Source organism: Kitasatospora sp. NPDC034035, assembly GCF_055575755.1.
Genome location: NZ_JBVISA010000015.1, coordinates 111,881 through 168,273 on the forward strand (window position 1 = coordinate 111,881; position 56,393 = coordinate 168,273).

General features: G+C 73.8%; 50 protein-coding genes and 1 riboswitch (2 of these 51 running past the window's edge). Of the genes, 25 read left to right on the plus strand and 25 right to left on the minus strand.

The window, feature by feature from the left end; translation table 11 throughout:
- A protein-coding gene (gene tmpA, locus ACZ52J_RS22240; RefSeq protein WP_465621035.1) for a 2-trimethylaminoethylphosphonate dioxygenase crosses the window boundary here: on the minus strand, positions 1–173 show its start. It extends 1,417 nt beyond the left edge of the window; only the first 173 of its 1,590 coding nucleotides appear in the window; the start codon lies at positions 171–173; its stop codon lies off the left edge, out of view.
- Between the two features lie 212 nt (positions 174–385).
- Here tmpA and ACZ52J_RS22245 point away from each other — a divergent pair, with 212 nt between their 5' ends.
- Complete coding sequence (locus ACZ52J_RS22245) at positions 386–988, plus strand: hypothetical protein (protein WP_465621037.1); 603 nt, start codon at positions 386–388, stop codon at positions 986–988.
- Between the two features lie 13 nt (positions 989–1,001).
- Here the strand turns inward: ACZ52J_RS22245 and ACZ52J_RS22250 are convergent, their stop codons facing one another.
- On the minus strand, positions 1,002–1,133 hold the full coding sequence (locus ACZ52J_RS22250; RefSeq protein WP_465621039.1) for a hypothetical protein: 132 nt from the start codon (positions 1,131–1,133) through the stop codon (positions 1,002–1,004).
- An 83-nt stretch (positions 1,134–1,216) separates the two neighbouring features.
- On the opposite strand from ACZ52J_RS22250, the gene ACZ52J_RS22255 reads away from it, so the two are divergent.
- Together ACZ52J_RS22255 and ACZ52J_RS22260 are read left to right on the plus strand one after the other, a co-directional pair.
- Positions 1,217–1,363, plus strand: a complete 147-nt coding sequence (locus ACZ52J_RS22255; RefSeq protein ID WP_465621041.1) for a hypothetical protein — start codon at positions 1,217–1,219, stop codon at positions 1,361–1,363.
- Between the two features lie 97 nt (positions 1,364–1,460).
- Complete coding sequence (locus ACZ52J_RS22260) at positions 1,461–3,104, plus strand: APC family permease (RefSeq protein ID WP_465621043.1); 1,644 nt, start codon at positions 1,461–1,463, stop codon at positions 3,102–3,104.
- Positions 3,105–3,165: 61 nt separating this feature from the next.
- Here ACZ52J_RS22260 and ACZ52J_RS22265 read toward each other — a convergent pair whose 3' ends face one another.
- Positions 3,166–4,251, minus strand: coding sequence for a pyridoxal-phosphate-dependent aminotransferase family protein (locus tag ACZ52J_RS22265; protein ID WP_465621045.1), 1,086 nt, complete (start codon positions 4,249–4,251; stop codon positions 3,166–3,168).
- A 108-nt stretch (positions 4,252–4,359) separates the two neighbouring features.
- Here ACZ52J_RS22265 and ACZ52J_RS22270 point away from each other — a divergent pair, with 108 nt between their 5' ends.
- From ACZ52J_RS22270 to ACZ52J_RS22300, 7 genes are all read left to right on the plus strand, one after another.
- Complete coding sequence (locus ACZ52J_RS22270) at positions 4,360–5,451, plus strand: amidohydrolase family protein (RefSeq protein WP_360499538.1); 1,092 nt, start codon at positions 4,360–4,362, stop codon at positions 5,449–5,451.
- Between the two features lie 176 nt (positions 5,452–5,627).
- On the plus strand, positions 5,628–6,305 hold the full coding sequence (locus ACZ52J_RS22275) for a uracil-DNA glycosylase (RefSeq protein ID WP_360499540.1): 678 nt from the start codon (positions 5,628–5,630) through the stop codon (positions 6,303–6,305).
- Between the two features lie 143 nt (positions 6,306–6,448).
- Positions 6,449–7,480 (plus strand): SCO1860 family LAETG-anchored protein, encoded by a 1,032-nt coding sequence (locus tag ACZ52J_RS22280; protein ID WP_465621057.1) that lies wholly within the window; start codon positions 6,449–6,451, stop codon positions 7,478–7,480.
- A 244-nt stretch (positions 7,481–7,724) separates the two neighbouring features.
- Positions 7,725–8,747 (plus strand): glutamine synthetase, encoded by a 1,023-nt coding sequence (gene glnII / locus ACZ52J_RS22285; RefSeq protein WP_360499544.1) that lies wholly within the window; start codon positions 7,725–7,727, stop codon positions 8,745–8,747.
- 329 nt (positions 8,748–9,076) lie between these two features.
- The gene (locus ACZ52J_RS22290; RefSeq protein ID WP_465621059.1) at positions 9,077–9,655 is read left to right on the plus strand and encodes a hypothetical protein; all 579 of its coding nucleotides are present in this window, start codon (positions 9,077–9,079) and stop codon (positions 9,653–9,655) included.
- Positions 9,652–10,188 carry a hypothetical protein gene (locus ACZ52J_RS22295; RefSeq protein WP_360499547.1) on the plus strand — a complete coding sequence of 179 codons (537 nt, stop codon included), beginning with the start codon at positions 9,652–9,654 and terminating at the stop codon, positions 10,186–10,188. Before ACZ52J_RS22290 ends, ACZ52J_RS22295 begins: the two co-directional genes overlap by 4 nt.
- Entirely contained in the window at positions 10,185–11,030 is an 846-nt protein-coding gene (locus ACZ52J_RS22300) for an MOSC domain-containing protein (RefSeq protein ID WP_465621061.1), read from the plus strand. Before ACZ52J_RS22295 ends, ACZ52J_RS22300 begins: the two co-directional genes overlap by 4 nt.
- 36 nt (positions 11,031–11,066) lie before the next feature.
- Here ACZ52J_RS22300 and cobC read toward each other — a convergent pair whose 3' ends face one another.
- Complete coding sequence (gene cobC, locus ACZ52J_RS22305; protein WP_465621063.1) at positions 11,067–12,113, minus strand: Rv2231c family pyridoxal phosphate-dependent protein CobC; 1,047 nt, start codon at positions 12,111–12,113, stop codon at positions 11,067–11,069.
- Positions 12,110–13,447: a cobalamin biosynthesis protein gene (locus ACZ52J_RS22310; RefSeq protein ID WP_465621064.1), complete on the minus strand. Its 1,338-nt coding sequence runs from the start codon at positions 13,445–13,447 to the stop codon at positions 12,110–12,112. The genes cobC and ACZ52J_RS22310 overlap by 4 nt, the downstream gene beginning before the upstream one ends.
- Positions 13,448–13,703: 256 nt before the next feature.
- Between ACZ52J_RS22310 and ACZ52J_RS22315 the strand changes: the two genes are divergently transcribed.
- The 4 genes from ACZ52J_RS22315 to ACZ52J_RS22330 all read left to right on the plus strand — a co-directional run bounded on the left by ACZ52J_RS22315 (position 13,704) and on the right by ACZ52J_RS22330 (position 17,967).
- Entirely contained in the window at positions 13,704–14,654 is a 951-nt protein-coding gene (locus ACZ52J_RS22315; protein WP_360499555.1) for an alkaline phosphatase family protein, read from the plus strand.
- A gap of 5 nt (positions 14,655–14,659) precedes the next feature.
- On the plus strand, positions 14,660–16,024 hold the full coding sequence (locus ACZ52J_RS22320) for an MFS transporter (protein WP_465621065.1): 1,365 nt from the start codon (positions 14,660–14,662) through the stop codon (positions 16,022–16,024).
- A 20-nt stretch (positions 16,025–16,044) separates the two neighbouring features.
- Positions 16,045–17,052 carry a TolB family protein gene (locus tag ACZ52J_RS22325; protein ID WP_465621181.1) on the plus strand — a complete coding sequence of 336 codons (1,008 nt, stop codon included), beginning with the start codon at positions 16,045–16,047 and terminating at the stop codon, positions 17,050–17,052.
- A 93-nt stretch (positions 17,053–17,145) separates the two neighbouring features.
- The gene (locus ACZ52J_RS22330; RefSeq protein ID WP_465621066.1) at positions 17,146–17,967 is read left to right on the plus strand and encodes a hypothetical protein; all 822 of its coding nucleotides are present in this window, start codon (positions 17,146–17,148) and stop codon (positions 17,965–17,967) included.
- Between the two features lie 67 nt (positions 17,968–18,034).
- On the opposite strand, the gene ACZ52J_RS22335 is transcribed toward ACZ52J_RS22330, so the two are convergent.
- Positions 18,035–18,331, minus strand: coding sequence for a DUF1330 domain-containing protein (locus ACZ52J_RS22335; RefSeq protein WP_360499561.1), 297 nt, complete (start codon positions 18,329–18,331; stop codon positions 18,035–18,037).
- Positions 18,332–18,353: 22 nt separating this feature from the next.
- A complete protein-coding gene (locus ACZ52J_RS22340; protein ID WP_465621069.1) occupies positions 18,354–19,307 on the minus strand; it encodes an EamA family transporter in 954 nt (317 codons plus the stop codon).
- Positions 19,308–19,443: 136 nt separating this feature from the next.
- Here ACZ52J_RS22340 and ACZ52J_RS22345 point away from each other — a divergent pair, with 136 nt between their 5' ends.
- Positions 19,444–19,956 carry a MarR family winged helix-turn-helix transcriptional regulator gene (locus ACZ52J_RS22345; protein WP_465621071.1) on the plus strand — a complete coding sequence of 171 codons (513 nt, stop codon included), beginning with the start codon at positions 19,444–19,446 and terminating at the stop codon, positions 19,954–19,956.
- A 255-nt stretch (positions 19,957–20,211) separates the two neighbouring features.
- On the opposite strand, the gene ACZ52J_RS22350 is transcribed toward ACZ52J_RS22345, so the two are convergent.
- Positions 20,212–20,910 (minus strand): class I SAM-dependent methyltransferase, encoded by a 699-nt coding sequence (locus ACZ52J_RS22350; RefSeq protein WP_465621073.1) that lies wholly within the window; start codon positions 20,908–20,910, stop codon positions 20,212–20,214.
- A gap of 339 nt (positions 20,911–21,249) precedes the next feature.
- Positions 21,250–22,431: an FAD-dependent monooxygenase gene (locus ACZ52J_RS22355; RefSeq protein ID WP_465621075.1), complete on the minus strand. Its 1,182-nt coding sequence runs from the start codon at positions 22,429–22,431 to the stop codon at positions 21,250–21,252.
- Positions 22,432–22,547: 116 nt separating this feature from the next.
- Between ACZ52J_RS22355 and ACZ52J_RS22360 the strand changes: the two genes are divergently transcribed.
- Positions 22,548–23,147 (plus strand): TetR/AcrR family transcriptional regulator, encoded by a 600-nt coding sequence (locus ACZ52J_RS22360; RefSeq protein ID WP_465621077.1) that lies wholly within the window; start codon positions 22,548–22,550, stop codon positions 23,145–23,147.
- Positions 23,148–23,222: 75 nt separating this feature from the next.
- The gene (locus ACZ52J_RS22365; protein ID WP_465621078.1) at positions 23,223–24,863 is read left to right on the plus strand and encodes a serine/threonine-protein kinase; all 1,641 of its coding nucleotides are present in this window, start codon (positions 23,223–23,225) and stop codon (positions 24,861–24,863) included.
- 72 nt (positions 24,864–24,935) lie between these two features.
- Here ACZ52J_RS22365 and cpt read toward each other — a convergent pair whose 3' ends face one another.
- The 6 genes from cpt to ACZ52J_RS22395 are packed head-to-tail and all read right to left on the minus strand — an operon-like array spanning position 24,936 to position 32,131.
- Entirely contained in the window at positions 24,936–25,472 is a 537-nt protein-coding gene (gene cpt, locus ACZ52J_RS22370; RefSeq protein WP_465621182.1) for a chloramphenicol phosphotransferase CPT, read from the minus strand.
- A 30-nt stretch (positions 25,473–25,502) separates the two neighbouring features.
- Positions 25,503–26,891 (minus strand): cobyrinate a,c-diamide synthase, encoded by a 1,389-nt coding sequence (locus tag ACZ52J_RS22375; protein WP_465621080.1) that lies wholly within the window; start codon positions 26,889–26,891, stop codon positions 25,503–25,505.
- Between the two features lie 4 nt (positions 26,892–26,895).
- Positions 26,896–27,501, minus strand: a complete 606-nt coding sequence (gene cobO, locus ACZ52J_RS22380; protein ID WP_360499581.1) for a cob(I)yrinic acid a,c-diamide adenosyltransferase — start codon at positions 27,499–27,501, stop codon at positions 26,896–26,898.
- Between the two features lie 3 nt (positions 27,502–27,504).
- Positions 27,505–29,613 carry a putative cobaltochelatase gene (locus ACZ52J_RS22385; protein ID WP_465621082.1) on the minus strand — a complete coding sequence of 703 codons (2,109 nt, stop codon included), beginning with the start codon at positions 29,611–29,613 and terminating at the stop codon, positions 27,505–27,507.
- On the minus strand, positions 29,610–31,148 hold the full coding sequence (locus ACZ52J_RS22390) for a cobyric acid synthase (RefSeq protein ID WP_465621083.1): 1,539 nt from the start codon (positions 31,146–31,148) through the stop codon (positions 29,610–29,612). Before ACZ52J_RS22390 ends, ACZ52J_RS22385 begins: the two co-directional genes overlap by 4 nt.
- Entirely contained in the window at positions 31,145–32,131 is a 987-nt protein-coding gene (locus tag ACZ52J_RS22395; protein ID WP_465621085.1) for a cobalamin biosynthesis protein, read from the minus strand. Before ACZ52J_RS22395 ends, ACZ52J_RS22390 begins: the two co-directional genes overlap by 4 nt.
- A gap of 153 nt (positions 32,132–32,284) precedes the next feature.
- Positions 32,285–32,416: riboswitch (cobalamin riboswitch) on the minus strand.
- Positions 32,417–32,613: 197 nt separating this feature from the next.
- Here ACZ52J_RS22395 and ACZ52J_RS22400 point away from each other — a divergent pair.
- From ACZ52J_RS22400 to ACZ52J_RS22410, 3 genes are all read left to right on the plus strand, one after another.
- The gene (locus ACZ52J_RS22400; protein ID WP_465621087.1) at positions 32,614–33,297 is read left to right on the plus strand and encodes a helix-turn-helix domain-containing protein; all 684 of its coding nucleotides are present in this window, start codon (positions 32,614–32,616) and stop codon (positions 33,295–33,297) included.
- Positions 33,298–33,422: 125 nt separating this feature from the next.
- The gene (locus tag ACZ52J_RS22405; protein WP_465621089.1) at positions 33,423–34,559 is read left to right on the plus strand and encodes an alpha/beta hydrolase family protein; all 1,137 of its coding nucleotides are present in this window, start codon (positions 33,423–33,425) and stop codon (positions 34,557–34,559) included.
- Between the two features lie 578 nt (positions 34,560–35,137).
- Positions 35,138–36,460 (plus strand): hypothetical protein, encoded by a 1,323-nt coding sequence (locus tag ACZ52J_RS22410; protein WP_360499593.1) that lies wholly within the window; start codon positions 35,138–35,140, stop codon positions 36,458–36,460.
- Between the two features lie 87 nt (positions 36,461–36,547).
- On the opposite strand, the gene ACZ52J_RS22415 is transcribed toward ACZ52J_RS22410, so the two are convergent.
- The 9 genes from ACZ52J_RS22415 to ACZ52J_RS22455 all read right to left on the minus strand — a co-directional run bounded on the left by ACZ52J_RS22415 (position 36,548) and on the right by ACZ52J_RS22455 (position 48,101).
- Positions 36,548–37,426 (minus strand): CDP-alcohol phosphatidyltransferase family protein, encoded by an 879-nt coding sequence (locus tag ACZ52J_RS22415; RefSeq protein WP_030059975.1) that lies wholly within the window; start codon positions 37,424–37,426, stop codon positions 36,548–36,550.
- Positions 37,413–38,105, minus strand: a complete 693-nt coding sequence (locus tag ACZ52J_RS22420; protein WP_465621092.1) for a phosphatidylserine decarboxylase — start codon at positions 38,103–38,105, stop codon at positions 37,413–37,415. The genes ACZ52J_RS22415 and ACZ52J_RS22420 overlap by 14 nt, the downstream gene beginning before the upstream one ends.
- A 489-nt stretch (positions 38,106–38,594) precedes the next feature.
- Positions 38,595–39,797 (minus strand): acyl-CoA dehydrogenase family protein, encoded by a 1,203-nt coding sequence (locus ACZ52J_RS22425; RefSeq protein WP_360499597.1) that lies wholly within the window; start codon positions 39,795–39,797, stop codon positions 38,595–38,597.
- Positions 39,798–39,939: 142 nt separating this feature from the next.
- Positions 39,940–40,443: a MaoC family dehydratase gene (locus tag ACZ52J_RS22430; protein ID WP_360499599.1), complete on the minus strand. Its 504-nt coding sequence runs from the start codon at positions 40,441–40,443 to the stop codon at positions 39,940–39,942.
- Positions 40,444–40,446: 3 nt separating this feature from the next.
- Positions 40,447–41,409 carry an HpcH/HpaI aldolase/citrate lyase family protein gene (locus tag ACZ52J_RS22435; RefSeq protein WP_360499601.1) on the minus strand — a complete coding sequence of 321 codons (963 nt, stop codon included), beginning with the start codon at positions 41,407–41,409 and terminating at the stop codon, positions 40,447–40,449.
- A 43-nt stretch (positions 41,410–41,452) separates the two neighbouring features.
- Positions 41,453–43,501: a protein meaA gene (locus tag ACZ52J_RS22440; protein WP_360499603.1), complete on the minus strand. Its 2,049-nt coding sequence runs from the start codon at positions 43,499–43,501 to the stop codon at positions 41,453–41,455.
- Between the two features lie 10 nt (positions 43,502–43,511).
- Positions 43,512–44,849 carry a crotonyl-CoA carboxylase/reductase gene (ccrA, locus tag ACZ52J_RS22445; RefSeq protein ID WP_360499605.1) on the minus strand — a complete coding sequence of 446 codons (1,338 nt, stop codon included), beginning with the start codon at positions 44,847–44,849 and terminating at the stop codon, positions 43,512–43,514.
- A gap of 379 nt (positions 44,850–45,228) precedes the next feature.
- On the minus strand, positions 45,229–46,149 hold the full coding sequence (locus ACZ52J_RS22450) for a TetR family transcriptional regulator (protein WP_465621095.1): 921 nt from the start codon (positions 46,147–46,149) through the stop codon (positions 45,229–45,231).
- Positions 46,150–46,325: 176 nt separating this feature from the next.
- On the minus strand, positions 46,326–48,101 hold the full coding sequence (locus ACZ52J_RS22455) for a 3-hydroxyacyl-CoA dehydrogenase family protein (RefSeq protein ID WP_465621097.1): 1,776 nt from the start codon (positions 48,099–48,101) through the stop codon (positions 46,326–46,328).
- 541 nt (positions 48,102–48,642) lie between these two features.
- Between ACZ52J_RS22455 and ACZ52J_RS22460 the strand changes: the two genes are divergently transcribed.
- The 5 genes from ACZ52J_RS22460 to ACZ52J_RS22480 all read left to right on the plus strand — a co-directional run bounded on the left by ACZ52J_RS22460 (position 48,643) and on the right by ACZ52J_RS22480 (position 56,296).
- Positions 48,643–51,354: an MXAN_6230/SCO0854 family RING domain-containing protein gene (locus ACZ52J_RS22460; RefSeq protein WP_465621099.1), complete on the plus strand. Its 2,712-nt coding sequence runs from the start codon at positions 48,643–48,645 to the stop codon at positions 51,352–51,354.
- 76 nt (positions 51,355–51,430) lie between these two features.
- On the plus strand, positions 51,431–52,894 hold the full coding sequence (locus tag ACZ52J_RS22465; RefSeq protein ID WP_465621101.1) for a type I glutamate--ammonia ligase: 1,464 nt from the start codon (positions 51,431–51,433) through the stop codon (positions 52,892–52,894).
- A gap of 3 nt (positions 52,895–52,897) precedes the next feature.
- Positions 52,898–54,016 carry an amidohydrolase family protein gene (locus ACZ52J_RS22470; RefSeq protein WP_465621103.1) on the plus strand — a complete coding sequence of 373 codons (1,119 nt, stop codon included), beginning with the start codon at positions 52,898–52,900 and terminating at the stop codon, positions 54,014–54,016.
- Between the two features lie 283 nt (positions 54,017–54,299).
- A complete protein-coding gene (locus ACZ52J_RS22475; protein WP_360499617.1) occupies positions 54,300–55,790 on the plus strand; it encodes a S8 family peptidase in 1,491 nt (496 codons plus the stop codon).
- A 158-nt stretch (positions 55,791–55,948) separates the two neighbouring features.
- Complete coding sequence (locus ACZ52J_RS22480; RefSeq protein ID WP_360499619.1) at positions 55,949–56,296, plus strand: hypothetical protein; 348 nt, start codon at positions 55,949–55,951, stop codon at positions 56,294–56,296.
- A 53-nt stretch (positions 56,297–56,349) separates the two neighbouring features.
- Here ACZ52J_RS22480 and ACZ52J_RS22485 read toward each other — a convergent pair whose 3' ends face one another.
- A protein-coding gene (locus ACZ52J_RS22485) for a HipA family kinase (protein ID WP_465621106.1) crosses the window boundary here: on the minus strand, positions 56,350–56,393 show its end. The gene runs 856 nt beyond the window's last position; the window shows 44 of its 900 coding nt (coding positions 857–900); the start codon falls outside the window, past its right edge — the gene reads right to left on this strand; the stop codon is at positions 56,350–56,352.

Genomic DNA, 56,393 nt, shown 5'->3' on the forward strand with positions numbered 1-56,393 from the left:
CGGTGCCCGTCCGACCAGAGCACCTCCAGGTGCCCGTCGGTCTCGGTGCTCGCCGCGATGCTCAGGCCCTCCGGCAGATCGCCGATCCGGAACAGCTTCTGCCCGTTCCGGGGATCCCGGCACTCGGCGCAGGGGCAGTTGTCGCGCAGCCAGTACGGCGGCAGCTCGGTCATCGGTGGTCTCCTCCTCGGCGGCAGCCCTGCCGGTAAAGTTGTATAGCCAACTCGGCCTCCGGCAGGGAGCCTGCCGCTCCCCGGTGAGTTCCGCGTGCCCGTCGGATGAACGTCCGGGGAACTGTCCGTCGAGACCGCCGCCAAATCTCTTGTGCCCATGGCCCCGACCTGCTCGGATATGCCGGTGCTCGATCAAGATCAGACCCCGGCCGGTGACGTCCTGGTGGACGTCACCCCCGCCGCCCCGACCCCGCCCCCACCGGCCGCGCTCCCGCCGCAGGCTCTGGCTGACCCTGGCCGCACTCGGGGTCGCCGGAGTCACCACCCTCGCTGTGGTCTTCGCCGACAACATCGCCGCCTTCGGTGCGTACCGCTACAGCCCGCCGAAGGACTTCCTGGGGGTGCCGAGCGTCCCCGCGGAACGGCTCCCCAAGATCTCGCCGCTCCTGGCCGATGCGAAGGTCAGCGGCTACCAGGCCGCGGACAGGACGCGGACCGTCCTCCTGGCTGTTCGCGAGCTGCCCTCCATCGCGCCCTCGGCCGAGATCGACCACATGACCACCCTGGCGAGCACCGGCCAGCACGTCGTGGGCCTGCGCACCGTCGATCCGGGCGACCGCGACGGCGTCATGAGATGCGGTCACGGCACCGACATGAAGAAGGCCGGGAAGCCCCAGGACCTCGGGTTCTGTACCTGGGTCGACGGCAGCATGGCGGCCATCTACGTCGAGCACTACGACGACATCACGCTCGACAGCGACACCCTCGCCGACCACGCCCGCACGTTCCGCCACCTCGCCGAGGTCCCGTCCTAGCAGGTCCGGCGCCTCACAGCTCCAGCACCAGGACATCGTGCTCCGCCGCACCCTCCCACGGAACCGCCGCACCCACCCTGCGGTAGCCCCACGCCCGATAGGCGGCCTGGGCCGCCGTCGCCTCCGGCCGGCTGTTCAGCATCACGCGCCGGCTCTCCAACCCGTCCACCAGCGCGCGGTGCATCGCGGTGGCGACGCCCCGCCTGCGCCAGGCGGGTCTGGCGGCCGGTGGCGGTGGCGGCTGACTTCTCGGAGGCTTATCCGCTGATCGTGCGGCGGGGCGGGGAACTGGTCGAGGCGCAGGACGATACCCCGGTGGCGTTGTTGCGGAAGGGGAGCGGTCGTCATCGGCGGTCGCTTCCTCCGTCTGGCTGACAGGTGCGGGTCGGAGCGCGTTTTGGCGTGGGGGAGTTCGGCGTGTTGCGGCAGTGTCGGGATGGATTTTGTCCTGATAGGTGAGAGGCGGCCGGGCATGGCTCATGCCGATACGAATTCGAGTACGGGAGCCTCCGGGCATACCGGGCTCAAGCGCGAGGTCGGGGTCGCCGGGCTGCTGTGGGCCTCGGTCGGCGCGATCATCGGCTCCGGGTGGCTGTTCGGGGCGCAGAAGGCGGCGGTGGCGGCGGGGCCGGCGGCGTTGGTGTCGTGGGGGGTCGGCGCGGTGGCGATCATCCTGCTGGCGCTGGTGCACGCCGAGCTGGGTGGGCTGTTCCCGGTGGCGGGCGGGACGGCGCGGTATCCGCACTACGCCTTCGGCGGGTTCGCGGGGATGTCCTTCGGCTGGTTCACCTGGCTGCAGGCGGCGACGATCGCGCCGATCGAGGTGCAGGCGATGATCAACTACGCCCAGCACTGGTCCTGGGCGGACGGCCTGCTGAACAAGAACCTGACGCTCACCGCCGCAGGGTTCGTGGTCGCGGCCGCGCTGATGGGTGTCTTCGTCGCGATCAACTTCCTCGGCGTCAGGCTCCTCGCCCACACCAACAGCGTGGCCACCGTGTGGAAGGTCGCCGTCCCGATCCTGACCATCTTCGCGCTCGGGATCACCGAGTTCCACGGCTCCAACTTCAGCGTCCACGGCTTCGCACCGGACGGCGCCAAGGGCGTGCTCGCCGCGATCAGCACCAGCGGGGTGATCTTCGCGCTGCTCGGCTTCGAGCAGGCCATCCAGTGGGCCGGCGAGAGCCGCAACCCCCGGCGGGACATCCCCCGGGCCGTCCTGGGGTCGGTGGTGATCGGCACGATCATCTACGTCATGCTCCAGGTGGTGTTCATCGGCGCCCTGCCGCCGGACACCTTCGCCGGCGGCTGGGGCACGCTCACCTACCCCGGCATCAGCGGACCGTTCGCGGGCCTCGCCACCCTGATCGGCCTGGGCTGGCTGGCCACCGTCCTGTTCATCGACGCGATCATCTCGCCCGCCGGCACCGGGCTGGTCTACATGACCTCCAGCTCGCGGGTGACGTACGGCCTGAGCCGCAACGGCTACGCCCCACAGGCCCTGCAGTACACCGACAAGCGCTCGGTGCCCTGGCTGGGCCTGATCATCGCCTGGGTCGCCGGGGTGATCTGCTTCCTGCCCTTCCCGAGCTGGCAGCGGCTGGTCGGCTTCATCACCTCGGCCGTCGTGCTGATGTACGCGGGTGCGCCGCTGGCCTTCGGCGTGCTGCGCAAGCGGCTGCCGGGGATGGAGCGCTCGTACCACCTGCCCGGCGGCACGGTCATCTCGCCGCTGGCCTTCGTGGTGGCGAGCCTGGTCATCTACTGGTCGGGCTGGGACACCCTGTGGCGCCTCGGCCTGGCGATCGTGATCGGGTACGTGCTGCTCGGCGGCTACTCCGCGTACGCCGCGTCCAAGGGAGTGCCGAACGCGCCGCGGATGGACTTCAAGGCGGGGCAGTGGCTGCCGGTCTACCTGGTCGGGATGGGGATCGTCTCCTGGCAGGGCACCTTCGGCGAGGGCTCGCAGGGGAACCTGCCGCTGTGGTGGGACATCGGCGTCGTGGTGGTGTTCTCGCTGGTCGTCTACTACTGGGCGCTGGCGGTCGCGCTGCCCACGGAGGAGATCGAGCGGAACATCCGGGGCGTCGAGGTGGTGGACGCCGGCGGGCACTGAGGCGTCCCGGAGCGGGTGCGGCCCCCGGAGGACGTCCTCCGGGGGCCGCAGTGCTGTGTCCTCAGGCGTCGACGGTCGCGCTCCAGGCGGCCTCGGCGGCGGCCAGGGCCGGCTCCGCGGCGGCGTTCGTGGCCGTCGCCAGGCCGGTGAGGCAGGCGCGGACGGTGTCCAGCGTGGCCGCCGGTCCGTAGTGGTTGATCCGGAGCATGGAGGCGGCCAGCGCGCCGCCGCCCGGCTGGACGGGCAGGGCCGGGTCGAGGAGGGCGGCGAGTTCTGCCGCGTGCAGGCCGTCCGGGGTGCGCAGGGTGGTGGCGACCGGGGCGGCGTGGGCGTCCTCGGTGACGAAGGGGGTCAGGGTGCCGAGCGCGCGGACGCCGGCCCGGGTGGCGGCCGCGGCGGCGCGGTGGCGGGCGATGACGGCGGGCAGGCCGTCGGCGGCGATCCGGTCCAGGCAGGCGCCGAGCGCGAGCATCTCCAACTGGGCCGGGGCGTGCGGGAGTACGGCGCGACCGGCGTCGGTCCAGCGCTCCTTCCAGTCGAGCAGCGACAGGTAGGAGCGGCGCGGCGCGGCCGGGTTGGCGGCGATCCGCTCCCAGGCGCGCTCGGAGACCGAGACGGCGGACACCCCGGCCGGGCCGCCCATCGCCTTCTGGCCGCCGATCACGCACAGGTCGATGCCCCAGGCGTCGGTGAGCAGCGGCTCGGCGGCGACGGAGGCGACCGCGTCGAGCATCAGCAGGGCGCCGTGCTCGCGGACCACGGCGCCGATCTCGGCGACCGGGTTGGTGTTTCCGGTGGCGGCCTCGGCGTGGACGAGCGAGACGAAGTCGATCGCCGGGTCGGCGTCCAGGGCCTCGGCCACCTGCCGGGCGCTCACCGCGCTGTCGAAGGGGACGGCGAGGTCGACGACGGTCGTGCCGCAGGAGCGCAGCCAGTTGCCGAAGGTCTGCCCGTACGGGCCGGTGACGATGTTGAGCGCGGTGGAGCCCGGGTGCGCGGCGCCGCGGATCGCGGCCTCCAGGGGGAGGAGGGCCTCGCCCTGGGTGACGATGACGTCGGCCTCGGTGTGCAGCAGCGCGGCCACCTGGTCCTCGATCGCCGCGAACTCGGCGGCGCTGAGCGGGGGGAGGTCGAGGAAGGGACTCACGGCTTCACGGCCTTTCGCGGGCTTTCGTCTACGGGGTGGTGGGTGCCGGAACGAGTGTGCCGCATTCTTGCTGCTTACACGTGGCGCCCCCGTCGGTAGAGTGCGGCCATGAGTGATGGTGCGGTGCTGCACGTGCGGGGTCGGGTGCTGGTCGGCCCGGAGGACGTCCGGGACGAACTCTGGGTGGTGGACGGCCGGGTGAGCTTCACCCGTCCGCCGTCCGCCGGGGACGTGCGCACCGTGACCGGCTGGGTGCTGCCGGGCCTGGTGGACGCGCACTGCCACGTCGGACTGGACGCGCACGGCGCGGTGGACGCGCAGACCAGCGAGAAGCAGGCGCTCACCGACCGTGACGCGGGCACCCTGCTGATCCGCGACGCGGGCTCGGCGGCCGACACCCGGTGGATCGACGAGCGCGAGGACCTGCCCCGGATCATCCGCGCCGGGCGGCACATCGCCCGCACCCGCCGCTACATCCGCAACTACGCGCACGAGATCGAGCCCGGCGACCTGGCCGCGTACGTCCGGGCCGAGGCCCGGCGCGGGGACGGCTGGGTGAAGCTGGTCGGCGACTGGATCGACCGCGAGCGCGGCGACCTCACCGCCTGCTGGCCCGGCGACGCGCTGGCCGAGGCGATCGCGGCGGCGCACGAGGAGGGCGCGCGGGTCACCGCGCACTGCTTCTCCGCGGAGTCCCTGCCGGACCTGCTGGCGGCCGGGATCGACTGCGTCGAGCACGCCACCGGGCTGACCGAGGAGCTGATCCCGGTCTTCGCCGAGCGCGGCGTCGCCATCGTCCCGACCCTGGTCAACATCGCCACCTTCCCGGACCTCGCGGCCGGCGGCGAGGCCAAGTTCCCGGCCTGGTCCGCGCACATGCGGCGGCTGCACGAGCGCCGGTACGACACCGTGGGCGCCGCGCACGACGCGGGCATCCCGGTGTTCGTCGGCACGGACGCGGGCGGCTCGCTGGCACACGGGCTGGTCGCGGACGAGGTGGCGGAGCTGGTGAAGGCGGGGCTGAGTCCGGCCGAGGCGCTGTCGGCGGCGAGCTGGGGTGCGCGGCAGTGGCTGGGGCGGCCGGGCCTGGAGGAGGGCGCGCCGGCGGACTTCGTGGTGTACGCGGAGGACCCCCGGGCGGACGTCCGGGTGCTGGCGGACCCGCGTCTGGTGGTGCTGCGGGGGCGGCCGGTCGGCTGACGGTCGGCCCGGTTGGTCGGCCGTTGGTCGGCTGGTTCGTTGACCGGTTCGTTGAGCGTTTGTCCGGTTACTGTGAGGGTTGCTGTGAGGGCCGCGGGGAGGGCCCTCCGGCGGGCCCTTGATCACATGATCATCCGCTGAACGCCCTGTCGGTGTAGGCCGATAGGGTGGCGACCATGGCACCGCGTCCACTGAATGAGATCGTCGAGCCCGGCTGGGCCACCGCCCTGGAACCCGTCGCCGGACGGGTGGCCGCGATGGGCGACTTCCTGCGCACCGAGCTGGCCGCCGGCCGCACCTACCTGCCCTCCGGCCCGAACGTGCTGCGAGCCTTCCAGCAGCCCTTCGCCGACGTGCGGGTGCTGATCGTCGGGCAGGACCCGTACCCGACCCCCGGCCACGCCGTCGGGCTCAGCTTCTCGGTGGCGCCGGAGGTGCGGCCGATCCCGGCGAGCCTGATCAACATCTACCGGGAGTACGGCACCGACCTCGGCCTGCCGCAGCCGTCCAACGGCGACCTCACGCCGTGGACGCAGCAGGGCGTGCTGCTGCTCAACCGCGCGCTGACCACCGCGCCGGGCAAGCCCGCGGCGCACCGGGGCAAGGGCTGGGAGGACGTCACCGAGCAGGCGATCCGGGCGCTGGTGGCGCGCGGGGGGCCGCTGGTGGCGATCCTGTGGGGGGCCGATGCCCGCAGGCTGCGGCCGGGGCTCGGACAGGTCCCGGCGATCGAGTCGGCGCACCCGAGCCCGATGTCGGCCGACCGCGGCTTCTTCGGCTCGCGGCCGTTCAGCCGGGCGAACGAGCTGCTGGTGCGGCAGGGGGCGCAGCCGGTGGACTGGCGGCTGCCGTAGGGGTGCGGCCCCTCTAGCAGAGTCGGGTCAGCCCGGAACGTCAATCTCACTCCAACGGGTGAAATTACGTTCTGTGTTGCTGATGTGACGGATTGTTCGAGAAGACTGGCGGCTCATCGTTTCATCTGTGTGGGGGTACCGCCATGTCTTCTCGCCGAATCGCTTCCGCAACCGCCGTCGTGCTGGTGAGCACCGCCCTCACCGCCGGGCCCGTCCAAGCGGCCCCTGCCGCCCCTGCCGCTCCTGCTGCTCCCGCCGCCCCGGCTGCCCCGGCTGCTTCGGCCGTCCCGTCCACCGCGTCCTCCCCGGGCAAGGCGCGCGCCGTCACCGCCGAACTCGCCCTGGACGTCAAGCTGTTGAACAACGCCGTGGACGTCCCGGTGAACATCGCGCTGAACAAGGTGGAGTCGCCGGCCCAGAGGGACGGCTCCGTACTCACCGCCACTGTGGACGGTGTCGACCAGCAGGGTCCGGTCACCCTGGTCAAGGCGGACGTCGGCAAGTCCGTGACCCGCGTCGACGCCAAGGGCGCCGCGGCCTCCGTCAAGCTGGTCAACGCCGACGTGCACGCCCCCGGCCTGCCCGCCACCGCGCTGCTCGGCCTGGAGGCCATGAGCGCCGAGGTGACCTGCCCGGTGGACGGGCCGCCGACGGCGGACGTGGTCGCGCCTGCCAAGCTGACCGTGCTCGGCAAGCCGGTCACCGTCGGCCTGTACGGGCCGACCAGGGTGGACGTGCCGCTGATCGGCAGCGTGTCGGTGGAGTTCTCCAAGAAGACCACCACCACGACCACCGCCGCCGCCTCGGCCCTGGAGGTGCAGGTGGAGGTGAACCCGCTGAACCTGAACGTCGCCAAGGTCACCGGGAAGGTCACCGTCGCCTCGGTGGGCTGCGAGAAGCCCACGGCGCCGTCGGCCGGCCCGTCCGCCGTGAACACCCCGAACACCCCGAGCACCGCGCCCACCGCCCAGCCGGTGGCCGATGCCACCACCTCGCGCGCCGCCGTCCCGCAGGCCGGGGCGGAGAGGTCCGTGCAGCCGGAACGGCTGGCCACCACCGGCGGCAGCAGCGCCACCGGCCCGCTGGCCGCCGGGGCCGCGGCCCTGGTCGCGGGCGGGGCGGCCGCACTGTGGGCCACCCGGCGCCGCCGGGCCGCGCACGCCCGCCGGCCCTGAGCCGGCGCGGTGTCGGGGCGGTGTCGTGGCGGTGTCGGGGCGCCAGGAACGCCGCAGTACCCGGGCACCGCAGGCACCGGAGGCACCGCGCGACGCGGGAGTGCCACCCCCGGCACTCCCGCACCGTGACCGTGCCAACGCGGACGGTTGGTTCACATGCGCGTTACATGAGAGGAACAACCGGGAAACGGCGGCTTGCGACGCTACGCGGGCACCCACCACCCAGTAACGCGAGGGACAAGCCGTGGCAATCAAGGCCGAGTACATCTGGATCGACGGCACCAAGCCGACCGCGAAGCTCCGTTCCAAGACTCGCGTCCTGCCGAACGCCGACAAGATCCCGACCTGGGGCTTCGACGGTTCCTCGACCAACCAGGCCGAGGGCCACGCCTCGGACCGCGTGCTGGACCCGGTGAAGGTCGTGCCGGACCCGATCCGTGGCGGCGACAACATCCTGGTCCTCTGCGAGGTCCTGGAGACGGACGGCACCCCGCACGAGTCCAACACCCGCGCGCTGCTCCGTGAGGTGCACGAGAAGTTCGCCGCTCAGGAGTCGATCTTCGGCATCGAGCAGGAGTACACCTTCTTCAAGGGCTCCCGCCCGCTCGGCTTCCCCGAGGGCGGCTTCCCGGCCCCGCAGGGCGGTTACTACTGCGGCGTCGGCGCCGAGGAGGTCTTCGGCCGCGAGATCGTCGAGCTGCACCTGGACCGCTGCATCGACGCCGGCCTCGCCATCTGCGGCATCAACGCCGAGGTCATGCCCGGCCAGTGGGAGTTCCAGATCGGCCCGGTCGACTCGCTGACCGTCTCCGACGACCTGTGGATCGCCCGCTACCTGCTCTACCGCACCGCCGAGGAGTTCGGCATCGACGCCACCCTCGACGCCAAGCCGGCCAGGGGCGACTGGAACGGCGCGGGCGCCCACACCAACTTCTCCACCCGGGCGATGCGCGAGGGCTACGACGCCATCATCACCGCCTGCGAGTCGCTCGGCGCCTCCCAGGAGAAGGTGCTGGAGCACGTCAGCCAGTACGGTGACGACATCCAGTCCCGCCTCACCGGCAAGCACGAGACCGCCCCGTGGAACGTCTACAGCTACGGCGTCTCCAACCGCGGTGCCTCCGTCCGCATCCCGTGGCAGGTCGAGGTGGAGCAGAAGGGCTACATCGAGGACCGCCGCCCGAACGCCAACATCGACCCCTACGTGGTCACCCGCCTCCTGATCAACACCTGCTGCGAGGCCCTGGAGAAGGCCGGCCAGGTCTGATCCACCGCCCCCGAGGCGCGCACGACGCCCGCAGGCCCTCCCCCGCCGGGGAGGGCCTGCGGGCGTTCGCGCGCTCGGGCGTCGGCGGGCTTCCCGGCTGCCGAGGCGTGGCACCCGGGGGTGGCTGGGGTGACGGTCGCAGGATCGTTGAACTCGGTTGGCCACTGTGACGCCCAGCACGGCCGGTACGCCCGGCATGCCCGGGGCGCGCGGCCGGAGGGCGGCGGCAGGCGGCAGGCGGCAGGCGGGCAGGCGGGCAGGCAAGCAGGGCCCGATCGTGACCGGCAAATCGCTGGTCAACCGCCCCCGCCGGACCGAGAATTCATGGCATGACCCAGCAGCCGCTACTCCTCCTCGACGTGGACGGACCGCTCAACCCCTTCGCCGCGCCGAAGCGGCGGCCGGACGGCTACGGCACCTACCGGCTGCTGCCCGGCTGGTGGGTCGCGAAGCAGGAGCGGCAGGCGGCCGCGCAGGCCAGGCTGGCGACGCGCGCGAAGCACGCGAAGCGCCCGGCCGGCCGGGTCAAGCCGCTGCGGGTGTGGCTGAACCCGGCGCACGGGCCCGAGTTGCTGGCGCTGCCGTACGAACTGGTGTGGGCCACCGGGTGGATGAGCGAGGCGAACACCCACATCGGGCCGCGCATCGGGCTGCCCGAACTCCCGTACATCCGCTGGACGGAGATGTTCGGCGAGGATCCGGACGGGCTGCACTGGAAGACCCGGGACGTGGTCGCCTGGGCGGCCGGGCGGCCGTTCGTCTGGGTGGACGACGAACTCGGCCCGCAGGACGCCGAGTGGATCGCGGCAAACCACCCGGGGCCGGCGCTCACCCTGCACGTCAACCCCCGCATAGGCCTGTTGGCCGACGACTTCGCGGCCCTGCGGGAGTGGGCGGCCGCCGCATGACCGGGCAGCCGCTGCTCCTCCTCGACGTGGACGGACCGCTCAACCCCTACGCCGCGCCCAAGACCCGTCGCCCGGAGGGCTACCGGACCCACCGGCTGCTCCCCGAGTCGTGGGTGGCCCGCCACGCGCCGCAGCCGCGCGGGCGGGTGAAGCCGCTGCGGGTGTGGCTGAACCCGGCGCACGGGCCGGAGCTGCTCGCGCTGCCGTACGAACTGGTGTGGGCGACCACCTGGATGGACGAGGCCAACACCTTCATCGGGCCGCGCATCGGGCTGCCCGAACTCCCTTACATCCCTTGGACGGAGATGTTCGGCGAGGATCCGGACGGGCTGCACTGGAAGACCCGGGACCTGGTCGCCTGGGCGGCCGGGCGGCCGTTCGTCTGGGTGGACGACGAACTCGGCCCGCAGGACATCGAATGGATCGCGGCGAACCACCCGGGACCGGCCGTGGCGCTCTGGATCGATCCCCGGTTCGGCCTGCGCGAGCTGCATTTCGAGGCGCTGCGGGAATGGGCGGAGGAGGAGCAGTGAGCGGTACCGGCATGCGCGTCGGGGGTGGCATCGGCACGGTCGAGCGGCTGCGGCGCTACCCCGTGAAGTCCCTGCTGGGGGAGGAGCTGGACGCGGCCGACATCACCGGCCGGGGGCTGGCCGGTGACCGGGAGCGCGCGCTGCTCGACCTGGCGACCGGGCGGGTGGCCAGCGCCAAGCACCCCCGGCTCTGGTCGGGCCTGCTCGGGTACGCGGCGGCGGCCACGGCGGACGGCGGCGTGGCGATCACCGGTCCGGACGGGCGCGGCGCGGACGAGGCGGAGCTGTCCGAGGCGCTCGGCCGCAAGGTTGCGCTGGTCGCCGAACGCCCACCCGGCGCGACGGTCGAGCGGGCCGTGCCGGAGGAGGTGCTGGCGCACGGCATCGCGGCCGAAGTCGACGTCACGGTCAACGAGTTGGGCCGCGCCGCGCCCGACGGCGGGTTCTTCGACTTCGCTCCGCTGCACCTGATCACCACCTCGACACTGCGCGCCACCGGCTCCGAGGCCGAGCGCTACCGGCCGAACCTGGTGATCCGAACCGAGGATGAGGGCTTCGTCGAGAACGCCTGGGTGGGGCGGGAGCTGGCCATCGGCCCGACGCTGCGCCTGCGCGTCCTGGCGGCCACCCCGCGCTGCGCCGTCCCCACCCTGCGGCACGGCCCGCTGCCCCGCCGTACCGAGGCCCTGCGCATCCCGGCCGAGCGGAACCGGGTGGTCCCGCTGGAGGGCATGCCGGAGCTGCCCTGCGCGGGGGTGTACGCACAGGTGCTGGTGCCCGGGCGGATCCGGACGGGCGACGACCTGAGGCTGGAGGGGCTCAGGCTGGAGGAGCGTGGCTGAAGGAGCTGAGGCTGAAAGGAGCGGGGCTGAACGAGCTCAGGTTGAACTGAGTACCGCCTCAAGGGCCTTGAGGAACCGGTCGGTGGTGTCCTGGTCCCGGACGGCGATCCGCAGCCACTCCTCGCCGAGCCCCGGGAAGGTGTCGCCGCGCCGGACGGCGAAGCCGTGCTCGCGCAGCCGCTCCCGGACGGCCGCCGCGTGCGGCAGCCGGACCAGCACGAAGGAGGCCGCCGGTTCTCCGTACATCCGCACCTGCGGGAAGGCGGCCAGGCCCTTCACCAGGTGGTCGCGCCAGAGGGCGAGTTCGGCGGCGGCCCGGTCCGCTTCGGCGAGCGCCGCCGGGCCGCTGCAGGCCTCGGCGGCGGCCAGCGCCGGGGTGGAGACCGGCCAGAGCGGCTGGGCGGCGGCGAGTTCGGCGATCAGTGGCGCGGGCCCGAGCACATAGCCGATGCGCAGCCCGGCCAGCCCCCAGGTCTTGGTGAGGCTGCGCAGGACGACGACCCGGCCGGGCAGGTCCCGCACGGAGGCGAGGGACTCCCGCTCGCCCGGCACGGTGTCCATGAACGCCTCGTCCACCACCAGGGTCCGCCCCGGCCGGGCGAGCGCGGCCACGGCCTCGGCCGGGTGCAGCACGGAGGTCGGGTTGGTCGGGTTGCCGAGGATGACCAGGTCCGCCTCCTCGGGGACGGCGCCGAGTCGGAACCCGTCCTCGGGGGAGAGCAGTACCCGGTGCACCCGGTGGCCGGCATCCCGCAGTGCCGCCTCCGGTTCGGTGAACTGCGGGTGTACGACGACGATGTGACTGGACGTCAGAGTGCGGGCCAGCAGGACGAAGGCCTCCGCCGCACCCGAGGTGAGCAGCACCTCCCCGACCGGGCGGGCGTGCCGGGCGGCCACCGCGGCGCGGGCGGTGCTCTGGTCGGGGTAGGCGGCGAGGTCGCCGAGGGTGGCCGCGAGGCGCTCGCGCAGCCAGGTCGGGGGCGTGCCGGTGCGGACGTTGACGGCGAGGTCCACCAGGCCGAGACCGTCGGCGCGGACCTCGGCGTCGCCGTGGTGGCGCAGGTCGGGTTCGGGGGCGGTCACGCGGGGTCTCCCTGGTGCTGAGTGGGGTGGGCGGAGGCGGTGGTGGCGCCGGCCGTGCCGTCGGCGGTGACGGCGGGCGGTCCGGGCAGGCGGTGGAGCTCGTACGGGCCGGGCGGCACGGTGAGTCCGGCGCCGTCGCCGAGGACGACCAGTGCGACGGTGTGTCCGTGGGCGGCGAGGTGCGCGGCGGCTCCGGCGGGGTCCAGGGGTGCCCCGGAGCCGTCCGCCGTCGTCCCGGCGGCGACGTCCACCGCGATCCGCCGGGTCGTCGGCCGGAGCAGCCCGGCCACCGCCTCGGCTGCTGCGAGCTTCTCGACCGCTGCGAGCGTCTCGAACGCCTCGGGTGTTCCCACTACCGCCGAGGCGCCGCGCAGTTCGGTGAGCGCGCCCGGCGTCGGCAGGTCGGGATCGCCTGACCCGAGGCCGACCAGGGCGAGCCGCCCGCGCAGCGTCGCCCGGGCGATCGCCACCGTAGTGGTCGCCGACTTCCGCTTGGCGACCACGAGCCGACCGCCCGGCGCGCCGGCCAGCGCCGCCGCCTCGGCGACGCTCGCCGTGCCGACGGCCGCCCCGACCACCGCGGACGGGTTCGGCACCGCCACCTCCGCCAGCTCCTCCGCCGGGTACTCGTCCACCGGCACCCCGCCGACGCAGAACGCGGCCCAGCGCACCGCCGGGTGGTCCGCCTTGCCGGCCACCGTGGCCAGCCGGGCCACCGCCGAGCGGGCCAGGCCGGCCTCCTCGAGCGTGGCCGCCAGCAGCCGCATCGCCTCGGTCCGCCTGGCACCGCCGGTGGCGCCGATCCCGACGACGAGGGTGCGCGGGAGCACCAGCAGGTCGCCGTAACCCGGGTCCTCCCGGTCGGTGACCCGCAGGATCGGGGCGTCCTCGGGCAGGTCGGCTGTCTCGGGCGCGTCGGTCGCCTGGGCCGCCTCGGCCGGCTCGGCCCGGACCCCCGGGGGCGGCCCTGCCGGCGGCGCGTGGCCGGTGGGGACGGGGGTGACACCGAGGGCGGCCGCCACCTCGACGGACAGCTCCTCCGCGGCGTCCCCGCCGGCCATCGGGATCACCCAGCGCCGCTGCGGGTCCACGCAGAGCAGAGCGCTGCCGCGCGGAAGGTCGACGAGGCCGCCGGTCAGCAGGGAGACGACGGTCGGGAGCGGGGCGACGGCGACCACGAACCGGTACCGGCGGAGGGCGAAGTCCAGGACGTCGGGCGGCTGGGAGCAGTTGCCGCGGTAGGCCTGGTGGACGTGGCTGCTCTCCGGCCAGCGCGCGTGCAACTCGTCGGCGAGCGGGCGGCCCGGCCCGTCGATGGCGACCAGTCCGATCACGTACCGCACTCCTTGCCGTTCCCGGCCCTCCGGCAGCGGGCCCCCGCGATCCCACCACGGGCGGCCGGAGGGGGTCAATCGCGGAGGGTGTGACGCGGCTCAAGCCCGTGCATACAGGGCCGTGCAGTCGGGCCCGACGGCCGAGGGGGAGACAGCTGTTCGTCTGTTCTTCACCTGTCTTGTGCCGTACACGACACCGGCGCGATCCTACTGTTCTCGGCGCTCCAGCCAGGCAGCCCGACGCACGGAGGACCCCATGGCCTTCGCACGACCCCGCACCCCCGGAACCCCCACCCCCCACCGCCCCCAGCGCAGACTCCGCACGGCCCGCCCGCTGACCGCCCTCGCCGCCGGGCTCGGCCTGATCGCCGGCTCGCTCGGCCTCTGGGCCGCGGGCGGCAGCGCGGCCGCCGACACCGCCCTCGCCGACACCGCCACCGGCCTGCCCGCGCCGGACCACGTGGTCGTCGTCGTCCTGGAGAACCACGCCTACTCGCAGGTCATCGGCAGCTCCAGCGCCCCGTACATCAACGGCACGCTGGTGGCCGGCGGCGCGCGGCTGACCCAGTCCCACGCGCTCACCCACCCCAGCCAGCCCAACTACTACATGCTGTTCTCCGGCAGCTCGCAGGGCATCGTCGACGACAGCTGCGTGGACGTCGGCGCGCTGCAGGGGCCCAACCTGGCCTCCGAACTGCTCGCCGCCGGCCAGACCTGGGCCAGCTACAACGAGGGCCTGCCCGCCCAGGGCGCCACCGACTGCCGCGTCGACAACTACGCGCAGAAGCACAACCCGTGGTTCGGCTTCGGCAACGTGCCCACCGACAGCGCCTACGGCATGGACGCGTTCCCGGCCGACTACAGCACCCTGCCCAAGGTCTCCTTCGTCGTCCCGGACCTCTGCGACGACATGCACGACTGCTCCGTCGGCACCGGCGACTCCTGGCTGCAGAGCAACCTCGACGCCTACGCGCAGTGGGCGAAGAGCCACAACAGCCTGCTCGTCGTCACCTTCGACGAGGACAACAGGCTGTCCGGCAACCGCATCCCGACCCTGGTCTACGGCGCCCACGTCGCCCCCGGCAGCAGCACCGCCACCACCTACAACCACTACGACGTGCTGCACACCCTGGAGGACCTGGCCGGCCTCGACGCCCACGCGGGCAACTCGGCCGGCGCCGTCGACATCACCGGCATCTGGAACTGACGCCCGTGTACGTCGCGGACTCCCGCAGCTCGAAGGCGCCCGCCGCACCGGCCACCGGCCCGGTGCGGCGGGGCGCCGTCCCCGGCACGGTGCTCGCCCTCGGCACCGTCAGCCTGGTCACCGACATCTCCTCCGAGATGGTCACCGCCGTCCTCCCCCTTTACCTGCTCACCGGGCTCGGCCTCTCCCCACTCGGCTTCGGCCTGCTCGACGGCATCCAGAACGGCTTCAGCGCCCTTGTCCGCCTCGTCGGCGGCCACCTCGCCGACCGCCGGGGCCGCGACGGCGCCGCCCGGCACAAGGCCGTCGCGGCCGTCGGGTACGGACTCTCCGCGCTCTGCCGGCCGCTGCTGCTGCTCGTCCACACCGTGCCGCTGATCGGCGCGGTGATCGCCGTCGACCGCACCGGCAAGGGCCTGCGCACCGCACCCCGGGACGCGATGATCTCGCTCGCCACCGAACCCGCCCACCGCGGACGGGCGTTCGGCGTACACCGGGCGATGGACACGGCCGGCGCCCTGCTCGGACCGCTCACCGCCTTCCTGGTGCTGCGGCTCGCCGGCGGCCCGCTGCTCGCCGACGGCGGCGAACGGCACGGCTACGACGCGGTGTTCACGGTCAGCTCCTGCGTCGCCGCCCTGGGCGTCCTGATCCTGCTGCTGTTCGTGCCGAACCGGCCGCGATCCGACGATCCGTCAACTATGGCTCCCTCGCTGCGTGACAGCCTCACCCTGCTGCGCCTGCCCGGGCTCCGGCGGCTCGCCCTCTGCGCCGTCCTGCTCGGGCTGACCACCGTCAGCGACTCCTTCCTCTACCTGCTCATCCAGCGCCGGCTGGGCCTGTCCGTCACCCTCTTCCCGCTGCTGCCGCTCGGCACCGCCGCCGCCTTCCTGCTGCTCGCCGTCCCGCTCGGCGCGCTCGCCGACCGGATCGGCCGCCACCGGCTCTTCCTCGCCGGACACGGCGTGCTGCTGCTCGCGTACGGGCTGCTGCTCTCGCCGCTGCGCGGACTGCCGGCGGTGATCTGCGTCCTGGTGCTGCACGGCGCGTTCTACGCGGCCACCGACGGCGTGCTCGCCGCCGCGGCCGCCGACGCCGTACCGGCCGAGCAGCGCGGCGCCGGGCTCGCCCTGGTCGGCACCGGGCAGGCGCTGTCCCGGTTCGCCTGCTCGCTGCTGTTCGGCGCGCTGTGGGGCGCGGTCGGCGGCCCGGCGGCGCTGGGCTGGTCGACGGGGGCGCTGGCGCTGTGCGTGCTCGGCGCGGCGGCGGTGCTGCGCCCGTCCGAACCGCTGACCGTGGCCGACGGCGGACCTGCCGGACCTGCTGCTGACTGCGATGCCGCACCCGTCGCCGCCGAGGAGAGCTCGTGAACCTGCCGAACCGGACCAGGATGATCATCCTGCTGGTCGCCGTCGTGCTGCTCGGCGCGGTCGGCACCGGGGCCGTCCTGCACGCGGCCGGCCGCACCGCCCGCCGGGACCAGGTCCAGCCCGGTGGGCCGTCCGTCGAGTCGGGCGCCGTCTCCCTCCAGGTGCCCGGCAGTGGACGCCGGTTGCTGTTCCGCAACATGGCCTGGGGTCCGCACCGGGACGAGATCACCACCGTCCCCGCCGACCGCCCCGACGGCCCGCGCACCGCCTCCGGCGTCCAGTGCCTGCGCTTCCACGCCGCCGCCGGCACCGGCATCTGCCTGCAGGCCCAGCGCGGCGCGCTGGAGGACACCTACCGGGCCGTCATCCTCGACGACCACCTGCGCGAGCGGCGTTCCTTCCCGGCCGCCGGCATCCCCACCCGCTCCCGGGTCTCACCGTCCGGGCACCTCGCCGCCTGGACGGTCTTCGTCAGCGGCGACTCCTACGCGGGCAGCGACTTCTCCACCCGCACCTCGATCGTGGACGTCCGGGACTGGAACCTCCGGGAGAACCTGGAGGACTTCGCGGTCATCCTGGACGGCCACCCGTACCAGGCGCACGACACCAACATCTGGGGCGTCACCTTCGCCGACGACAACACCTTCTACGCCACCGTCGCCGGCTCCGGGCAGACCCACCTCGTCCGCGGCGACCTCACCGCCCGCACCCTCACCGCCCTGCACGACAACGTCGAGTGCCCCTCGCTCTCCCCGGACGGCACCCGCATCGCGTACAAGAAGCGCGTCCCCGGCCTCCCCGCCGACGTACCCTGGCGGCTGTACGTCCTCGACCTCGCCACCATGACCGAGACCGCCACCGCCGAGCAGCGCAACATCGACGACCAGGCGCTCTGGGACGGCAACGGCACCCTGGTCTACGCCCTGCCCGGCGACTACGGCGCCGACCTGTGGACCGTGCCGGCCGACGGCTCGGGCAGCCCGCACTCACTCACCAAGGCCGCCGTGGCCCCCGCCTACCTGGGCTGAGGAACTCTCGGATACGGTCCCACGTCGAGCACAGTGCGACGTCCTGATCGAATGTCCGGATCGAACGTCCTGACCGATGGGGAGCGAGCAACCATGGACGGCATCCCACCCGAGCGCATGGTGACCGACTCCTGGCCCGCCCTGCACGGCCGCCCCGTCCTGCGGCGCACCGTCGCCGTCGGGCTGGTGCTGTGCGTGTCCGTCGCCGCCGCCCTCGTGGTGCGCGGCGTCAACGCGCTCACCGTCGGCCGCACCGGCCACGAGACCGACCGCGACCGCGCCGAACGCCTGGCCGGCCTCCACCCCTCCCAGCACCCGGGCGTCGGCCGGTACTACGTCCCGGTCGGCGCCGTCTACACCCACACCTCCGACGGCGCCCCCGTCGCCTACCTCCACTACCGCCTCGGCGGCGGCAAGGCCCCGGGCGTCGGCGACTTCCTCAGCGCCTACGACCTCCCCGCCCCCGGCCCGGCCGCCCCCCTCCCGCCCGACCTCGTCGCCGCCCTCGGCGGCGACGAGCCGGCCGAGGCCCCGGAACTCCCCGACGGGCCGATCAGCTCCCCCGCCCCGACCTTCTCCCCGTCGGCCGTCCCCTCCGCTTCTCCGTCCCCTTCGGCCTCCCCCGCTCCCGCCGAGGACACGCCCGTCCTGGCCCCCGATGGCGATGCCGATAGCGATGGCGATGGCGACGCCGGCCTGGAGGCAGCTCCGGAAGCTGCCCCAGAAGCCGCTCCCGAAGCAACCCCCGAGGCGACCCCCGACGACGAGCCCGTCGTCACCACCCCCGTCCCCACCCTGACTCCAGCCCCCACCCCGACGCCCACCCACACCCCCACCGCCCGCCGCATCTACGTGGCCGCCATCCCCGGCGGCCTCTCCGGCGCCGCCGACATCTACATCCGCGCCACCGGCTGACCTCGCCGCCGGGCATGCCGAAGCCCCGCCGGTGCGCGGCGGGGCCTGGACGGTTCGGGTGGCGGCGTCAGCCGGGCAGGCCGGGGACGGCGGCGATGGTGACGGGGTGGCCCATGGTGCTGATGCGCCAGGTGGCGAGGGCCTGGTAGGCGGGGGAGTGGTACCAGCCGTGGGCGTCGGCCTCGGTGGGGAACTCGAGGATGGCGGTCTTGGTGTAGGCGGTGTCTCCCTCCAGCCGGGCCGGGGCGGCGAAGGCGAGCAGGCGGCCCTGGTGGGGCTCCATGGTGGCGCCGACATTGGCGAGGTAGTGGCCGAGGTCGGCGTCGGGGGTGCTGTCGGTGCGGGTGATGACGATGTAGTGCATGGCGTACTCCGTGCGGTAGTGGTCAGCGGGTGGCAGAAACGACAGGGATGGCAGTGGTGGCAGGAGCGAGAGGAGCGACAGGGTTGGCGGGCGTGGTGGGGGCGGTGACGGCCTTGGGCCGCCGGGCGGGGGCCTGACCCGCGAACATGGCGCCGAGGGCGAGCGTCAGGCCGAGGAGCTGCCACCCGGTGAGGGTCTGGCCGAGGACGACGAGACCGCCCACGGTCGCGACCACCGGGTTGATCAGGCCGAGGAACGAGGTCGGTCCGGCGCCCAGCCGCTCGATGCCGCGGAACCAGAGGATGTAGCCGAGGGCGGTGCTGAAGAGGCCGAGATAGGCGAAGCCGGCCAGGTTGGCGGCGCTCAGGGCGGGCGGTGCGCCCTCGACGAGGGCCGCGAGCGGCACCAGGAAGACCGAGCCGGCGAGGAGCTGCCAGGCGGTGAGGTCGAGCAGGGTGGCGCCCTCTGGGCGGCCCCAGCGGCGGGTGAGGACGGTGCCCGTGGCCATCAGCGCGATGGCGGTGACCATCGCGGCGATCCCGACACCGTCCAGCCGGGCGCCGCTCTTGAGCACCAGGAGGGCGACGCCGCCGACTCCGATCAGTCCCGCGAGCAGTGCGCGCCGTCCGGGCCGTACGCCAAGGACGCCGATGGAGAGCCCGGCGACGAGCAGTGGCTGGATCGCCCCGATGGTGGCCGCGACCCCGCCGGGCAGGCGGTACGCGCCGACGAAGGTGAGCGGGAAGAACAGCCCGATGTTGAGCATCCCGAGCACGGCCGCGCGCCCCCACCAGGCGCCCTTGGGCAGTTTGCGGCCGATCAGCAGGAGCAGCAGTCCGGCCGGCAGGGCGCGCAGTGCCGCGAGCAGCAGCGGGCGGCCTTCGGGCAGCAGCTGGGTGGTGACCAGGTAGGTCGTGCCCCAGGCGGCCGGGGCGAGTGCGGCGGTGGCGGCGATTGCTGCGCGCTTGCGGTCCATGACGGCCATCCCCTGAACGTTGATTATCTGAACGTTGAGATAAGTTCTACGCCCCCAGGTAGGTGAACGTCAAGTATGTGAAGGCTAAGATATTTGGACGGGGGTCCGCGAAGCAGAACCAGGAAGGCGGCACACCATGGAGCAGCGCGACACCGTCGACGACATCGTCGAGCAGTGGGCGAGGACCCGTCCCGACCTCAACCCGAGGGCACTGGCCCTGATCGGCCGGCTGCGGCGACTCAACGTCCGGGTCGACGCCGCCCTGCGCGAGTACTTCACCTCCTGCGGCCTGGACTCCTCCGAGTTCGACGTCCTGGCCACCCTGCGGCGCTCCGGCGAGCCCTACGAGCTCAACGCCCGCGCCCTCCTCAAGTCCGCCATGGTCACCTCCGGAGCCATCACCAACCGGGTCGACCGGCTGGTGGCCAAGGGCCTGGTCGAGCGCAACCCCTGCCCCGACGACCGCCGCGCCGTCCTCGTCCGCCTCACCCCGGCCGGCAAGGAGCTGATCGACGGCGCCCTGGCCGGCCACGTCCGCAACGAGGAACGCATCCTCGCCGCGCTCGACGACGACGAGCGCACCCAGCTCGACGGCCTGCTGCGCAAGCTCCTCATCGCGCACGGGGACACCGAACCCCTCCTCGGCTGAGCGGCGACTCCGGTCGACGCGGGGGAGGGCCGGCGGGGAAGGATCGACGGGGAGCGTGACGCGGAGGCGGGCGTGTCCAGCGCCCGCCCGTCCGCGTTGACTCCGGCGGAACCGCACCCGCGGACCCTGCGGAACCGCACCGGAGGAGAAGCGCCGCGCCGACCCCCGGCGCGGCACCTTCGGCAGCGGCGCCTGACGGGCTGCCCGGCCGTACGTGCCGCCCGGCTGTACGAAAGGCTCAGGCGGACGCGCCGCTCAGCGGTACGCGACCAGCGCGTACCGCTCGTCGCACACCGGGCCACCCCACAGCTCGTCGTCCCCGCTGAGCGGCTCGACCCGCAGCTCGGCCACCAATGGTCGTACGGCACCGGCGAGTTCGTCCGCCCCGATGCCGCCGCTCCACGGCAGCCGCTCCGCCCCGGCCGCGTAGGGTGCCACGGCCTGCCCGGCCTCGCGCCACCGGCCCTCGATCAGGACCAGCCGGCCGCCCGGGCGCAGCAGCCCCACCCAGGCGCGGAGGGCCCGCTCGGGCTCGGGCAGCGTCCAGATCAGGTGGCGCGACAACAGGACGTCGAAACCCTCGCCCCCGACCGGCGGTGCCGCCGCATCACCCACCAGGACCCGGCCCGGCAGCCCCGCCGCCGCGAGCTTCGCCCGCGCCCGCTCGACCATGCGCGGTGCCAGGTCCACCCCGGTCACCCGGTGCCCGTCCGCCGCGAGCAGCGACGACAGCGAGCCCGTGCCGCACCCCACATCGAGCACGTCGCAGGCCTCACCCGGCACCCACCCCCGAACCCGCCGCACCCACGCCGCCCGGACGGAGGCGTCCCGCAACCCGTGGTCGGGCTCCTCGTCGAAGGCCTCGGCGGCCGCGTCCCAGTACTCGGCGATGTCGGGGCCGGAGCCGGAGCCGGGGTCGGAGGCGGGCCCGCTGGAATCGTCGGAGTCGCTCATGCCGGGCATTGTCCCCACCGCCACTGACACCGGCCGTACCGCTGCTCACCAGGCCGCTCCCCGGCGACGACCACGGCGAGGTGGTCGAGCCGTGAGCCCCAAGCGCGGTGACGACGTCCCGTCGCCGCCCATCGGTGACGAGTGGCGGCTGCGGATCGGTACGAGCGAGGCCGCCAAGGGCTGGAGTACGAGGTGACCGCAGGGGGGCGGGTGCGTTACCTGGTGGACGAGGCGGGCCGGGCCGTGCATGTCGTCTACGCCTCGTCCCGGCATCCGAAGGACACTGACGCGTAGTCCGGGCGGCCCGGTCCGCGCCGTCTCCGGTGCCTTGCGGCGCCCTCAGGCCGTCGCGTCCAGGGCCGGCGGCTGCCAGTCGTAGATCGGGGCGGAGCGGCGGAGGAGGGCGCGGGCGGGGAGGAGGCCGGCGAGGGTGAGGGCGCTGGTGCGGAGGAGGGTGGCGACGGGGGTGCGGAGGGCGACGAGGTCGCCGATGCGGCGGGAGGCGGTGACGATGGCGGTGGTGCGGGGGAGGCGGGTGGCGGTGTAGGCGGGGAGGGCGGTGGCGGGGTCCGTGGACGGGGTCAGCAGGGAGGCGAGGACGACGGCGTCCTCGATGGCCTGGCAGGCGCCCTGGCCCTGGAAGGGGCACATCGCGTGGGCGGCGTCGCCGAGGAGGGCGACCCGGCCCTGGTGGTGGGCGGGCAGCGGGTCGGCGAGGTCCCAGACGTCGTGGCGCAGGACGCGCTCCGGCTCGGCGAGCGCGAGGAGTTGGGGTACGGGCGCGCACCAGGTGCCGTACCGGCGCAGGAGTTCGGCCTTCTCGTCGCCGTCGGCGGCGCGGGCGCCGGCCGGGGCGAGGGCGGCGCCGTACACGTAGACGCGGCCGTCGGCGAGCGGGACGATCCCGGCGAGCTGTCCGCGTCCCCAGATCTCGCCGGCGGCGTCCGGTCGGCGGGTGGGGGTGACGATGGTGCGCCAGGTGGTGAAGCCGCTGTAGCGGGGGCCGGGGTGCTGGGGGAAGAGCAGGCCGCGGGTGGCGGATCGGATGCCGTCGGCGGCGACGACCAGCCCGGCGGGCCGGTCGCCGTCCGGGGTCCGGACGACGGCGGGTTCGGTGGCGCTGCCGGGGGTGACGAGCGAGGCGGGCGAGTCGGTGCGGACGGTGCCGTCCGGGAGGGCGTCGACCAGGGCGGCGATGACATCGGCGCGGGCGACGGCGGCGATCGGGTCGCCGAATTGGGCCTCGAAGGTGGCGGTGTCGGTGCGGGCGAGCCAGCGGCCGGAGGGGTGGCGCAGGCCGATGGCGGGGTGCGGGGTGGCGAGGGCGCGCAGGCGTTCGCCGACGCCGAGCCGGTCGAGGGCGCGCAGGGCGTTGGGGGCGAGGGCGAGTCCGGCGCCGACGGGTTCGAGCGAGGCGGCGCGTTCGTGGACGGCCACGGGGATGCCCTGCCGGTGGAGGGCGAGGGCGGCGGTGAGCCCGCCGATGCCGCCGCCGATGACGATCGCCTGGTGCCTGTCCATGGGTGGGCTCCTCATCTCGCACTACGGCTGTAGTTAGCGCTGCCCGCACACCGTACTACGGATGTAGTGCCGCAGACTACTGCCGTAGTAGGTTGGGACGCCCGAGGAGAAAGGCCATGATCGGACCCATGACGCCCCCGCGCCCGACCCTGATCGCCGACGCAGCCATCGCCCTGATCGCCGAACGCGGCCTGCGCGGGCTGACCCACCGCGCCGTGGACGAGGAGGCCGGGCTGCCCGCCGGCTCGACCTCCAACCTCGCTCGGACCAGGGCCGCCCTGCTCGAGGTCGCGCTCACCCGGATCGTCGAGCGGGAGACCCGGGAGCACCCCGTCCTCACCGGTGAGCCGCCGGCCGACACCCCGCCGCGCGAGCTGCTCGTACGGGTCGCCGCCGATCTGCTGTTCCAGGCGCTCACCACCGGACGCCGGCTCACCCTGGCCCGGCTCGAACTCGCCCTGGAAGCCACCAGGCGGCCCGAACTGCGCGCCGTCTACGACCGGTTGGGCGCGCGCTTCGCCGACGCCGCCGCCGTCCTGCTCGCCCGGTGCGGCTCGACCGACCCGGCAGCCGACGCCCGACGGCTGGTCCGCTGGTGCGACGGCGTGCTGTTCAACGCGACGGCCGGCAGCGGGCACTGGCGCACGCCGATGCCGGAGGAACTGCGCGACGATGCGGCGCGCTACCTCGACGCGCTGCTCACGGCGGCAGAGTAGGAGCCCGGGGGAGAGGCCCGGGTCGTCCCGCTTATACTCCGTTACTCCGTGTGCTCGATCGGCCAAGGGGGAGACATGAGCGTGGTCAGCCTCGTCGCACCGGTGTTCCTCCTGCTCGTGCTGCTGGTGGTGCGGGTGGTGACACTTCCGCTGCTGCTGTGGCTTCAACGGGCGACGCGCCAACGGGCGGCGGCGGCCGTGGGTGCGGGCGCCCCGGTCAGTCGGGTGCCGTTCATCGCCGCGCCGCTGGTGGGGCTCGTCTGCGCGGCAGGGCTGGATGCCCTGTTGTTCCTCGGCGACACCGACACCCTCCGGATGCTGCGGGAGCCGATCGACACCGACAACGTGCGCTACCTGAGCAGGGAGGCGCACCTGGCCCTCCACACGGCGAGGCTCTGGTACCTCGTTCCCGTGATCTCGGCCCTGGTGCTCTGGCTGCTGTTCTGGTTCCTGACCCAGCGCAACCTGCTGACCGTCCGCATGCCGGAGCAGGTCCGGTCGGCACGTGCCACCTGGCGCCGGGTCCTCGGCCTGCTCGCCCTGCGCGCGGTGATCGGCGTGTTCGCCCTGCCGTACTGGCTGGTCTTCGCCGTGCTGCTGTTCCAGATCGGTGCGGCCGTCACCAGCAGGCGGCACGAGCCGGTCGTCACCAGGTCGAACACCGCCGCACCGGCCACCCCTGCGCCGAACGCGGCCGCGACCACCCCGGCGCCGCAGGCGTACGTTCCGACGCAGCACGTTCCGGCCGCCCCGCCGGTGCCGCAGTTCGCGCCGCCCGTGTCACCTGCGCCGCCCGTATCACCTGCCCCGCCCGTGGCCCACGGTCCACTCCGTGTCCACGAGCCCCGCACGATCGGCGGCTACCAGCTCCTCGGCCGGATCGGCTCCGGCGGGATGGGCACGGTCTACCTCGCCCAGCGCCAGGGCTCCGCCACCCAGGTCGCCCTGAAGACCATCAACCTCGAACTCCTCGACGACGCCGAGCTGTTGCGCCGCTTCCAGCGTGAGTCCGAGGTGCTGGCCATGATGCCCGGCGCCTACACCGCCCGGGTGCTCGACGCGGGCGTGGATGCCGGACGTCCGTACCTGGCCATGGAGTTGCTGGACGGCCGCCCGCTGGACGTCCACTTGCGGGAGCAGGGGCCGATCCGCTCCGCCGAGGCGCTCCGCGCGCTCGCGCTGGCGCTGGCCGTGGCGCTGTCCGGGGTGCACCGGCTCGGGCTGATCCACCGGGACCTCAAGCCGGCCAACATCATGCTGACCACGGCCGGCCCGCGCCTGCTGGACTTCGGCATCGCGGCGATCGTGGACGGCACCCGGCTCACCGCCACCGGCGGCGGGCCCGGCACCCTGACGTACATGGCGCCGGAGCAGTTCGGCGATGAGCGGGTCGGTACGGCCGCCGACGTGTGGGCCTGGGCGTGCTGCGTGGTGTGCGCGGCGCACGGGGCCAGCCCGTTCGCGGCGACCAGCACCGGCGCGGTGATCCGCCGGATCGTGGACACCGGGCCCGAACCGACCGCGCTGGCGGCGGTCCGGGCTCTCGACCCGGCGCTCGCCGCCGTCGTCACCCGCGCGCTGGCCATCGACCCGGCGCAGCGCCCGGCGGACGGCGCCGCCCTGCTGGCAGTGCTGGAGGCGGCCCAGCCGACGACGCCGGACCCCGTGGCCGTCGACGACCAGATCACCCGGGGTTGGCGGACCCTGGTCCTGTAGCGGCTCTGCCCGCGACCGTCACCCGGGGCGGATGGGCGCGGGCGGTCACCCGGGGCGGATGGGCGCGGGCAGTCAGCCGCGGGCGGACACCCGCGCGAGGATCAGCTCGGCGCACTCGTCCGCCGAGGTCCGGGAGCTGTCCACCACCAGGTCGTACGCGACCCCCTCGTGCACCGCTTCCGCCTGCGCGGCGGCCATCCCGGCCACCCGGTCGCCGCGCGCGGCCTCCCGGGCCGCGGCCACCGCCGGGTCGCAGCGCACGCCGACCCAGAGCACGTCCAGGCCCTCCAGCGCCGCCCGCCAGCGGGCCTGCGAGGCGGTGGTGCCGAGGAACACCTCGTCCACCACGATCCGGGCGCCGGCCCGGGCCATCGCCGCCACCCCGACCGTCCAGGCGGCGTCCAGCGCGGCGAAGGCCGGCCCGACCTCGACCGTGCCGGTCCCGTCCTCCAGGCCGCCGATGCCCTCCCCGCCTCTGCGCAGCGAGGGCGGCAGGGCGCCGACCATGGTGTCCGCGCCGAGGTGCAGCCACGGCTGCGGCAGCAGTTCCTGCAGACGGTGGGCGATGCTGGATTTGCCGGAGCTGGAGCCGCCGTTGAGGACGATCACATGCATGCGCGCATCCTACGCAGTCGCCCCCTACACGGCGGCCGCCCCGCGCGGAGTGCCGTCGTAGGCCGCCGCCGCGGCCGCGAAGGACGCTGCCAGCGCCGGCGCCCCCGCCCAGTGCAGGTGCAGGTAGGAGGCGTGCACCCGGCCCGCGGCGAAGCCCTCCGTGCGGGGCCCGGTCGGCAGGCGCCAGCCCCAGGCGGGGTGTTCGCCCGCGCCCGGTTCGCACACCGTCCGGTGGAACTCGTGCCCGCGCACCCGGGTGCCGGCCGCCGCGAGCGGTGAGTCGTGCAGGGCGACGGCCTCCCGGTAGCCGAGGGTGAGGCGCTCGGTCATCCGGGCCTCGGTGTCGAGCACGCCGCACATCGGCAGGCCGTCCAACTCCCGCCCCAGGTAGAGCAGTCCGGCGCACTCGGCGGCGATCGGCCCGCCCGACGCGGCGAAGGAGGCGATCGCCGAGCGCAGTTCGGTGTTCCCGCTCAACTCCCGTACGTACAGCTCCGGGAAGCCGCCGCCGATGACCAGCCCGGCGGTTCCCGCCGGTAGGGCCGTGGCGTGCAGCGGGTCGAACGGGACCACCTCCGCCCCGGCCGCGCCGAGCAGTTCGGCGTTCTCGGCGTACGAGAAGGAGAACGCCGGGCCGCCCGCCACCGCGATCCGCGGCCGACCGGCCACCGGGGTGACCTCGGCCGACGGGTCCCACGGCTCGGCGTCCACATCGGGTGCCGTGCGGGCGAGTTCCAGCAGCGCGTCCAGGTCGACGGAGGAGCCGACCAGCTCGCCCATGTCGGCGACCGCCTTCAGCGCCTCCGCCGAGCGCTCCACCGCGGGGATCAGCCCGAGGTGGCGGGACGGCGTGGCGACCGCCGCCGAGCGGCGCAGCGCGCCCAGCACCGGCACGCCGGAGCCCTCCTCCAGGGCCTCGCGCAGCAGGTGCTCGTGCCGGTCGGAGGCGACCCGGTTGAGGATCACCCCGGCGAGCCGCACCTGCGGGTCCCAGGAGGCGAAGCCGTGCACCAGCGCGGCCACCGAGCGGGACTGCGAGGAGCCGTCCACCACCAGCACCACCGGTGCCCGCAGCAGTTTGGCGACGTGCGCGGTGGACGCCAACTCCCCGCGCCCGGAGGCCCCGTCGAACAGGCCCATGACGCCCTCGACCACCGCGACGTCCGCGCCCGCCGCGCCGTGCAGGAACAGCGGCGCGATCCGCTCGGGACCGCACATGAAGGCGTCGAGGTTGCGGCCCGGGCGCCCGGCGGCGAGCGCGTGGTAGCCCGGGTCGATGTAGTCGGGGCCGACCTTGTGCGGGGACACCGCCAGCCCGCGCGCGGCGAGTGCCGCGATCAGGCCGGTGGCGACGGTGGTCTTGCCGGCGCCGGAGGAGGGCGCGGCGATGACGAGGCGGGGGACGGTGCTCAACGGTCTACCACTCGATACCGCGCTGGCCCTTGCGGCCGGCGTCCATGGGGTGCTTCACCTTGGTCATCTCGGTGACCAGGTCGGCGAAACCGGTCAGCGCCTCGGGCGCGTACCGGCCGGTGATGACGACGTGCTGGCTGCCCGGGCGGTCCTTGAGCACGGCCACCACCTCGTCGGCGTCGATCCACCCCCAGTGCATCGGGTAGGTGAACTCGTCGAGCACGTAGAAGCGGTAGGTCTCGGCCGCGAGGTCGCGCTTGACCTGCTCCCAGCCCTCCTTGGCCGCCTCCTCGCTGGTCATCTCCTGTTCGGCGGAGCGCTGGATCCAGGACCAGCCGGAGCCCATCTTGTGCCAGTCGACGGTGCCGCCCTCGCCGGAGGCGCCGAGCACGCGCAGCGCGTTCTCCTCGCCGACCTTCCACTTGGCGGACTTCACGAACTGGAACACCCCGACCGGCCAGCCCTGGTTCCAGGCCCGCAGCGCCATGCCGAAGGCGGCCGTGGACTTGCCCTTGCCGGGGCCGGTGTGCACGGCGGTGATCGGCTGCGTACGGCGCTGACGGGTCGTCAGGCCGTCGTCGGGAACGCTCTCGGGGACGCCCTTGGGCATGGGTCAGGCCGCCTTTCGCATGGTTGTCGCGAGGTTGTCGCGGACGGTCGAGGAACGGTTGTCCCCGCGGTTCTCGCGGACGAGCGAGGCCACGCCCTCGGCGCGCAGCTCGTCCAGGCTGACGGCGGTGCCGCCGAGCTGCCCGGCCAGGGTGCGGGCCAGGCCCAGCCGGACCGGGCCGGACTCGCAGTCCAGCACCACGTTCGCCGTGCCCTGCGCGGCGAACAGCGCGGCCGCGCGGTGGGAGCGGGCGAGCGCGTCGCGGCCACCGGTGGCCCGGCCGTCGGTCACCACGACCAGCAGCGGGCGGCGGCTCGGGTCGCGCAGCCGCTCGACCCGCAGCACCTCGTGGGCCCGCAGCAGCCCCTCGGCCAGCGGGGTCCGTCCGCCGGTGGGCAGCGACTCCAGCCGGGCCGCGCCGACCTCCACGGAGGAGGTGGGCGGCAGCGCCAGCTCGGCGCCGGCGCCGCGGAAAGTGATCATGCCGATCTTGTCGCGCCGCTGGTAGGCGTCCATCAGCAGTGACAGCACGGCGCCCTTGACGGCGGTCATCCGTTGCCGGGCGGCCATCGAGCCCGAGGCGTCGACCACGAACAGCACCAGGTTGGACTCCCGGCCCTGGCGCACCTGTTCGCGGAAGTCGTCCTTCCGCAGCACCAGCGCCCGGCCGCTGCGTCCGCGTGCCGCCTGGTGCGGCGCGGCGGCCTGCAGGGTCGCGGTCAGGTGCAGCCGGCCGAGCGCGCCCTGCGGGCGGCGGGCGCGGATGGTGTGCCCGCCGGTGGTCTCGGCGGGGGAGCGGCGGCCCTGGGCGCCGTGGCCGGTGCCGCGGACGGTGAACAGCTTGGTCCGGTACGGGTCCCCGGCCGCGGCCGGCGTCGACTCCCGTGCGGGGGCCGGGTGTTGGGTCGGGACCGGCGACTGTGGCTGGTCGTCCCCGCCGGTCGTGGACGCCTCCGGGGCGCCGCCGTCGGAGGGCTCGGGCGCCCCGCCGCCGTCCGGACCACCACCGTCCGGGCCGCCGCCGTCCGGGCCGCCCTCGGGGTCGGGGCCGTCGCCGTCCGGCCCCGGGCCGTCGCCCTCGGGCTCGGGGTCGTCCCCCTGGGCGTGCTCCTCCAGCGTCCGGTCCAGCTGCTCCTCGTCCAGCCCCGGCGCGTCGAAGGGGTTGCGGCGGCGCCGGTGCGGCAGCGCCAGCTGGGCGGCCTTGCGGACATCCTCCTCCAGCACCTCGGTGCGCCCGTCCCAGGCGGCGAGCGCGACGGCGGTGCGGGCCATCACGATGTCCGCGCGCAGGCCGTCCACCTCGAACGCGGCACACACGGCGGTGATCTGACGAAGCGCCACCTCGGTCAGCTCGACCTTGGGCAGCAACTCCCGTGCGGCGGTGATGCGTTCGGCGAGTGCCCGCTCCTCCTCGGCGAACCGCGCGGCGAAGCCGGCCGGGTCGGCGTCGTAGGCGAGCCGGCGGCGGACCACGTCGGCGCGCTCGGCCGGGTCCCGGGTGGCGGCGATCTCGACGGTCAGGCCGAACCGGTCGAGCAGCTGCGGCCGCAGCTCGCCCTCCTCCGGGTTCATCGTGCCGACCAGCAGGAACCGGGCCGCGTGCCGCACCGACACGCCCTCGCGCTCGACGTACGAGCGGCCCATCGCGGCGGCGTCCAGCAGCAGGTCCACCACGTGGTCCTGGAGCAGGTTCACCTCGTCGATGTAGAGCACGCCGCGGTGTGCCTTGGCGAGCAGCCCGGGCTCGTACGCCTTGACGCCCTCGGCCAGCGCGCGCTCCAGGTCGAGCGAGCCGACGATCCGGTCCTCGGCCACGCCGACCGGCAACTCGACCAGCTGGGACGGCCGTTCGTGGCTCCCGGCGGCGGAGTGCGGCCCGTCCGGGCACTGCGGGTCGGGCGCGGCCGGGTCGCAGGCGAAGCGGCAGCCGTCCACGGCGGCGATGGACGGCAGCAGGCCGGCCAGCGCGCGCACCATGGTCGACTTCGCGGTGCCCTTCTCGCCGCGGACCAGCACGCCACCCACGGCCGGGGAGACCGCGTTCAGCAGCAGCCCCAGCCGCAGGTCGGCCATGCCGACGATCGCGGTGAACGGATAGCGGACGTCAGTCATGCGTCACTCCCAGGTGCCCCGGGCGCCAGGAACGGCAGCGATCCGGCCGCCGGCACCCCGCCCTCGATCAGCTTCCACAGCGCGTCGGTGTCCGCGTGTTCCTCGATCAGGTCGCCCAGCCGGTCCAGCCGGGCCTCGCGCGCCTCGGCGAAGGAGGTGTCCGGCGCCGGGACGAACGCCCGGCCCGCCAACTCGGCGACCTCGCGCAGGAGTTCGCGACGGAAGTCGTCGTTCTCCAGCACGCCGTGCCAGGTCGTGCCCCAGACCGAGCCCACCCGGCAGCCGTCCAGACTCTGCCCTCGGCCATCGGAGACGAACGCCTGGCCCCCCTCCACGGCCACCACCCCGTGGTGGATCTCGTAGCCCTCGACCCGGTGCCCGAACGCCTCGCCGACCGGCCGCGCCAGCACCTTCTCGGCGCCGAACCGCACCTGCGTCGGCAGCAGGCCGAGCCCGTCGACGGCGCCCGCCTTGGACTCCACCTCGTCGACGATCCCGCGCGCCAGCATCTGGTAGCCGCCGCACACCCCGAGAACCGGCAGCCCGGCCGCCGCCCGCGCCTTCAGCGCCGGCTCCAGGCCGCGCTCGCGCAGCCAGGCGAGGTCCGCCACGGTGGCCCGGGTGCCGGGCAGCACCACCAGGTCGGCGTCGGCCAGCTCCTCGGGTCTGGTGGCCCAGCGCACCAGCACGCCCGGCTCCTGCGCCAGCGCGTCCAGGTCGGTGAAGTTGGACAGCCGGGGGAAGCGCACCACGGCCACCCGCAGCACGTCCGCCCCGAGCGGCCCGCGCCCGTCGACCCGGTCCACCACCGTCGACAGGTCCAGCGAGTCCTCGGCGTCCAGCCACAGTCCGGGCAGCATCGGCAGGGTGCCCAGCACCGGACGGCCGGTCAGCTCGTGCAGCATCTCCAGCCCGGGCGCCAGCAGCCGCGCGTCGCCGCGGAACTTGTTGACGAACCAGCCGGCCACGTGCCGCTGGTCCTCCGCCGACAGCAGCGCCAGCGTCCCGTACATCGCCGCGAACACGCCGCCGCGGTCGATGTCCCCGACCACCACCACCGGCAGCCCGGCGGCCGTGGCCAGGCCCATGTTGGCGATGTCGCGGTCGCGCAGGTTGATCTCGGCGGGCGAGCCGGCGCCCTCGCAGACGACCACGTCGTAGCGGCGGCGCAGGTCGGCCAGGCACTCCAGGGCGCGCTCCAGCAGGACGGGCTTGCGCTCGCGGTAGTCCAGCGCACCCACCTCGGCGACCGGCCTGCCCAGCAGCACCACCTGGCTGCGGCCGTCCGCGCCGGGCTTCAGCAGCACCGGGTTCATCGCCGCCTCCGGCTCCACCCGGGCGGCCTGCGCCTGCATCGCCTGGGCCCGCCCGATCTCGGCGCCGTCGGCGGTGACGAAGGAGTTCAACGACATGTTCTGGGCCTTGTACGGCGCGACCCGCACACCCTGGCGGGCCAGCCAGCGGCAGATGCCGGCCGTCACCACGCTCTTGCCCGCGTCCGAGGTCGTCCCGGCGACCAGCAGCGCGTTGCTCATGCCCCACCCCTCCTCTTACCGAACGCCCTGATCACGAGATGCCCCGCGACCGTCGTACCCAGTGCCAGCGCGCCCACCCGCCGGGAGAGCGCGCAGGCCCGCTCGATGTCGTCCGCCGTCACCGGCCGCAGCTCCGCGCCCAGCACCGGACGGTGCTCCACGCGCTCGCCGTACCGCAGTGTGCCGCCCAGCCGCACGCCCACCGCCCCGGCGAACGCCGACTCCGCCTGGCCCGCGTTCGGGCTCGGGTGCGAGGAGCCGTCGCGCCGCCAGACCCGCCAGGCCGTCCGGGGCTGCGGGGCGGCGGCCACCGTCAGCAGTGCGGTCAGCCGGGCGCCCGGCCAGCCCGCCACGTCGTCCAGCCGGGCCGAGGCCCAGCCGAACCGGGCGTAGCGCGGCGAACGGTGTCCCACCATGGCGTCCAGGGTGTTCACCGCACGGAACGCCAGCAGCCCGGGCGTGCCCGCCAGGGCACCCCAGGCCAGCGCGTTCACCACGGCGTCGGCGGTGTTCTCGGCCACCGACTCGACCACCGCGCGGGCGATCTGCTGCCCGTCCAGCGCGCTCGGATCCCGCCCGCACAGGTGCGGCAGCCGCTCCCGCGCGGCCCGCAGGTCGCCGTCCTTCAGCGAGCGGCCGATGGCGCGGGCCTCCCGGGTGAGCGAGGTGCCGCCGAGGACCGTCCAGGTCGCGGCCGCCGCCAGCGCCGCCCGGCTCAGCGGGCGCCGGCCCACCGTACGGTCCAGGGCGAGCGCGCCCGCCGCGACCGCGCCCACGCACAGCGCCGTGTACCCGGCCCCGGCCGTACGGTCGTCGCGCCACAGGCGCCGCTCCAGCCGGGTCGCCGCGCTGCCGAAGACGGCCACCGGGTGGCCCCGGCGCGGGTCGGCGAAGCGGGCGTCGGCGGCGTAGCCCGCGACGGCGCCCAGTGCGAACGTGGCGGCGCGGGCCAGGGGGCGTCCGGTCGCAGGACGGACGGTCACAGGACGAACGCCGGAAGGGGGCTGATCGGAAGACAACTCATCGGGAGACAGCTCGGCGGAAGGCCGCTCGGAGTCCGGTGGGGCGGGGCAGCCTGCATCGCGTGCGTGTCCTCACTCAGGGTCCGCGCCCTGGATCGACGTAGCGGGGGCGAGAGTCTCCTGGCTTCCGGGTCGGACACACCCCCGGGGCCTTCCAGCGGCTTCTGACGGCCCGCCGTGGCGATCATTCCGAGCGTGCTCCCCGGTGACAGTGGCGGGACCGCGCCGGACTCGCACCGGCTTCCTCTCCATGCCTCCGATTGGCCCCAGGATCCCATCACGCGGCCGAACCGGGAGTCAACCGAGGTCACGGAGGGGTTGGTCACACCGGGCACCGCCCCGACGCGCTGTGGGATCGCCCAGCGGAGCACCGCCCCCGGACCGGCCGCTTCGTGGGTTCGGTCGCTGGGGCGCACCGCGGTCCGCGCCTACCGTTCGGTGGCATGCGTCGCAGAAAGACCCCCACTGTCCCGCCTCCGGTGCCGTTCTCCCCCGCGGCCGCCCGCGCCCACCGGGCCGGCCTCGGCCTGACCCCCGAGCAGGTCGCGGAGGGCATGGCCGCGCACGGCGTCCGGCTGCTGCCCGCCCACGTCCTCGCCTGGGAGGCCGGCGAGCTGCGCCCCAGCGAACCGGAGTTCATCGCCCTCGCCCGCGCCCTCTGGTGCCCCGCCGCCCAGCTGATGGACACCCGCCCGGTACGGCTGCGCGACCACCGCGTCGCCCGTGAACTCGGCCAGGCCGCCGTCGCCGACCGCACCGGCACCGTCCTCGCCACCTACCGGCAGGCCGAACTGACCGGCCAATGGGACGGCGACGAGGAACAGACCCGCGCCCTCGCCGAGGTCCTCGACCTGACCCTGCCCGAGCTCGTGGAGGCCACCGGCCGCCGGGAGGCCCTCGGCCAGCTCCTCCGCCAGTGCGTCGCGGGCCGCTGGCAACCCCACCTCCGTGCCCTCGCCCGCATCGTCCCGGCCCCCGCCGACACCCTCGCCGCCGCTCTCACCGTCCTCCACCAGGAACACCACGTCCCCACCCACTGGGGCGCCACCACCCGCGCCGCCCCACCCCCCACCACCGACTCCCTCACCCCCCGCTTCTGGCACCTCCTCGACGCCGCCACGGACTGACCCCGCGCCCCGACGCCGGACCCCGTCCCCGCGCCCCGACCCCGCGCCGAGTGACCCGGACGGCCCAGCCCGGTGGCCGGGCGGCCGGGGCGCCGGTGGACTGGTGCACGAACACCGTCCGGTCCGTGACCAACAGAGCGGGGATCGATATGCGCTGGGGAACCGCCGCCGTCGTGGCGGCCGCCGCCGTCGGAGCCGGGGCCGTCGTCCTGGTGATCGGCCGCCGGGCCTCCGAGCGGATGGTCCGCCCGGTCACGGCCGTGCAGGAGTCCGGGCCGGTCCTGGTCCGCGGCCTCGGCGTCGGGCGGATCACCTTCAGCCGCAGCCCCGAGAGCCTGCGTCCCGGCCGCTGGGCGGTCGAGTGGGACGACGGCGGCCACGCGGTCGTCGAGGAGGTCCTGCACAGCGACGAGGAGGGCGTCACCCGTCGGCTGGTCCGCGCCGACCGGGGCACCCTCGTCCCCAGCGCCGAGGTCCGCTTCACCCCGCGCGTCCACGTCGGCGACCCCACCCGGGCGCTCGGCCTCGCCTACACCGAGACCGCGGTCGACGGCGAACTCGGCGCCCTCCCCGCCTGGTACCTCGACGGCAAGCGCGGCACGTGGGTGATCCTCGTCCACGGCCCCGAGGCCGACCGCCAGCAGACCCTTCCGGTCCTGCCCGTCCTCGACCGTCTCGGCCTGCCCGCCCTCGCCGTCACCTACCGCGGCGACGAGGGCGCCCCGGCCTCCCCGGACGGGTACAGCCACTTCGGCGAGACCGAGTGGCGTGACGTCGAGGCGGCGGTACGGCTGGCGCTCGCCCACGGCGCGGGTCGGGTGATCCTCTACGGCTGGTCGGTCGGCGCCACGATGGTCCTGCAGACGGCGGCCCGCTCCGCCTGGGCGTACGCCGTCAGCGGCCTGATCCTCGACTCGCCGGTCCTCGACCTGCCGGCCACCGCCCGCGGCGACGCCGAACGGCTGGGCGTCCGGGGTGCGGCCGTCGAACTCGGCGCCCTCGCCGCCCAGGGCCGCACCGGCGTCGACCTCGCCGACTTCTCCCGCATCGCCGAGGGAGCCGACCTGCGCGTCCCGACCCTCCTCCTGCACAGTCCGGCCGACCGGGTCTCCCCGTTCCGCAGTGCCGAGCGCCTCGCCGCCGCCCGCCCCGACGTGGTCGGCCTCCAGCCCTTCCCCGGCGCCGACCACGGCACCCTCTGGAACTCCGCCCCCGACCACTACACCGAACTCCTCCGTCGCTGGCTCACCCCGCTCCTCTGACCGGGAGCCACCGTCCGTGCGGAGCGCGGGAAGTCGGACCCGCCGACTTCTCGTGCTCCAAGATCGGCCCGTCCCGCGCGCCCATCCGTCCGGATCCGGGCTCGACAGCCCTGCCGCCCGCCGACGGCTTCGGCGCGGCCCGCAGCGGTCGCCGCGCCGTGAGGGGCACATTTTTGGCCCCGCACACCACCCTCCCCCTCACGTTCCGTGACCGCTCGAACGGCCGCAGCAACCGTCGCGACTGACCTGGCATGAGCAGGCCACACGTTTCCGGCCAGGCGGTTTGCCTCTGTTGCCCGATCTTGCGGAGGTGTCGCCACCGGGCGCCCGGTCGTACGGACAACCGGATGTGACAGAAGGCCGGTACAAGGGGAAGACTGCTCGACGTGACGTCTCGGAACCCGCGCGACCGTGATGCCCCGCTCCCGCCTCCGATCGGTACCGGTGCGACGGTGACCCGTCTCCCCGGTACGGCCCACCGGCCAGCCGGTGGCAGGCCGAGCGGGGCGGTTGTACCCCGTAACGGCGTACCCCGGCGACGGGGACCCGCGCCGGCGCCCGGACGGGGCCGGGTTCCCGTGCCGGAGGGCTTTCCGGCGCCGGCCGAGCTGGCGCCGCTGGCCCGCCGGATGCTGGTGGACGCCGTCCGGATCGCCCGCTGGGCCGGGGAGCTGCCGGAGATCGACAAGCGTGGCGAGCTGCTCCCGGAGGACGCCCGTGCGGCGGGCCGGGCGCTGGCCATGACGGTCGGTGCCGCCGCCAAGGCCTGGGGGCAGGCGCTCCTGGTGGGCCTGGTGGAGGCCCGGGACACCGGGGCCGGTCCGGGCTGGCGCCTGCACGCCTGGGAGCACGACGACGAGGCCGTGGTGCGCGGCTGGTCGGCGCTGTTCGACGCCTGGACCCTGCTCGCCCCGGTGCCGCCCGCCGCGCTGCGCGGGGTGTTCGCCGTACTGGCCGGGCAGGCCGTGGACCAGGCTCCGCAGCTGCTCTCCTTCCTGCACCTGGTGGACGGTCCGGTGGCCGAGAGCGAGCTGCTGGAGCTGCTGCGCCGTGGCCTGGACGAGCGCCGGGTCGGCGGGGCCGGCGGTCCGGGCCTGTCGCCCGTGCCGCACGCGGCCTCCGCGGTGTCCGCGGTCCGCGGCACCTGCCGGGAGCCGCAGATCGACACCCCGGCCTCGCCCTCGGACGTGGCCGCCGTCCTGGACTGGATGCTGGACGGCCTGGCGGCCGTCGGCGCCCTGACGCGCAGGAACGAGGCCGCCGAGCTGTCGCCGCTCGGCCACTGGGCGGTGCGGGCGAAGCTGGAGGAGATCTGCACGGTCGCGCAGACCGCGGCCGGGCACATCGAGCAGAGCGCTTTCGAGCTGCTGAACGCCTGTGCGGACTACTCGCCGGGCCCGGCCCGCGCCGAGTACCGCGCCTGGGTGGCGGCCCGTCCGGCGGACCGGGCGGTGGCCGAGCTGCTGGAGGCGGCACGGGGCGACGACGCGCTGGTGCGCGGGCTGGCATTCGAGGCGCTGCGGGTGGCCGGAGGGCCGGCCGAGCAGGCGGTGCGGGCGGCGGTGGACGCGCCGGTGCTGCGCCCGTACGCGCTGCTGTGGCTGGCGGAGCGCGCGGACGAGGGGGTTTCCCCGGCGGACGTGCTGGGCGCGGACGACGCGGCCTGGCTCTGGGTGGACACGGCGGCGGCGGTGCTCGACCACGGCGAGACGGAGCTGCTGGTGGGCCATGTCGAGGGTGCCTCGGCGGGCGACCCGGTGCGGCTGTTCGCCCGGGCCCGGCAGTCCGGGCACCCGAGGGCGGCCTCGGTGCTGACGGCGGTCTCGGGCGTGCACCCGGACCCGGGGGTGGCGCGGGCGGCCCGCCGTTCGGCCTTCAGCGTCCACACCGGCGGGGCGTAGCCACCGCGGGCTCGCTGGAACGGAGCACGGCGAAGGGCCCGGAACCGATCGGTTCCGGGCCCTTCCGCGTGGGTCGAACGAGCGGCCTCAGCCGAGCCGCGACTCCGCCCGCCGGGCGCGGACGTCGCCGACCTTCTGCCCCACCTTGCGGCGGATGACCAGCAGCGGCGCCATCGCGGCGAGCGTGATCTGGGCGAACGCGCCGACGTGCATCAGCGCGTCGCCGCCGGGCAGGCCGGTGGCCCAGGCGGCCAGGCAGCCGATGGAGACCACGATCCAGCAGAGCGTGGCGGTGGCCAGCAGCCCCTGCGGCTTCGGGTACTCGATCCGGCTGACCATCAGGTACGCGGCGCCGAAGATGGCGAGCAGGCCGGGCAGGAACGGCGGGTCGAGCAGCACGATGGCGATGACCGTCATCGCGCCCATCGGGCAGGGCATGCCCTGGAACACCCCGGGCCGCATCTTGACGGCCGAGAAGCGGGCCAGCCGCAGGACGACCGCGAGCAGCACGGTGATCGCGATGAGCGCCGAGAGCTTGCTGTTGGAGCCCTGGGAGACCATGCCCCAGACCGCGACGAAGTAGGCCGGCGCGATGCCGAAGCTGATCAGGTCCGCCAGGTTGTCCAGTTCCGCTCCGAGGGCGGAGGAGCGCAGCTTGCGCGCCACCAGGCCGTCGAAGAGGTCGCACATGGAGCCGATCAGCAGCAGCGTGACCGCGGTGGCGGCGCTGTGCCGGTCCGGAGCGGCGTCCGGGTTGGTGATGTGCGGGACGAGGACCCCGGTGGTGATCGAGTAGATCGCCAGGAAGCCGCAGACGGCGTTCCCCAGGGTCAGGAAGTCGGCGGTGGACAGGTGCTGGGGAGAGCGCGGGGCGCGCAGCTCGCGGTCGCGCGCCCAGCGGCGGCGGCGCAGGGCCGTCTCCTCGTCGTCCAGGCCGACGATTGTCTCAGGATCAGTCACGGTCAAGGCGCGTCACCCCGGCTGTGGTCTTCTGGCCGACCTCGACGCCGACCTCGACGCCGGCCGGCAGGTAGGTGTCGACCCGGGACCCGAACCGGATCAGGCCGATCCGGTCGCCCTGCTCGACCTTGGTTCCGGCGGCCACGTACGGCACGATGCGGCGGGCCACGGCCCCCGCGATCTGGACCATCTCGATGTCGCCGAGCTCGGTGTCGAAGTGCCAGACGACCCGCTCGTTCTGGTCGCTGTCCTTGTTGAACGCGGGGACGAAGCCGCCCGCGACGTGCTCGACCGACGTCACCGTGCCCGGCAGGGGCGCGCGGTTGACGTGGACGTTGAGCGGGCTCATGAAGATCGCGACCCGGGTGCGGCCGTCCGGCCAGGCGTCGATGCTCTGCACCACGCCGTCGGCGGGGGAGATCACTCTGCCCGTGGCGATCTCACGCTCGGGGTCGCGGAAGAACCACAGCATGCCCGCGCTGAGCGCACAGGCGGGTACCGCCGCCAGGGCCCACTTGCCGCTGCGCCGGGTGAGGGCGGTGGTCACGGCGGCCGTGGCGAGGGTGGGGACGAACCAGGGGGTGGCTCCGCGCGCGATGGTCACGCGGGGTCGCCGACCGGCCGCCGGGGCTGCGAGGGCATCGCGGTCCGTGACGGAAGTGCGAGGGGACGGGCTGATGGGCATCGAAGACCTTTGTCGCGGGGGATCATGGCCGCTGGACGGGGGCCACCGCGGGATCGGTAATAGAAGGGACGGCTTGCTGTCCCGGTGGATGCTATCGGGAGCACACGGTGGGTGGGCAACCCGCCTGCTCGTTCATGTGTCCGGTGGGAGCGCGTGTGCGCGTCCCACCTCTACGACCGTAGCTCGCCCCGGTCCGGTTCCCAAGGGACCTGACAGAGCTGGTGAGACTTGTCTCAAGAGGTGCCCCGGCGGAACCCGGTGGGGGAAACGGCCGTAGTGGCCGCAAGAAGGTGTGCGGAAGCGGCCGCCGGGCGTGTTGTCGCAGCTGTACGCCCTGCGGCCGCTTCCGGAGGGCCGTGCCGGACCCAGGCGGACCAGGCCGGGTCCGTGACGGGGCACGGCGCTCCGCCGGGACGGACCCGCACGCCCGTCGACCGGCGGTTCGAGGGGGCCGCCCGCGACGTGGTCCGTCGGCGGGCGGCCCGGGGATCACTCGGCGATCCGGTACTCCTCCAGGAGCCGGCGTCCGACGATCATCTTCTGGATCTCCGCAGTACCTTCACCGATGAGCAGCATCGGGGCCTCGCGGTAGAGGCGCTCGATCTCGTACTCCTTGGAGAATCCGTAGCCGCCGTGGATGCGGAAGGCGTCCTCGACGACCTCCTTGCAGTACTCGGAGGCGAGGTACTTGGCCATGCCGGCCTCGAGGTCGTTGCGCTCGCCGCTGTCCTTCTTGCGGGCGGCCATGACCATCATCTGGTGGGCGGCCTCGACCTTGGTGGCCATCTCGGCGAGCTTGAACTGGATGGCCTGGTGCTCGGCGATCTTCTTGCCGAAGGTGGAGCGCTGCTGGGCGTAGGAGATGCCCAGCTCGAAGGCGCGGCGGGCGACGCCGCAGCCGCGGGCGGCGACGTTGACGCGGCCGACCTCGACGCCGTCCATCATCTGGTAGAAGCCGCGGCCCGGGACGCCGCCGAGGACGCGGTCGGCCGGGATCCGGACGTCCTGCAGCACCAGCTCGGTGGTGTCGACGCCCTTGTAGCCCATCTTCTCGATCTTGCCGGGCACGGTCAGGCCGGGAACCGAGGGGTTCGGGCCGAAACCGGCCTCCTTCTCGATGAGGAAGGTGGTCATGTTCTTGTACGGGCTGCTGCCGCCCTCGTCGGTCTTGCAGAGGACCGCGACGAGGGTGGAGGTGCCGCCGTTGGTGAGCCACATCTTCTGGCCGTTGAGGACGTAGAACTCCCCGTCCTTGACGCCCTTGGTGGAGATGGCCGAAACATCGGAGCCGAGGCCGGGCTCGGACATCGAGAAGGCGCCGCGGATTTCGCCGGCGGCCATCTTCGGCAGGAAGTAGTCCTTCTGTTCCTGGGTGCCGTGGGCGTTGATCATGTGCGCCACGATGAAGTGGGTGTTGACGATGCCGGAGACCGACATCCAGCCGCGGGCGATCTCCTCGACCACCAGGGCGTAGGTGAGCAGCGACTCGCCGAGGCCGCCGAACTCCTCGGGGATGGTGAGCCCGAAGAGGCCGAGCTGCTTCATGCCCTCGACGATGGCGGTCGGGTACTCGTCCTTGTGCTCCAGCTCGGTCGCGACCGGAATGATCTCCTTGTCGACGAAATCCCGCACGGTGGCGAGGATGTCCCGCTGGATCTCGGTGAGGCCGTCGGTCTGTGCGAGGCGTCCCATCGTGCGGCTCCGGAAAGGTCTAAGAGGGCGGGGGGGGGGATTGCGGGGGCCCTGCCGGCGTGGCAGCAGGGCCCCCGTTACCGGGTGGGGGTCGGCCGATGACGGCGGCCTGCCCGTCCGGGGTCTCCAGGGGAGAGGGGAGTCAGGAGAGCGGGGTCGGGCGGCCGGGCTGCTCGCCGCCCCGCTCCTTGATGTACGTCTCGGTCGGCACCATCACCTTGCGGCGGAAGATGCAGACGACCGTGCCGTCCTGCTTGTACCCCTTGGTCTCGACGTAGACGATGCCGCGGTCGTCCTTGGACTTGGACGGCCACTTGTCGAGCACGGTGGTCTCGCCGTAGATGGTGTCGCCGTGGAAGGTCGGCGCGATGTGGCGCAGCGACTCGATCTCCAGGTTGGCGATCGCCTTGCCGGAGACGTCCGGGACGGACATGCCGAGCAGCAGCGAGTAGACGTAGTTGCCCACGACGACGTTCTTGCCGAAGTCCGTCGTCTTCTCCGCATAGTTGGTGTCCATGTGGAGGGGGTGGTGGTTCATGGTGAGCAGGCAGAAGAGGTGGTCGTCGTACTCGGTGACCGTCTTGCCGGGCCAGTGCTTGTAGACCGCGCCGACCTCGAACTCCTCGTAGGTGCGTCCGAACTGCATGGCTCAGGCCTCCGGGATCTCGAACTTGGTGGTGCGCTCCATGCCCGCGGCCCGGCCCTTGCCGGAGATGACCAGGGCCATCTTGCGGCTGGCCTCGTCGATCATCTCGTCGCCGAGCATCGCGGAGCCCTTGGCGCCACCCGCCTCGGAGGTGCAGTAGTCGTAGGCGTCGAGGATCAGCTCGGCGTGGTCGTAGTCCTCCTGCGAGGGCGAGTAGATCTCGTTCGCGGCGGCGACCTGGTCCGGGTGGAGCACCCACTTGCCGTCGAAGCCGAGGGCGGCGGAGCGGCCGGCGACCTCGCGGTAGCCCTCCTGGTTGCGGATCTGCAGGTACGGGCCGTCGATCGCCTGCAGGTCGTTGGCGCGGGCGGCCATCAGGATGCGCATCAGGATGTAGTGGTAGGCGTCGGCCGGGTAGCCGGGCGGCTGCTGGCCGACGACCAGGGACTTCATGTTGATGGAGGCCATGAAGTCGGCGGGGCCGAAGATGATGGTCTCCAGCCGGGGCGAGGCCTCGGCGATGGCGTCGACGTTGATCAGGCCCTTGGCGTTCTCGATCTGCGCCTCGATGCCGATCTTGCCGACCTCGAAGCCCATGGTCTTCTCGATCTGGGTGAGCAGGAGGTCGAGGGCCTTGACCTGCTCGGCGTCCTGGACCTTGGGCAGCATGATGCAGTCGAGGTTGGGGCCGGCGCCCTCGACGACGGTGATCACGTCGCGGTAGGTCCAGTGCGTCGTCCAGTCGTTGACCCGGACGACCTTGGTCTTGTTTCCCCAGTCGCCGTTGTTCAGGGCGTCGACGATGGTGTGGCGGGCGCTCTCCTTGACCAGCGGGGCGCAGGCGTCCTCGAGGTCGAGGAAGACCTGGTCGGCCGGGAGGCCCTGGGCCTTCTCCAGGAAGCGCGGGTTGCTGCCCGGTACGGCGAGGCAGGAGCGGCGCGGGCGCAGGCGGTTCACGTTCGTCATGAGGGTGGGTCTGTTCCTTCCCAGTGGTCAGCTGGTCAGCTGGTCAGTTCGTGGCCGAGGTCGGTGCGGGCGTCCACGGCTGGAGCTTGTTGGCGAGCCGGATCTCGTCCACGATCCGGCCGATGATGGTCGTGATGCCGAAGTCCTTCGGGGTGAACACGGCGGCGACGCCGGCGGCCTTGAGAGCCTCGCCGTCCGCTGCCGGGATGATGCCACCCACGATCACCGGGACATCCTGCACCCCGGCGCGGTTCAGGCGCTTCAGGACGTCGGGCACCAGCTCGCAGTGCGCGCCGGAGAGGATCGACAGGCCCACGCAGTGGACGTCCTCCGCGACGGCGGCGGAGACGATCTGCTCCGGGGTCAGCCGGATGCCCTGGTAGACCACCTCGAACCCGGCGTCGCGGGCCCGGACGGCGATCTGCTCGGCGCCGTTGGAGTGCCCGTCCAGGCCGGGCTTGCCGACCAGCAGGCGCAGCTTGCCGGCGCCCAGTTCCGCGGCGGTCGCGGCGACCGCGGCGCGGACCTGCTCCAGCTCCCCGCCGGGCTCGGCGGCGACCGCGACGGGCGCGCCGCCGACGCCGGTGGGGGCGCGGTACTCGCCGAAGACCTCGCGCAGGGCGAAGGACCACTCGCCGGTGGTGACGCCGGCCCGGGCGCAGGCGAGCGTGGCCGGCATCAGGTTGGCCTCGGTGGCGGCGACGGCCTTGAGCTCGGCCAGCGACTCCTGGACGGCGACCTCGTCGCGCTGTCCGCGCCAGGCCTCCAGGGCGGCGAGCACGGACTGCTCGGAGGCCGGGTCGACGACCATGATCGCGGTGTCGAGGTCGGCGGTGAGCGGGCTCGGCTCGGTGGTGTCGAAGCAGTTGACCCCGATGATCTTGTCCTCGCCGGACTCGATCCGGGCCCGGCGGGCGGCGTGCGAGGCGACCAGGTTGGACTTCAGGTAGCCGGACTCCACAGCCGGGATGATGCCTCGGTTGCCGGCCTTGACGCCCATCTCCAGCACCTTGGCGATCTCGGCCTCCGCGCCGGCCAGCAGCTCGGCGGTCTTGGTCTCGATCACCTCGGAGCCGTTGAAGATGTCGCCGTACTCCAGCAGGTCCGACTCGTACGCCAGCACCTGCTGGATCCGCAGCGACCACTGCTGGTCCCACGGGCGGGGCAGGCCGAGCGCCTCGTTCCAGGCGGGCAGCTGGACGGCCCGGGCGCGGGCGTCCTTGGAGAGGGTGACGGCCAGCATCTCCAGGACGATCCGCTGGACGTTGTTCTCCGGCTGGGCCTCGGTCAGGCCGAGGGAGTTGACCTGGACGCCGTAGCGGAAGCGGCGCTGCTTGGGGTCCGTCACGCCGTAGCGCTCCAGGGTGACCTTCTCCCACAGCCGGGCGAAGGCGCGCATCTTGCACATCTCCTCGACGAAGCGCACGCCGGCGTTCACGAAGAAGGAGATCCGGGCGACCACGTCGCCCATCCGCTCGGCGGGCACCTGGCCGGAGTCGCGGACGGCGTCGAGCACCGAGATGGCGGTGCACATCGCGTACGCGATCTCCTGGACGGGCGTGGCCCCGGCCTCCTGCAGGTGGTAGCTGCAGATGTTGATCGGGTTCCACTTGGGGATGTTGCCGACCGTGTAGGCGATCATGTCGGTGATCAGCCGCACCGACGGGCCGGGCGGGAAGACGTGCGTCCCGCGCGACAGGTACTCCTTGACGATGTCGTTCTGGGTGGTGCCGGTGAGCTTGGCGATGTCGGCGCCCTGCTCCTCGGCGACCACCTGGTAGAGCGCCAGCAGCCACATCGCGGTGGCGTTGATCGTCATGGAGGTGTTGGTCTGCTCGAGCGGGATGCCGTCGAACAGGGCGCGCATGTCGCCGACGTGGCCGACCGGGACGCCGACCCGGCCCACCTCGCCGCGGGCGAGGATGTGGTCGGAGTCGTAGCCGGTCTGGGTCGGCAGGTCGAAGGCGACGGACAGGCCGGTCTGGCCCTTCGCCAGGTTCCGCCGGTAGAGCGCGTTGGAGTCGCTCGCGGTGGAGTGGCCGGCGTAGGTACGCATCAGCCAGGGCCGGTCCCGCTTCTGGGGTTCGGTCATCGGATCGGTCTCACACGTTCCGGAAGCGGTTGATGGCGGGCAGGTGCTTCTCGCGGAGCTCCCGGTCGCGCACGCCGAGGCCCTCCTCGGGGGCCAGGCAGAGCACGCCGACCTTGCCCTGGTGCTTGTTGTGGTGCACGTCGAGGGCGGCCTGGCCGGTCTCCTCCAGGGAGTAGACCTTGGACAGGGTCGGGTGGATCTTGCCCTTGGCGACCAGGCGGTTGGCCTCGAAGGCCTCGCGGTAGTTCGCGAAGTGCGAGCCGACGATGCGCTTGAGCGACATCCACAGGTAGCGGTTGTCGTACTGGTGCATGTAACCGGAGGTGGAGGCGCAGGTGACGATGGTGCCGCCCTTGCGGGTGACGTACACCGAGGCGCCGAAGGTCTCGCGGCCCGGGTGCTCGAAGACGATGTCGACGTCCTCGCCGCCGGTGAACTCGCGGATCTTGGAGCCCAGGCGCTTCCACTCGCGCGGGTCCTGGTTGTTCTCGTCCTTCCAGAACCGGTAGCCCTCGGCGGAGCGGTCGATGATCGCCTCGGCGCCCATGGCGCGGCAGATGTCCGCCTTGGCCTCGCTGGAGACCACGCAGATCGGGGTGGCGCCGCCGGCCAGCGCGTACTGGGTGGCGTACGAGCCGAGGCCGCCGCTGGCGCCCCAGATCAGCACGTTGTCGCCCTGCTTCATGCCGGCACCGTTGCGCGAGACCAGCTGGCGGTAGGCGGTGGAGTTGACCAGGCCGGGGGAGGCGGCCTCCTCCCAGGTGAGGTGCTTCGGCTTGGGCAGCAGCTGGTTGGTCTTCACCAGCGCGACCTGGGCCAGGCCGCCGAAGTTGGTCTCGAAGCCCCAGATGCGCTGCTCCGGGTCCATCATCGTGTCGTTGTGGCCGTCCGGGGACTCCAGTTCGACCGAGAGGCAGTGCGCGACGACCTCGTCGCCGGGCTTCCAGGCGTTGACCCCGGCGCCGGTGCGCAGCACGACGCCCGCGAGGTCGGAACCGAGGACGTGGTACGGCAGGTCGTGGCGCTTGGTGAGCGGGGACAGCCGGCCGTAGCGCTCCAGGAAGCCGAAGGTGGAGACCGGCTCGAAGATCGAGCTCCAGACGGTGTTGTAGTTCACCGAGCTGGCCATGACGGCGACCAGGGCCTCGCCCGGGCCCAGCTCGGGCAGGGCGACCTCGTCGAGGTGAAGGGACTTGCGAGGGTCCTTGTCGCGGCTGTCGAGGCCGGCGAACATCTGCTCCTCGTCCTTGTGGAGCGTCACCGCTCGGTAGGACTCGGGGAGCTTGATCGCTGCGAAGTCCGCCGACGTGCTGTCGGTGCTGAGGATCGCGTCGAGGATTTCCTGCATGGCTGCCTCCGAAGGCGTACCTGTGTGAGGGTCACAGGGCGTCTGGGGGAACCGGGAGCGGACACCGGCTTCGCTGAGTTGGGTGGTGGGCGGGTCAGGCTGGGCGCCCGGTGTGGACCGGGCCGGGCTGGCACTGCTCCCGGGGTGTGGGAACACCGGACGACGGCGCGCCGAGGTGGGGAGCCGCGGCGCCGCGACTGGTGAGTAACAAGGTAGTGGCACCCTGTGCCACTCGTAAAGACACCGGGTGCCAGGAATTCCCGAGGCTCGGAACGGGCCGAAACGGCGCGTGACGCGCGTTGCGCGGGTAGCCGAAAGGCCCGCGCCGATTCGTCGGCGCGGGCCTTCGATGCTGCTCTGACCTGCGAAAATGCCGGGCTTACGACTCCCGGGCGCCGCTCAGTGCGGCCCGGATGCTGTCCACCACGACATCCAGCGGGGCATCCGTCCGGGCGACTGTGATGAGCACCTCACCCCCGGGGCTGGCACTCAGTACGCTCTCCGCCACGATGTCACCGGGTGCCCCACTGGCACCGGGTGCCACCAGGGATCCCCGGCGTCTGGCCCCCGGGGCACTGGCCGCCCAGAAGGTCCGCCGGATCACCTCGAAGGAGTGGTCCAGCTGCGCCTCCACGTCCCCCCGGCCGCCGGCCCGCAGCCAGCGCCGCAGCACGTGGTTGTGCGCCGCGACGACCGCCGCCGCCGACACCTCGGCCAGCATCGAGTCGTCCTCGCCGCCGCGCTGCCAGCCGGACGGGATGGACTCGCTGGTGTCGAACCGGCCCAGCAGGTACCGGGTGAACAGCCGCTCGTAGCGGGCCACCACGGCGATCTCCCGCTCGCGCAGCGCCGGGACCTGACGGATCAGCTGGTACCGCGCGACCGACACCCCCGGGGTGGAGGCGTACATCCGCAGCACCTCCTTGATGCCGCGGCAGACCACGTCCAGCGGGTGCTCCTCCGGCTCGGCGCTGGCGAGCAGGTCGGCCACCCGCACGAGGGTGTCGTCGTGGTCCGGGAAGATCGCCTCCTCCTTCGACCGGAAGTACCGGAAGAAGGTGCGCCGGGCCACCCCGGCGGCGGCCGCGATCTGGTCGACCGTGGTCTCCTCGTAACCCTGCGAGGCGAACAGCTCCATCGCGGCCGTGGCCAGGTCCTGACGCATCTGCTGACGCTGCGCCGCCGCCCGGCGGCTGCCCGGCCCGGCCTCCGGCCCGGTGCCCCCGGTCGAGGGGGCCGTCCGGTCGGCGCCGTGCGAACCGGCGGGGTGCTGCGGGGAGGCTGACTGAACCCGATCCATGTCCGGAACGCTACACGGCCCCGCGGGCGCGGCCGCGGGCCTTCCCCGGCGCACCGGGGCGACCGGGCCGGCCACGGCCGGCCGTGGCCAGCGCGCGGACACCGTCCCCGGGCTCCAGCCGGGCCGCGCGGCGGGCGCCGCCCCGTACGGGTCGCCGCCCCCCGGCTGCGGCGTGGTCACCGGCGCGCGTGGTCGCGGAAGCCGCGGCCGGTCTTGCGGCCCAGGCAGCCCGCCGCGACCAGGTGCTCCAGCAGCGGCGCGGCGGCCAGGCCGGGCTCGCGGAACTCCTGGTGCAGCACCTGCTCGATGGTCAGCGAGACGTCCAGGCCGACCACGTCCAGCAGCTCGAACGGGCCCATCGGGTAGCCGCAGCCGAGCTTCATCGCGGTGTCGATGTCGTCCACCGTCGCGTAGTGCTCCTGCAGCATCCGCACCGCGTCGTTCAGGTAGGGGAAGAGCAGCGCGTTGACGATGAAGCCGGCCCGGTCGCCGCACTCCACCGGGTGCTTGCGGACCTTGGCGGTCAGCTCCAGCACGGTCGCGGTGACGTCCGGCGCGGTCAGCACGGTGGAGACCACCTCGACCAGCTTCATGGCCGGCGCCGGGTTGAAGAAGTGCATGCCGATCACGTCCTGCGGCCGCGAGGTGGCGGTCGCGCAGCTGATCACCGGCAGCGAGGAGGTGGTGGTGGCGAGCACCGCACCCGGCTTGACGATCTTGTCCAGGGTGGCGAACAGCTCCCGCTTGACCTCCAGGTCCTCGGCCACCGCCTCGACCACCAGGTCGACGTCGGCCAGCTCGGCGTACCGGCCGACCGGGGTGACCAGCGCCAGCGCGGCGTCCCGCTGCTCGGCGGACATCCGGCCCTTGGCGACCGAGCGCTCCAGGGACTTGGCCAGCTGCGCCTTGGCCCGGTCGGCCTTCTCCTGGCTGCGGGCGGCCAGCAGCACCGGGTGTCCGGCCTTGGCGAACACCTCGGCGATGCCGGTGGCCATGGTGCCCGAGCCGCAGACACCGACGGTACGGACCTCGCGGCCCGGCACCTTCGGCAGCGCCGGCCCGGTGGCCGCGTCCACGGCCTTCGAGGAGCCCGGCGCCTCGTAGGTGTAGAAGCCGCGGCCGGTCTTGCGACCGAGCAGCCCGGCCGCGGCCAGCTGGCCGAGGATCGGGGCGGGGGCGTGCAGGCGGTCCCGGGACTGCTCGTACATCGCCTCCAGGACGGTGCGCGCGGTGTCGACGCCGATCAGGTCGAGCAGCGCCAGCGGGCCCATCGGCAGGCCGCAGCCGAGCCGCATCGCGGCGTCGATGTCCTCCCGCGAGGCGTACTTGGACTCGTACATCGAGGCGGCCTGGTTCAGGTACGCGAACAGCAGGCCGTTCACCACGAAGCCGGCCCGGTCGCCGGCTGCCACCGGCTCCTTGCCGAGGTCCCGGGCGAAGGCGGCGGCGTCCTCGGCGGTCTGCGGGGAGGTCAGCACGGTGCGGACCACCTCGACCAGCTTCATGGTGTGCACCGGGTTGAAGAAGTGCAGGCCCAGCACTCGCTCCGGACGGGCGGTCGCGGCGGCGATCCGGGTCACCGAGAGCGCGGTGGTGCCGGTGGCCAGCACGGTGGCCGGCGGGCAGATCCGGTCCAGCTCGGCGAAGATCTCCCGCTTCAGCTCCAGCTGCTCGGGCACCTCCTCGATCACCAGGTCCGCTCCGGTGGCGGCCGCCAGCTCGTGTCCGACCGAGATCCGGGCCAGCAGCCCGGCGCGCTCCTCGGCGGTGAGCCGCTCCCGGTCGACCGCGTGCGCGGTCGCCTCCTCGATCCGGGCCAACGCCCGGGCGGCCGAGTCCTCGGTGGCCTCGATGCCGATCACCCGGCGGCCGCTCTTGGCGACCGCCACCGCGACGCCGGCACCCATCGTGCCGAGGCCGACGACGGCAACAGTGGGGAAGGGACGCTCCATCTGTCCTGAACTCCTAGTCATGAAGGGCCCGCGCGTGCTCCGGCGGGCACGCCGCCGCGCCCGGACACCGGGGGCGGCCGCCGCCGGAGGAGGGTTCACGCGCGGGGGCTTGGGGAGATGACGGGGTTCGGCCCACCAGGGCAGCGGCCGGTCCGCTCCGGCCGAACTGCGGGTGTGCCGTGGTACTCAGGCGCTCGAAGGTGAAGGAAGCGGCTCTGATGCGAGGAGAAACCCGGCCCGCCGCGGTTCGCGGCGCCGGCCGGTGAAAACGCACCGCGCGAGCGCCGCAGACACGGCGATCGCAGGCTCCCGCCGGTGCGGCTCCCGAAGCCCGGCGATGGTGCGTGCGGCCACTGTAGCGAAGCTACTCACCGGTAGGAAGGGGGCGTGCGCGGAAAACCGTTCGGGCGCGGGCCCGGCCTTCGCTAGGGTGATCGACGCGGGGGCGGCTCCGCGGCGTGCTTCCTTCTCCTCATCTTCCAATGAACCGAGTGCGCCCACTCTCCGCCCCCGCTTTGTCGTATCCACCGGGGGAAGAGCAGTGAAGAAGCAGAACACCGCCGCGGCCGGGACGGCCCTGGCCACCTACCTGCTGCGCCGCCACGGGATGTTCCCGGTCGAAGCCGGGGCCCCGCCCGAGGAACCGCAGCCGTGGACGGCCAAGGGCCTGGTCGCCCTCGAGGCCGACCTGGCGCAGAGCGGGTACGTACTGACCCGCGACCTGCGCACCGCCCTCGGCCGACTGCGCCCGGCGGACCTGGCCGCGACCGGAAACCGGCTGCTGCGGGAGATCGACGCCATGCTCGGCGCCGACCGCCGCCACGACCCGCTGTTCCGCCGCTTCCCCGACGGCGTGCCCTCGCACGCGCACGCCTCCTACTCCGCGATGATCCGGGGCTTCCTGCTCTGCCAGGCGAGCCAGATCTGCCTGCTGTGCGCGCGCGGCAGCGTCGAGGCCGGCGTCGGCGCCCTCGCCCCGTGCGCCCACCTGCTGTGCGGCGAGTGCTACGAGGAACTGGTCGAGCAGGGCCACGGCCGCAGCTGCCCGATCTGCGACGCCCCGCTGGAGCGGCCGCGCCACCTGAGGCCCGACACCAAGGGCGCCCGCGCCGTCGCCGACGGCCTCCCGCCCGGCAACCTCCTCAAGCCGCTGCGCCTCGCCGAGGCCGTCACGCTCACCGAACTCGCCGGCACCGCGCTGGCCGCCCTGCTCGCCCGGCAGACCCCGCTGAGCCCGCAGGACCGCGAGGACCTCACGCTGCTCCTCGACCACACCCCGGCCGACCCGGCCGCCTGGCTGCCCGCCGAGATCCCCGTCCGGGAGAGCCGCGCCACCGTGCTGGCCGCACTGCTGCGCCGCGACCCGGAGCGCGCCCGCCCGCTGCTCGCCGGCCACCTCACCACCGCCACCGACGTGCTGCGGCTGATCTGGGCGTGGTCCGGCGCCGAACCGGACCTGCTGCCGGGGACCGCCCGCACCCTGCGGCTGCGGGGCCTGCCCCGCCCGCTGCGGCGCGAACTGCTCGCCGTCCTGGACGCGTTCCCGGTCGGCACCCTCGCCGAGGACCTGCGCCGCCACCGTGAGCCCTGGCTGCGGGTCGGCGAACTGCTCCACCCGTACGAGCACCGCGTCCGCTTCCCGTACGCGGCGGCCGCCTTCGCCGTGCTCCGGCAGAGCGACCTCGACCTGCACGGCCTCGGCCCGCAACTGCGCGAGGCGCCCGCCCCGCTGCGGGTGCGCGAGACCCCGGGCGGGCACACCCGGCTGACTGTCGAGACCTTCGCCGCCGGGGTCGAGCACGCCCTCGAGCAGGGCGACCTGCCCGCCGCCGTCCGGCTGCTGACCCGCCGCCCGGGCGAGCTGGTGCGCCGGCTGCACCACCTGCTGCGGGTGCACGAGGCCTGGTTCCCCGGCCGGCCGCTGCCCGCCGAGCTCGCCGAGGCGCTGCCGGGAGCGCTGCGCGCGGTCGCGCCCGGCCCGCTGCTCGGCGCGTACGGGCGGCTGCGAGCCCCGCGCGCGCTCGGCGAGCGACGGCTGTACTTCCCGCGCGGCCGGGTCGCCTCGGCGAAGGCCCGCTCCGACTGGGGCACGCGCGTCCCGGCCGGGCTCAGCGCGCCGGTCTGCGCCCTGATCGAGGCCGAACTGCTGCGCCGGGCCGAGCGGTCGGCGCGGGAGGCGGGGCGCTACGAGGTGGCCGTGCTGGACGACGGCCTGGCCGACCTGGTGGTGCCCTTCGCCGAGCGCGCGAGCGCCAAGACCCTGGTCGCCGTGCCGCGCGGCAGCGTGCAGCGGCTCCCGGACGGGCAGCACCTGCGGCTGTTCGTGCACTGGATGCAGCGCCCGCACCAGCGGGTCGACCTCGACCTGTCGGTCGCCTTCTACGACGAGGAGTGGCAGTTCGTCGGGCTGTGCGACTACACCCGCCTGGTCCTCGGTGGGCGAGCCGCCGTCCACTCCGGGGACTACACCACCGCCCCGCCGCCGCACGGCGCCACCGAGTTCGTCGACCTCGACGTGCAGAGGCTGGGCAAGGCCCGTGCCCGGTACGCCGTGGTGGTGGTGTTCAGCTACAACGACATCCCGTTCGAGGACCTCACCGACGCCTTCGCCGGCTTCATGACCCTGACCCCGTCCGAGGCGGCCCGGCAGCGGAAGGGAAGCTTCCACCCGCAGAGCGTCCGCCAGCGGCTGGACCTCGCCGGGGACGCCAAGATCTGCGTGCCGATGATCGTCGACCTCCAGACCCGCGACTACACCTGGACCGACCTCAACCCCGGCTCCGGCAGCGGCTTCCACAACCTCGACCGGCACCACGACAGGATCGGCTCGCTGGCCGAGGACGTGCTGGCGCACTTCGCGCCCGGCGCCCGGGCCACCCTCTGGGACCTCGCCTGCGCGGCCGCCGCGGCCGGCAGCGACGAGGTGCTGGTCCGCGACCGGACGGGCTGCGGGCTGGACGTCTACCGCCGGGGCGCAGACGAGCCGGTCGCCGACTTCGCCGAGCGGCTGCGCGGACGCCACGTGAGCGACCGGCGCACCGAGGAGCGGCCGGACGACACCGCCCGGCTGATCGCCGAACGCCTGACCGACTCCAAGGCGTTCGTGGCGCTGGTGCACGCCGACGTGCAGGCCCCGGCCGGGGCGCACGGGACGTTCTACCGGCTCTACCCGGGCCGGACGGACGCCGCCCCGGACGCCCTGGAGCGGATCACCGCGGGGGAGCTGGTGGCCCGGTTCGCCCCGAACGGGTGAACGGATGGACGGCCTTCCGTTTGGACCACCCGATAGGGGAGTTACGGAAGCCCGACCGGCGGGGCAGCATGGGGACATGACCATCGGAACCGCCACCGCCGGCCCCACCGCGCCCGGTCCCGCCCAGCCGTCCGGGGCCGCCGGGCCGCTCGGCGCCGCCGGGGCGGCCGCCGTCGCGCTGCCCCCGCGCGCCGAGCGGGCCGAGCGCGCCGAGGCGGCCACCGACCGGCTGCGCACCGCCGCCGTGGAGGCGGTGGCCGTCACCTGGGTGGACAACGCGGGCATCACCCGGGTCAAGGCGGTGCCGCTCGGCGCCCTGACGCACGCCGCGCAGTGGGGCGTCGGCACCGCGCCGTGCTTCGACGTGTTCCTCGCCGACGACGCGATCACCACCAGCCCGATCATCGGCGGCCCCACCGGGGACCTCAGGCTCTACCCCGACCTGGAGCGGGTCGTCCCGCTGGCCGCCCAGCCCGGCTGGGCCTGGGCCCCGGGGGACAGGTACACCCAGGCCGGCGCCCCGCACCCCGGCTGCCAGCGACTGTTCGCCCGCCGGGCGGAGGCCGCGGCGGCCGCGCGCGGGCTGGGCATCAAGGCCGGCATCGAGGTCGAGTGGGTGGTCGCCCTCGCCGGCTCCCCACAGGAGGAGCCGCGGTACCCGACGCACGGCCCCGCGTACGGGATGCACCGGCTCACCGACCTCTCCGACTACCTGCGGGACGTCCTGCGCGCCCTCGGCGAGCAGGGGCTGAACGTGCTGCAGATACACCCCGAGTACTCCCCGGGCCAGTTCGAGGTCTCGGTCGCCCCCGAGGGCCCGGTCGGCGCCGCGGACACCTCCGTCCTGGTCCGGCACACCATCCGCGCCGTCTCCGCCAGGCACGGCCTGCGGGTCTCCTTCGCGCCGGTGGTCGAGGCGGGCGCGGTCGGCAACGGCGGCCACCTGCACCTCAGCCTCTGGCGGGAGGAGCGCAACCTCGGCCACGGCGGCCCCGGGCCGCACGGACTGACCGCCGAGGCCGAGGGCTTCCTCGCCGGGGTGCTCGACGCGCTGCCCGAACTGCTGGTGCTGGGCTGCTCCAGCCCGGCCGGGTACCTGCGGCTGGTGCCCTCGCACTGGGCGGGCGCCTACCAGTGCTGGGGCCTGGAGAACCGCGAGGCCGCGCTGCGCCTGGTGACCGGCTCCACCGGGGAGCGGGCCGCCGCCGCCAACGCCGAGGTCAAGTGCTTCGACGCGAGCGCCAACCCGTACCTCGCGGTCGGCGCGGTGATCGCGACCGGCCTCGCCGGGCTGGACCAACGCCGGGCGCTCCCGCCGGAGTTCACCGGAGACCCGGCGGCCGCCGAGCCCGGCACGGTGCCCCGGCTGCCGGAGAGCCCGGCGGAGGCGCTGGCCGCGTACGAGCGCTCGGCGGTGCTGCGCGAGGCGCTCGGCGAGCCGCTGTACCAGGCGGTGCTGGCGGTGCGCCGCGCGGAGAGCGAGCAGTACGCCGCCGCCACACCCGAGGAGGTGGCCGCGGCCGCCCGCTGGCGGTACTGACCGGTGGCCCGGCCGGAGCCGCCCGCGCTGGTCGACCACCACTGCCACAGCGTGGTGGTGGCCGACCTCGCCGACGACGCCCTGGCCGGGCTGCTCACCGAGTCCGACCGCCCGCCCGCGCCCGGCTGCTCGCCCTTCGACAGCGCGCTCGGCCTCGCCGTGCGGCGCTGGTGCCCGCCCGCGCTAGGCCTGCCGGCGCACGCCCCGGCCGCCGACTACCTGGCCCGGCGGCGCGAGTTGGGCGCCGCCGAGGCGACCGGACGGCTGCTCGGCGCGGCCGGGCTGGACACCTGCCTGGTGGACACCGGGCTGACCGCCGCTGCGGGCCTGCCGCTGCTGCCGCTGGGCGAACTGGCCGAGGCCGCCGGGGCGTCGGTGCGTGAGGTGATCCGGCTGGAGTCGGTCGCCGAGTCCGTCACGGCCGGTGCCGAGGACTGGCCGCGGGCCGTCGCCGAGGCGTTGGCGGCCGCGGCCGACGGGGCCGTCGCCGTGAAGTCGGTGCTCGCCTACCGGCACGGCCTGGCCGCCCCGGCCGAACGCCCTGCCGGGCCGGCCGTGGTGGCCGCGGCCGGCGCCCGGCTGCGCGGCGGGCAGGACCGGCTGACCGACCCGGTCCTGCTGCACCACCTGCTCTGGACGGCCGTGGACGTCTGCGCCGAACTCGGCCTGCCGCTCCAACTCCACACCGGCTTCGGCGATCCGGACCTCACCCTGCACCGGGCCGACCCGTCCCTGCTGACGGACTTCGTGCGCGCCGCCGAGCCCAGCGGCGTCCCGCTGGTGCTGCTGCACTGCTACCCGTACCACCGCCAGGCCGCCTGGCTGGCCCAGGCCTTCCCGACGGTCTTCACCGACCTCGGGCTGACCGCCTCCTACACCGGCCCGCGGGTGGCGGCCGTGCTGGGCGAGATGCTGGAACTGGCGCCATTCGGCAAATTGCTGTTCTCCACCGACGCCTACGGGCTGCCCGAACTTTTCCTGGTGGGCACCTGCCAGTTCCGGCACGGACTGGGTGGGTTGCTGGATCGCTGGCAGGCCGATGGTGCGTGTTCCGCGGCTGACGCGCGACGGCTGGCGCGCCTGATCGCCGCCGACAACGCCCGTCGGCTGTACGGGTTGTAACGGCATCCTAGCTGCTCCGCAGCTGTGCCGCGGCGGCGCGATCCGGTCGGCCGCGAGCCTTCCGAAGCGTGGGGTCGCACGTCGGCGAACCATCACTTTTTAACAATCTTGAACCTGTTGCCCTTGTTGACCTGCGGACTTCCGGCCCCCGTTGTTGATCGAGATGTGACGATTAGATGACTGTCTCTTGCGCTTATCAGCGAATATTCATTAACGTCCCGGTCATTGCCAGTGCACCTGCCAACCGCAGCTGCCGCATGACGACTCGGGAGGGCCAACCCCAATGAGAGTTCCTCGGATCAGCCGGACCCGGTACGCGGCAGTGGGCCTCGTGCTCGCCACCGCCGGCGCCCTCGCGCTCCCGGCCGGCACCGCCGTCGCGGCTCCCTCGGCCGACTCGACGACCGGTCCGCTGCTCAGCTACGTCGTCAACACCAAGGCCAACCACGGTCAGGTGCAGAAGGTCGAGCAGGCCGTCAAGAGCCTCGGCGGCTCCGTGGTCTACTCGTACGAGCAGATCGGCGTCGTGATCGCCCGCTCGACCGACACCAAGTTCGCCGAGAAGCTGCGCCTGGCCAAGGGCGTCGACTCCGTCGGTGCCAGCCGCACCAAGGGCATCACCGCCGCCGACCAGGGCAAGGCCGAGGTCGCCGCCGAGCCCACCGGCACCGCCGCCGCCGGCCAGGAGCCGTACGAGGCCAACCAGTGGGACATGCGTCAGATCGGCGTCGACAAGGCGCACAAGATCTCGCTCGGCAGCCGCAACGTCACCGTCGGCGTGCTGGACTCCGGCATCGACGCCACGCACGAGGACCTGGCCGCCAACGTGGACGCGTCCCAGTCGGTCTCCTGCATCGACGGCGGCAAGCCGAACACCGACTGGAAGGCCTGGCAGCCGGGCCCCGACGGTGACCACGGCACCCACGTGGCCGGCACCATCGCCGCCGCCAAGAACGGCAAGGGCATCGTCGGCATCGCTCCGAACGTCAAGCTCGCCGCCGTGAAGGTCGTCGACGACGGCGGCTTCATCTACCCCGAGTACGCGATCTGCGGCTTCGTGTGGGCTGGTGAGCACCAGTTCAAGGTGACGAACAACAGCTACTACGTCGACCCGTGGATGTTCAACTGCCCCAACGACAAGGACCAGGCGGCCATCACCGCCGCCGTCCGCAAGGCCGTCGCGTTCTCGCAGCGCAAGGGCGTCCTGAACGTCGCCGCGGCGGGCAACGAGAACATCGACCTGGCCCACAAGACCACCGACGTCTCGAGCCCGGACGACACCACCCCCGGCACCCGCCCGGTCACCAACGACTGCCTGTCGCTGCCGACCGAGCTGCCGGGCGTCATCGCCGTCTCCTCCGTGGGCGTCAACGGTGACAAGGCCTACTACTCCAGCTACGGCAAGGGCGTCGTGACCGTCGCCGCGCCGGGTGGCGACAAGCGCTACCAGCTGCCGAACACCCCGGACAAGGACGGCCGCATCCTGTCCACCCTCCCCGGTGGCAAGTACGGCTACATGCAGGGCACCTCGATGGCCTCCCCGCACACCACCGGTGTGCTCGCCCTGCTCGCCAGCACCTTCCCGTGGGCCAGCCCGGACGAGCTGACCGAGATGCTGACCAGCCAGGCCGAGTCCCACCCGTGCCCGACCGGCGAGGTCAACCCGGGCGGCGCCGGCCAGTGGAAGGCCACCTGCGAGGGCGGCGCGGACGACAACGGCTTCTACGGCGCGGGCATCATCAACGCCGAGAAGGCGGTCCAGTGGTGGCGCTGAGGCGCTGACCGCGACCACACCTGATCGCTGAGCCGGGGAGCGGGGCCACGTGGGCCCCGCTCCCCGGTCGCGTTTGAGTACCCGTACTCAGGCCGCCGCCGCGCCCGCCGCCCAGGATGGAGCCGTACCCACCGGAGCCACCACAGGAGTTGAGCGGCATGGCGCAGAGCCTCACCGGCCGGCAGGCCCTTCCCGGCAAGCGGAACCGGCTCGCGCTGGCCCTGGGCGTGGGTCAACTGCTGCTCGCCGCCCCGATGCTCGCCACCCTCGCGACCGGCGGCCTGGTGGTCGCGGTGATGGGCCTGGCCGCCGGCGCTTCGGCGCCCGCGGTGCTGCTCCTCGCCCTGCTGCTCACCGCCGGCCCGCTGATCGGTCTGGGCGTGGCGTTCCTGATCGTCCGGCTGCAGGGGCTGCCCAGGGACGTCGCGTTCCCCGCGGTCAGCTTCGGCCTGCTGCTCGGCACCGCCGTCGAGTACTTCGGCTGGATCCGCCCCGCGCTCGGCTGACCCTGTGGCCGACCTTCGGTCGACCCTGCGGCTGACACTCGGCCGACTCCCGGTCAGCCCTCGTCGACGTGGTGCTCCCAGACCGTCTCCACCGACG

Coding starts and splice junctions, on each gene's coding strand:
- ACZ52J_RS22330 (WP_465621066.1), top strand. CDS start 17,146: ATGGACGGCATCCCACCCGAGCGCATGGTGACCGACTCCTGGCCCGCC.
- ACZ52J_RS22315 (WP_360499555.1), top strand. CDS start 13,704: ATGGCCTTCGCACGACCCCGCACCCCCGGAACCCCCACCCCCCACCGC.
- ACZ52J_RS22455 (WP_465621097.1), bottom strand. CDS start 48,101: ATGGAGCGTCCCTTCCCCACTGTTGCCGTCGTCGGCCTCGGCACGATG.
- ACZ52J_RS22325 (WP_465621181.1), top strand. CDS start 16,045: ATGATCATCCTGCTGGTCGCCGTCGTGCTGCTCGGCGCGGTCGGCACC.
- ACZ52J_RS22440 (WP_360499603.1), bottom strand. CDS start 43,501: ATGACCGAACCCCAGAAGCGGGACCGGCCCTGGCTGATGCGTACCTAC.
- ACZ52J_RS22355 (WP_465621075.1), bottom strand. CDS start 22,431: ATGGACAGGCACCAGGCGATCGTCATCGGCGGCGGCATCGGCGGGCTC.
- ACZ52J_RS22350 (WP_465621073.1), bottom strand. CDS start 20,910: ATGAGCGACTCCGACGATTCCAGCGGGCCCGCCTCCGACCCCGGCTCC.
- ACZ52J_RS22425 (WP_360499597.1), bottom strand. CDS start 39,797: ATGGGACGCCTCGCACAGACCGACGGCCTCACCGAGATCCAGCGGGAC.
- ACZ52J_RS22385 (WP_465621082.1), bottom strand. CDS start 29,613: ATGACTGACGTCCGCTATCCGTTCACCGCGATCGTCGGCATGGCCGAC.
- ACZ52J_RS22480 (WP_360499619.1), top strand. CDS start 55,949: ATGGCGCAGAGCCTCACCGGCCGGCAGGCCCTTCCCGGCAAGCGGAAC.
- ACZ52J_RS22295 (WP_360499547.1), top strand. CDS start 9,652: ATGACCGGGCAGCCGCTGCTCCTCCTCGACGTGGACGGACCGCTCAAC.
- ACZ52J_RS22400 (WP_465621087.1), top strand. CDS start 32,614: ATGCGTCGCAGAAAGACCCCCACTGTCCCGCCTCCGGTGCCGTTCTCC.
- ccrA (WP_360499605.1), bottom strand. CDS start 44,849: ATGCAGGAAATCCTCGACGCGATCCTCAGCACCGACAGCACGTCGGCG.
- ACZ52J_RS22340 (WP_465621069.1), bottom strand. CDS start 19,307: ATGGACCGCAAGCGCGCAGCAATCGCCGCCACCGCCGCACTCGCCCCG.
- ACZ52J_RS22435 (WP_360499601.1), bottom strand. CDS start 41,409: ATGACGAACGTGAACCGCCTGCGCCCGCGCCGCTCCTGCCTCGCCGTA.
- ACZ52J_RS22275 (WP_360499540.1), top strand. CDS start 5,628: ATGGCACCGCGTCCACTGAATGAGATCGTCGAGCCCGGCTGGGCCACC.
- ACZ52J_RS22260 (WP_465621043.1), top strand. CDS start 1,461: ATGGCTCATGCCGATACGAATTCGAGTACGGGAGCCTCCGGGCATACC.
- ACZ52J_RS22475 (WP_360499617.1), top strand. CDS start 54,300: ATGAGAGTTCCTCGGATCAGCCGGACCCGGTACGCGGCAGTGGGCCTC.
- ACZ52J_RS22390 (WP_465621083.1), bottom strand. CDS start 31,148: ATGAGCAACGCGCTGCTGGTCGCCGGGACGACCTCGGACGCGGGCAAG.
- ACZ52J_RS22290 (WP_465621059.1), top strand. CDS start 9,077: ATGACCCAGCAGCCGCTACTCCTCCTCGACGTGGACGGACCGCTCAAC.
- ACZ52J_RS22450 (WP_465621095.1), bottom strand. CDS start 46,149: ATGGATCGGGTTCAGTCAGCCTCCCCGCAGCACCCCGCCGGTTCGCAC.
- ACZ52J_RS22430 (WP_360499599.1), bottom strand. CDS start 40,443: ATGCAGTTCGGACGCACCTACGAGGAGTTCGAGGTCGGCGCGGTCTAC.
- cobO (WP_360499581.1), bottom strand. CDS start 27,501: ATGCCCAAGGGCGTCCCCGAGAGCGTTCCCGACGACGGCCTGACGACC.
- ACZ52J_RS22420 (WP_465621092.1), bottom strand. CDS start 38,105: ATGCCCATCAGCCCGTCCCCTCGCACTTCCGTCACGGACCGCGATGCC.
- ACZ52J_RS22465 (WP_465621101.1), top strand. CDS start 51,431: ATGACCATCGGAACCGCCACCGCCGGCCCCACCGCGCCCGGTCCCGCC.
- ACZ52J_RS22365 (WP_465621078.1), top strand. CDS start 23,223: ATGAGCGTGGTCAGCCTCGTCGCACCGGTGTTCCTCCTGCTCGTGCTG.
- ACZ52J_RS22335 (WP_360499561.1), bottom strand. CDS start 18,331: ATGCACTACATCGTCATCACCCGCACCGACAGCACCCCCGACGCCGAC.
- ACZ52J_RS22280 (WP_465621057.1), top strand. CDS start 6,449: ATGTCTTCTCGCCGAATCGCTTCCGCAACCGCCGTCGTGCTGGTGAGC.
- ACZ52J_RS22360 (WP_465621077.1), top strand. CDS start 22,548: ATGATCGGACCCATGACGCCCCCGCGCCCGACCCTGATCGCCGACGCA.
- ACZ52J_RS22345 (WP_465621071.1), top strand. CDS start 19,444: ATGGAGCAGCGCGACACCGTCGACGACATCGTCGAGCAGTGGGCGAGG.
- ACZ52J_RS22270 (WP_360499538.1), top strand. CDS start 4,360: ATGAGTGATGGTGCGGTGCTGCACGTGCGGGGTCGGGTGCTGGTCGGC.